This window comes from Treponema succinifaciens DSM 2489 (genome assembly GCF_000195275.1).
Classification (GTDB): Bacteria; Spirochaetota; Spirochaetia; order Treponematales; family Treponemataceae; genus Treponema_D; species Treponema_D succinifaciens.
The window spans coordinates 402,879-460,397 of record NC_015385.1; the positions used below are offsets into that span (position 1 = coordinate 402,879).

General features: G+C 39.2%; 53 protein-coding genes (1 of these 53 cut by a window edge). 33 read left to right on the plus strand and 20 right to left on the minus strand.

What is annotated here, in order from left to right; translation table 11 throughout:
* Both TRESU_RS01905 and lepB read right to left on the minus strand, forming a co-directional pair.
* A protein-coding gene (locus TRESU_RS01905; RefSeq protein WP_013700633.1) for a penicillin-binding protein crosses the window boundary here: on the minus strand, positions 1–516 show its 5' end (the start). The gene continues 1,359 nt to the left of window position 1, outside the view; 516 of the gene's 1,875 nt are visible here — the first part of the coding sequence; the start codon lies at positions 514–516; its stop codon lies beyond the left edge, outside the window.
* Entirely contained in the window at positions 513–1,022 is a 510-nt protein-coding gene (lepB, locus tag TRESU_RS01910; RefSeq protein WP_013700634.1) for a signal peptidase I, read from the minus strand. Before lepB ends, TRESU_RS01905 begins: the two co-directional genes overlap by 4 nt.
* A 60-nt stretch (positions 1,023–1,082) precedes the next feature.
* Here lepB and TRESU_RS14005 point away from each other — a divergent pair, with 60 nt between their 5' ends.
* From TRESU_RS14005 to TRESU_RS01930, 4 genes are all read left to right on the plus strand, one after another.
* Entirely contained in the window at positions 1,083–2,291 is a 1,209-nt protein-coding gene (locus tag TRESU_RS14005; protein WP_013700635.1) for a peptidoglycan DD-metalloendopeptidase family protein, read from the plus strand.
* 18 nt (positions 2,292–2,309) lie between these two features.
* The gene (locus TRESU_RS01920; RefSeq protein WP_013700636.1) at positions 2,310–4,532 is read left to right on the plus strand and encodes a polysaccharide deacetylase family protein; all 2,223 of its coding nucleotides are present in this window, start codon (positions 2,310–2,312) and stop codon (positions 4,530–4,532) included.
* 72 nt (positions 4,533–4,604) lie between these two features.
* A complete protein-coding gene (locus TRESU_RS01925; RefSeq protein WP_013700637.1) occupies positions 4,605–5,273 on the plus strand; it encodes a pentapeptide repeat-containing protein in 669 nt (222 codons plus the stop codon).
* Complete coding sequence (locus tag TRESU_RS01930) at positions 5,270–5,836, plus strand: MBL fold metallo-hydrolase (RefSeq protein ID WP_013700638.1); 567 nt, start codon at positions 5,270–5,272, stop codon at positions 5,834–5,836. Before TRESU_RS01925 ends, TRESU_RS01930 begins: the two co-directional genes overlap by 4 nt.
* 3 nt (positions 5,837–5,839) lie before the next feature.
* Here the strand turns inward: TRESU_RS01930 and TRESU_RS14010 are convergent, their stop codons facing one another.
* Positions 5,840–7,501, minus strand: a complete 1,662-nt coding sequence (locus TRESU_RS14010) for a hypothetical protein (protein WP_148228236.1) — start codon at positions 7,499–7,501, stop codon at positions 5,840–5,842.
* A gap of 135 nt (positions 7,502–7,636) precedes the next feature.
* On the opposite strand from TRESU_RS14010, the gene TRESU_RS01940 reads away from it, so the two are divergent.
* Positions 7,637–8,083 carry a hypothetical protein gene (locus TRESU_RS01940; RefSeq protein WP_013700640.1) on the plus strand — a complete coding sequence of 149 codons (447 nt, stop codon included), beginning with the start codon at positions 7,637–7,639 and terminating at the stop codon, positions 8,081–8,083.
* A gap of 3 nt (positions 8,084–8,086) precedes the next feature.
* On the opposite strand, the gene ilvN is transcribed toward TRESU_RS01940, so the two are convergent.
* From ilvN to thrA, 3 genes are all read right to left on the minus strand, one after another.
* Complete coding sequence (ilvN, locus tag TRESU_RS01945; RefSeq protein ID WP_013700641.1) at positions 8,087–8,578, minus strand: acetolactate synthase small subunit; 492 nt, start codon at positions 8,576–8,578, stop codon at positions 8,087–8,089.
* Positions 8,579–8,611: 33 nt separating this feature from the next.
* Positions 8,612–10,552, minus strand: a complete 1,941-nt coding sequence (aroF, locus tag TRESU_RS01950) for a 3-deoxy-7-phosphoheptulonate synthase (protein ID WP_013700642.1) — start codon at positions 10,550–10,552, stop codon at positions 8,612–8,614.
* A 112-nt stretch (positions 10,553–10,664) separates the two neighbouring features.
* A complete protein-coding gene (gene thrA, locus TRESU_RS01955) occupies positions 10,665–13,157 on the minus strand; it encodes a bifunctional aspartate kinase/homoserine dehydrogenase I (protein WP_013700643.1) in 2,493 nt (830 codons plus the stop codon).
* A gap of 190 nt (positions 13,158–13,347) precedes the next feature.
* On the opposite strand from thrA, the gene TRESU_RS01960 reads away from it, so the two are divergent.
* From TRESU_RS01960 to TRESU_RS01970, 3 genes are all read left to right on the plus strand, one after another.
* Positions 13,348–13,590 (plus strand): hypothetical protein, encoded by a 243-nt coding sequence (locus TRESU_RS01960; RefSeq protein WP_041611893.1) that lies wholly within the window; start codon positions 13,348–13,350, stop codon positions 13,588–13,590.
* A 359-nt stretch (positions 13,591–13,949) separates the two neighbouring features.
* A complete protein-coding gene (locus TRESU_RS14815; protein ID WP_013700644.1) occupies positions 13,950–14,690 on the plus strand; it encodes a hypothetical protein in 741 nt (246 codons plus the stop codon).
* Positions 14,687–15,625 carry a metallophosphoesterase family protein gene (locus tag TRESU_RS01970; RefSeq protein ID WP_013700645.1) on the plus strand — a complete coding sequence of 313 codons (939 nt, stop codon included), beginning with the start codon at positions 14,687–14,689 and terminating at the stop codon, positions 15,623–15,625. The genes TRESU_RS14815 and TRESU_RS01970 overlap by 4 nt, the downstream gene beginning before the upstream one ends.
* A 47-nt stretch (positions 15,626–15,672) precedes the next feature.
* Here TRESU_RS01970 and arfB read toward each other — a convergent pair whose 3' ends face one another.
* The 3 genes from arfB to dapA all read right to left on the minus strand — a co-directional run bounded on the left by arfB (position 15,673) and on the right by dapA (position 18,227).
* Complete coding sequence (gene arfB / locus TRESU_RS01975; protein WP_013700646.1) at positions 15,673–16,083, minus strand: alternative ribosome rescue aminoacyl-tRNA hydrolase ArfB; 411 nt, start codon at positions 16,081–16,083, stop codon at positions 15,673–15,675.
* A gap of 85 nt (positions 16,084–16,168) precedes the next feature.
* Positions 16,169–17,263 carry an aspartate-semialdehyde dehydrogenase gene (asd, locus tag TRESU_RS01980; RefSeq protein WP_013700647.1) on the minus strand — a complete coding sequence of 365 codons (1,095 nt, stop codon included), beginning with the start codon at positions 17,261–17,263 and terminating at the stop codon, positions 16,169–16,171.
* 49 nt (positions 17,264–17,312) lie between these two features.
* A complete protein-coding gene (dapA, locus tag TRESU_RS01985; protein ID WP_013700648.1) occupies positions 17,313–18,227 on the minus strand; it encodes a 4-hydroxy-tetrahydrodipicolinate synthase in 915 nt (304 codons plus the stop codon).
* Positions 18,228–18,536: 309 nt separating this feature from the next.
* Between dapA and TRESU_RS15350 the strand changes: the two genes are divergently transcribed.
* Genes TRESU_RS15350 through murI form a run of 4 tightly spaced genes read left to right on the plus strand, consistent with a single transcriptional unit; the run spans position 18,537 to position 24,127 of the window.
* Positions 18,537–20,717 carry a LuxR C-terminal-related transcriptional regulator gene (locus TRESU_RS15350; RefSeq protein ID WP_013700649.1) on the plus strand — a complete coding sequence of 727 codons (2,181 nt, stop codon included), beginning with the start codon at positions 18,537–18,539 and terminating at the stop codon, positions 20,715–20,717.
* Positions 20,718–20,759: 42 nt separating this feature from the next.
* On the plus strand, positions 20,760–21,821 hold the full coding sequence (gene aroC, locus TRESU_RS01995) for a chorismate synthase (RefSeq protein ID WP_013700650.1): 1,062 nt from the start codon (positions 20,760–20,762) through the stop codon (positions 21,819–21,821).
* Positions 21,822–21,823: 2 nt separating this feature from the next.
* Positions 21,824–23,263, plus strand: a complete 1,440-nt coding sequence (locus TRESU_RS14015; protein ID WP_013700651.1) for a D-alanyl-D-alanine carboxypeptidase family protein — start codon at positions 21,824–21,826, stop codon at positions 23,261–23,263.
* Positions 23,264–23,290: 27 nt separating this feature from the next.
* Positions 23,291–24,127: a glutamate racemase gene (murI, locus tag TRESU_RS02005; RefSeq protein ID WP_013700652.1), complete on the plus strand. Its 837-nt coding sequence runs from the start codon at positions 23,291–23,293 to the stop codon at positions 24,125–24,127.
* A 19-nt stretch (positions 24,128–24,146) separates the two neighbouring features.
* Here the strand turns inward: murI and TRESU_RS02010 are convergent, their stop codons facing one another.
* The 3 genes from TRESU_RS02010 to TRESU_RS02020 are packed head-to-tail and all read right to left on the minus strand — an operon-like array spanning position 24,147 to position 26,950.
* Positions 24,147–25,349, minus strand: a complete 1,203-nt coding sequence (locus TRESU_RS02010) for an NADP-dependent isocitrate dehydrogenase (protein ID WP_013700653.1) — start codon at positions 25,347–25,349, stop codon at positions 24,147–24,149.
* A gap of 37 nt (positions 25,350–25,386) precedes the next feature.
* Entirely contained in the window at positions 25,387–26,166 is a 780-nt protein-coding gene (gene map, locus TRESU_RS02015; protein ID WP_013700654.1) for a type I methionyl aminopeptidase, read from the minus strand.
* Between the two features lie 19 nt (positions 26,167–26,185).
* A complete protein-coding gene (locus TRESU_RS02020; RefSeq protein ID WP_013700655.1) occupies positions 26,186–26,950 on the minus strand; it encodes a J domain-containing protein in 765 nt (254 codons plus the stop codon).
* A 146-nt stretch (positions 26,951–27,096) separates the two neighbouring features.
* On the opposite strand from TRESU_RS02020, the gene gatC reads away from it, so the two are divergent.
* From gatC to TRESU_RS02045, 5 genes are all read left to right on the plus strand, one after another.
* On the plus strand, positions 27,097–27,411 hold the full coding sequence (gatC, locus tag TRESU_RS02025) for an Asp-tRNA(Asn)/Glu-tRNA(Gln) amidotransferase subunit GatC (protein WP_013700656.1): 315 nt from the start codon (positions 27,097–27,099) through the stop codon (positions 27,409–27,411).
* A 1-nt stretch (position 27,412) separates the two neighbouring features.
* Positions 27,413–28,918: an Asp-tRNA(Asn)/Glu-tRNA(Gln) amidotransferase subunit GatA gene (gene gatA, locus TRESU_RS02030; protein WP_013700657.1), complete on the plus strand. Its 1,506-nt coding sequence runs from the start codon at positions 27,413–27,415 to the stop codon at positions 28,916–28,918.
* 2 nt (positions 28,919–28,920) lie between these two features.
* Positions 28,921–30,462, plus strand: coding sequence for an Asp-tRNA(Asn)/Glu-tRNA(Gln) amidotransferase subunit GatB (gene gatB, locus TRESU_RS02035; RefSeq protein ID WP_013700658.1), 1,542 nt, complete (start codon positions 28,921–28,923; stop codon positions 30,460–30,462).
* Between the two features lie 241 nt (positions 30,463–30,703).
* Positions 30,704–31,273, plus strand: coding sequence for a DUF3793 family protein (locus TRESU_RS02040; protein ID WP_013700659.1), 570 nt, complete (start codon positions 30,704–30,706; stop codon positions 31,271–31,273).
* Positions 31,274–31,280: 7 nt separating this feature from the next.
* Positions 31,281–31,697 carry a flavodoxin gene (locus tag TRESU_RS02045; protein WP_013700660.1) on the plus strand — a complete coding sequence of 139 codons (417 nt, stop codon included), beginning with the start codon at positions 31,281–31,283 and terminating at the stop codon, positions 31,695–31,697.
* A gap of 147 nt (positions 31,698–31,844) precedes the next feature.
* On the opposite strand, the gene TRESU_RS02050 is transcribed toward TRESU_RS02045, so the two are convergent.
* Together TRESU_RS02050 and TRESU_RS02055 are read right to left on the minus strand one after the other, a co-directional pair.
* Positions 31,845–32,114, minus strand: a complete 270-nt coding sequence (locus TRESU_RS02050) for an ACT domain-containing protein (protein ID WP_013700661.1) — start codon at positions 32,112–32,114, stop codon at positions 31,845–31,847.
* 107 nt (positions 32,115–32,221) lie between these two features.
* The gene (locus TRESU_RS02055) at positions 32,222–34,993 is read right to left on the minus strand and encodes a glycoside hydrolase family 3 protein (RefSeq protein WP_013700662.1); all 2,772 of its coding nucleotides are present in this window, start codon (positions 34,991–34,993) and stop codon (positions 32,222–32,224) included.
* A 146-nt stretch (positions 34,994–35,139) separates the two neighbouring features.
* Between TRESU_RS02055 and TRESU_RS02060 the strand changes: the two genes are divergently transcribed.
* The 6 genes from TRESU_RS02060 (at position 35,140) to fabZ (ending at position 40,186) form a co-directional block, all read left to right on the plus strand.
* Positions 35,140–36,027, plus strand: a complete 888-nt coding sequence (locus tag TRESU_RS02060) for an AraC family transcriptional regulator (protein ID WP_013700663.1) — start codon at positions 35,140–35,142, stop codon at positions 36,025–36,027.
* Between the two features lie 87 nt (positions 36,028–36,114).
* Positions 36,115–36,561: a PTS sugar transporter subunit IIA gene (locus TRESU_RS02065; protein ID WP_013700664.1), complete on the plus strand. Its 447-nt coding sequence runs from the start codon at positions 36,115–36,117 to the stop codon at positions 36,559–36,561.
* 170 nt (positions 36,562–36,731) lie between these two features.
* On the plus strand, positions 36,732–37,688 hold the full coding sequence (locus TRESU_RS02070; RefSeq protein ID WP_013700665.1) for an ACP S-malonyltransferase: 957 nt from the start codon (positions 36,732–36,734) through the stop codon (positions 37,686–37,688).
* A 17-nt stretch (positions 37,689–37,705) separates the two neighbouring features.
* Entirely contained in the window at positions 37,706–38,449 is a 744-nt protein-coding gene (fabG, locus tag TRESU_RS02075) for a 3-oxoacyl-[acyl-carrier-protein] reductase (RefSeq protein ID WP_013700666.1), read from the plus strand.
* A gap of 53 nt (positions 38,450–38,502) precedes the next feature.
* Positions 38,503–39,750, plus strand: a complete 1,248-nt coding sequence (fabF, locus tag TRESU_RS02080) for a beta-ketoacyl-ACP synthase II (RefSeq protein WP_013700667.1) — start codon at positions 38,503–38,505, stop codon at positions 39,748–39,750.
* A gap of 4 nt (positions 39,751–39,754) precedes the next feature.
* Entirely contained in the window at positions 39,755–40,186 is a 432-nt protein-coding gene (gene fabZ, locus TRESU_RS02085; RefSeq protein WP_013700668.1) for a 3-hydroxyacyl-ACP dehydratase FabZ, read from the plus strand.
* On the opposite strand, the gene TRESU_RS02090 is transcribed toward fabZ, so the two are convergent.
* Complete coding sequence (locus TRESU_RS02090; protein ID WP_013700669.1) at positions 40,183–40,815, minus strand: hypothetical protein; 633 nt, start codon at positions 40,813–40,815, stop codon at positions 40,183–40,185. The genes fabZ and TRESU_RS02090 overlap by 4 nt on opposite strands.
* Positions 40,816–40,895: 80 nt before the next feature.
* Here TRESU_RS02090 and ndk point away from each other — a divergent pair, with 80 nt between their 5' ends.
* From ndk to ffh, 3 genes are all read left to right on the plus strand, one after another.
* Positions 40,896–41,342, plus strand: coding sequence for a nucleoside-diphosphate kinase (gene ndk / locus TRESU_RS02095; protein ID WP_013700670.1), 447 nt, complete (start codon positions 40,896–40,898; stop codon positions 41,340–41,342).
* 180 nt (positions 41,343–41,522) lie between these two features.
* On the plus strand, positions 41,523–42,578 hold the full coding sequence (locus tag TRESU_RS02100; protein WP_013700671.1) for an NAD(P)H-dependent glycerol-3-phosphate dehydrogenase: 1,056 nt from the start codon (positions 41,523–41,525) through the stop codon (positions 42,576–42,578).
* 24 nt (positions 42,579–42,602) lie between these two features.
* Entirely contained in the window at positions 42,603–43,997 is a 1,395-nt protein-coding gene (ffh, locus tag TRESU_RS02105; RefSeq protein WP_013700672.1) for a signal recognition particle protein, read from the plus strand.
* Here the strand turns inward: ffh and TRESU_RS02110 are convergent.
* Positions 43,994–44,725: a glycogen-binding domain-containing protein gene (locus tag TRESU_RS02110; protein WP_013700673.1), complete on the minus strand. Its 732-nt coding sequence runs from the start codon at positions 44,723–44,725 to the stop codon at positions 43,994–43,996. The genes ffh and TRESU_RS02110 overlap by 4 nt on opposite strands.
* A gap of 156 nt (positions 44,726–44,881) precedes the next feature.
* Between TRESU_RS02110 and flcA the strand changes: the two genes are divergently transcribed.
* On the plus strand, positions 44,882–48,226 hold the full coding sequence (gene flcA / locus TRESU_RS14020; protein ID WP_013700674.1) for a periplasmic flagellar collar protein FlcA: 3,345 nt from the start codon (positions 44,882–44,884) through the stop codon (positions 48,224–48,226).
* Between the two features lie 2 nt (positions 48,227–48,228).
* Positions 48,229–48,879 carry a diacylglycerol/polyprenol kinase family protein gene (locus TRESU_RS02120; RefSeq protein WP_013700675.1) on the plus strand — a complete coding sequence of 217 codons (651 nt, stop codon included), beginning with the start codon at positions 48,229–48,231 and terminating at the stop codon, positions 48,877–48,879.
* Here the strand turns inward: TRESU_RS02120 and TRESU_RS02125 are convergent.
* On the minus strand, positions 48,876–49,706 hold the full coding sequence (locus TRESU_RS02125) for a hypothetical protein (protein ID WP_013700676.1): 831 nt from the start codon (positions 49,704–49,706) through the stop codon (positions 48,876–48,878). The two genes, TRESU_RS02120 and TRESU_RS02125, sit on opposite strands and share 4 nt — an antisense overlap.
* 153 nt (positions 49,707–49,859) lie before the next feature.
* Here TRESU_RS02125 and TRESU_RS02130 point away from each other — a divergent pair, with 153 nt between their 5' ends.
* The 5 genes from TRESU_RS02130 (at position 49,860) to TRESU_RS02150 (ending at position 55,723) form a co-directional block, all read left to right on the plus strand.
* Positions 49,860–50,561, plus strand: a complete 702-nt coding sequence (locus tag TRESU_RS02130) for a DUF2259 domain-containing protein (RefSeq protein WP_013700677.1) — start codon at positions 49,860–49,862, stop codon at positions 50,559–50,561.
* A 123-nt stretch (positions 50,562–50,684) separates the two neighbouring features.
* Positions 50,685–51,917: an LL-diaminopimelate aminotransferase gene (locus TRESU_RS02135; protein WP_013700678.1), complete on the plus strand. Its 1,233-nt coding sequence runs from the start codon at positions 50,685–50,687 to the stop codon at positions 51,915–51,917.
* Positions 51,918–51,991: 74 nt separating this feature from the next.
* Positions 51,992–53,116 carry a histidinol-phosphate transaminase gene (hisC, locus tag TRESU_RS02140; RefSeq protein WP_013700679.1) on the plus strand — a complete coding sequence of 375 codons (1,125 nt, stop codon included), beginning with the start codon at positions 51,992–51,994 and terminating at the stop codon, positions 53,114–53,116.
* Positions 53,117–53,141: 25 nt separating this feature from the next.
* A complete protein-coding gene (locus TRESU_RS02145) occupies positions 53,142–53,816 on the plus strand; it encodes a metallophosphoesterase family protein (RefSeq protein ID WP_013700680.1) in 675 nt (224 codons plus the stop codon).
* A gap of 59 nt (positions 53,817–53,875) precedes the next feature.
* On the plus strand, positions 53,876–55,723 hold the full coding sequence (locus TRESU_RS02150) for an alpha-amylase family glycosyl hydrolase (protein WP_013700681.1): 1,848 nt from the start codon (positions 53,876–53,878) through the stop codon (positions 55,721–55,723).
* A 105-nt stretch (positions 55,724–55,828) separates the two neighbouring features.
* Here the strand turns inward: TRESU_RS02150 and TRESU_RS02155 are convergent, their stop codons facing one another.
* From TRESU_RS02155 to TRESU_RS15045, 3 genes are read right to left on the minus strand one after another with little or no spacing between them, the layout of a single operon-like run.
* Positions 55,829–56,197, minus strand: a complete 369-nt coding sequence (locus TRESU_RS02155) for a sensor histidine kinase (RefSeq protein WP_041611894.1) — start codon at positions 56,195–56,197, stop codon at positions 55,829–55,831.
* Positions 56,173–56,856 (minus strand): histidine kinase, encoded by a 684-nt coding sequence (locus TRESU_RS02160; protein ID WP_041611895.1) that lies wholly within the window; start codon positions 56,854–56,856, stop codon positions 56,173–56,175. The genes TRESU_RS02155 and TRESU_RS02160 overlap by 25 nt, the downstream gene beginning before the upstream one ends.
* Positions 56,847–57,494: a hypothetical protein gene (locus TRESU_RS15045; protein WP_041611896.1), complete on the minus strand. Its 648-nt coding sequence runs from the start codon at positions 57,492–57,494 to the stop codon at positions 56,847–56,849. Before TRESU_RS15045 ends, TRESU_RS02160 begins: the two co-directional genes overlap by 10 nt.
* Positions 57,495–57,519 lie beyond the last annotated feature (25 nt).

The following is a 57,519-nucleotide window of genomic DNA, read 5'->3' on the forward strand; positions in this document are numbered from 1 at the left end:
GGAATATTCAATTCCGCTTAATCCAGTTCCGTCATCGCCCATGTAGCCTATTAGCTGGCTTGCCAAAGAATTTTCTGGATAAAGCCGGCCGGGAATTTTGTCAAAGCGGGTGAAGTTGTAGTAATTGTTTTCATCAATTATTTTTATAAGCTCGTCGTATTGTTCCTGGGAAATTTTTTTCTTGATATAAATGAAATTTGCGTTTTTTGCATTTTGAATTTTTTGTGTGATTTCTTGTATTCCCATGTTTAATGGAGAGCAAATTCTTTCAGCGAATTCATCTGGATATTTTATGAGTTTTGGAGTTACAACAAAGTGGTAGAAATTTGTCTGGACTGCGAGCGGTTTTCCGTTTCGGTCTGTGATTGAACCGCGCTCAATTGTTACTGGAGCTGTAATTGTTTTTTTCTGCGGATAAAAAGCCAGCTTTGCAAATTTCACATAAACATAAACTAGCCCGACTGCGCATATAAAAAAAATAAATCCAATGCGGAATTTATTAAAAAAAACACTCATTTAAAAATCACCTTGCCCAAAATATTTTTCTGTGCCACAAAGCCGTAAGTTCTTGAGTCAATTGAGTTTTCAAAATTATCTCCTATTGCAAGAATCATTCCTCGTGGAACACAAGGGCTGTTTTTTATCAGATTATACTGAAGTTCTGTAAGCGAGTAATTTTTTTCTCCTACGTGCAAAGTATATCCTGAATCTGATGAATATTCTAGGGAGTCGCCTTCTGTGGCAACACACCTTTTTACAACAAGACTGTTTTTATAAAAATAAATTACAATGTCTCCAGTTTTTGCATTTTTCCATCTGATTAAAGTTGAGTTGCCGAATGGATTTACGATTCCGTATGAAAGCTTGCAGGCTAAAATTTTTTCGTTGTTATGAATTGAAGGTTCCATTGAAATTCCTTGCACAGAAAGAATGTCAAAGGCGAAAATTTTTATTGCGGCTCCTATAAAAATTCCTGCGAGTATATATTTCCAAAAATTTGATTCTGGTGAGTTATTTTTCATTACTATATTCATCGTCAATAATTGCTAATATCAAAAACTTTTTTTGTCGATATTGAAAATATGGAAATAATAAATTGCTTGGAATCTTCTGCTTTTAGAAAAAATACTACACACTTGATTCGACACAATGTTTTGCGTAGCGTTCGTACTTCTGCAAAGCCTGTTTATAGAACACGAAATGTTTTTAGCGCAAATTCAGTTAGATCTGATTTTAATATTTTCTCATTTATTCAGAATCTTCGTGGGCAGATTGGAGTTGCAGGAAAGAGGATAAAAATTGCTTCCCGGTTTGCATGGCTTGTTCCTGTTTTTGTTTTGTGCGCGGCTTCACCTTTTTTTGTTTCCAAGTTTATTTCCTTTTCTGAAAGTTTTGCAAAAAATATAAATTTAAATCCTGTTTCAATGGAGGAGTTTCAGGCTCTTGACAATGCGATGAGTGAATTTGCCTTTGACCGGAGTTCATATTTTGACAGCGAGGGAAATATTTTTTCTGAAGACGGAATTAAACTTGAGACCAATTCTGTTCTTTTGAAGCAGCCTGTTGTTTTTCAGAATTACACGGTAAAGCCGGGCGATACGATAAGCGGAATAAGTTCAAGATTCGGACTTTCAAATATTTCAACATTGATTGCTATAAATAATATTGGAAACGTCCGCTCAATTTATGCAGGTCAGAAACTTTCAGTTCCTTCTGTAGACGGACTTGTTCACTTGGTTTTAAAAAATGAAACTCTTGATTCTATTTCAAAAAAATATTCTGTTTCTGTTTCTGATTTGCTTGATATAAATGACTTGTCATCTGAAAATTTACAGGAAGAACAGAAAATTTTTATTCCGGGAGCAAGGCTGGACAGCAATTCTTTGCGGAAGGCAATGGGAGAGCTTTTTGCAAATCCACTGAAAATAAGATACAGGCTTACTTCAAGATTTGGTTCGCGCGCGGATCCGTTTACTGGTGTTGCATCCCATCACACTGGAATTGACATGGCTTGTCCTACAGGAACTCCGATTTATGCATCCATGAGCGGAAAAATTGCATACACAGGATTTTCTTCTGTATTTGGAAATTATGTGATTATAAATCATTATGACGGTTATCAGACTTTGTATGCGCACATGAGCAAAATCATTGCTAAAAAAGGCGATGTTGTTAGTCAGGGCACAAGAATTGGACTTGTTGGAAACACTGGATATTCTACCGGTCCGCATCTTCATTTTACAGTTTATAAAAATTCAAAGCTTGTAGATCCGCTTACAGTTTTAAAATAAATTTTAGAGGAAATTTATATGAACAAAAATTTCAAGTTGTGCAGTTTTGCTTTTATAGTTTTCTTTGCATTCATTTTCCCGGCTTTTTCTCAAATTGAATTTGGCAGTTTGGATTTAAACAAAGACGATTTTCTTATATTTTCCGCTGAACAAAATATTCCGGGGACAGTTTCTTACAAGTCGCTTTTTTTTACTCAGCTTGATGAACAAAAAATAAAAAAAGAACCCGTGATTTTGACTTGCTTCCCGGAAAAAATGGAGCTGCTCAACGAAAATAAAATTCTTCAGATTAGAAACAGATACGGAACTGCAAAATATTCTGTTGAAGATAAAAATTTAAAATGGACTTCTCTTGCTTTTGGAATTCCAGAAAATTACAGCCGGGCGAATTTAATTTCTGCAAGTCCAGACGGAAATTATTTTTGCTATGTAAAGAAAACAAAAAACACAACAGGAAAGCTTTTTGTTGTTGACTGTAAAACACAGGAAGAAAAAGTTCTCCTTGAAAAAACTTCGTTTAGCTACAAGTCCATAAATGCAAAATGGTCGCCAGACAGCAAGTTTCTTCTTTATGAAAAAGACGGCTGTGTATATTTTATAACTCCAAGTGAACTTTTCAAAAAAATAAATTTGCCTGAAAGCTATAGAAAAATTGGAGATGGCACAATCGATAATGTTCAGTGGACTCAAAGTGGAAATATAATTTACGTTTCAAATGGCCTTGTTTTTTTAATTGAAGAAAATGAGCTTTACACAAGAGGTCTTTACGCAGCTCTTATTGGAAGCGGAAAAATTATTGGACGAATTCCAAATGCGTTTGATCCGCTGAAAGATAAATTCTGGACAAATGAAGACGGAACAAAGTTTGCGGTAGTTTCAAGCAAAAATACTCTTTACATTTATTCCGCCATGGAAAATCCAGAGCTCAGCTATTTAAAGCCGGAAGGCGTTTTTCCTTTTTCAGAAATAGACGGAATCTGCTGTGATTTTAAAATTTTCTGGAGCGGAGCTTCTTCACCAGTTTTATGGTGCGATTCTTTTTCTTTTGAAAATCCAAAGAGAGTCAGCTATGCTTATTCTATAAAAGAAAAAATGGAGCTTTTGTTTAAAACTGAAAATTCCATTTCTCCAGTTGTTTCGCCAGATAGAAAAAAAATCGCTTATACAGATGCCGGAAAATTTTTTGTGTATGATATTTCTGCGCAGAAAGTTGTTTTGTCAAAGCCAGAAGAAAAAATTGTTTCAGCTGCATGGAACGGAAATTTTTCAATTTACATTGGCGGAGAAGAAACTGTAAAACTTGTAAATTTCCGCGGAGATGAAAAACTTCTTTTCTTGTCTTCCGCTTGCCAACCATACTGGAGCAATGAAAAAATTTTGTGCAAGTCTGAAATTTCAAAAGATACATTTGTTTATGAGGCGGACAAAAATACTTGGAGAGCAACCTTGTCGTCTTCCACAGAAAATTTTTCACGGCTAGAAAAAAACGGAAGGTACAGAGTTTTCCTTGGTTCTTCTGTGAATTCAAAGTTTTCAAATTCAATTTATGTAAGATCTCTTTCTGGAAAAACAAAAACATATTCTGTTTATAAGGAAACTGAAAAATATTCAGAGCCTCTAAAAAAGGTTTCTCTTGTTTTTGATGCATTGAAAAATTCAGAAGGACTTGCAGAAGTTCTTTATACACTTGATGATTTTAGAGTAAGGGGAACTTTCTTTTTGAACGGAGAATTTATCCGGCGTTATCCGCACAAGGCAAAGCAAATTGCATTTTCTGGAAACGAATGCGCTTCAATGTTTTTTAGTTGCGCCGATTTGGTTGAAAATAATTTTATAGTTGATAAAGATTTTATTCAGCGTGGTCTTGCAAGGAATGAAGATGAATTTTTTACTGCGACAGGAAAAGAACTTTCACTTTATTGGCACGCTCCGTTTTATCATTCAAATCAGCTTATGAAAACTGCTGGCACGGAAGCAGGTTATAATTACGTTGAAGTTTTTAACAAATTCAATGACAGAATTACATTTGAAGAAAGCAAGGAAAGCGGCAAGGAATATTTAAATGCAAGCTCTCTTGTTGATTCATTTGCTGAAAATCTTTATGACGGAATTGTGATTCCAGTTTCAATTGGAACTATGGATGGAACTCGTCGTGATTATCTTTATGAAAAACTGGATTTACTGATTTCTTCAATTTTAGAAAACGGATATGAAATTGTTTCTTTGAAAGATTTGCATTAAATTTTTATCTGCATTTCTTGTGCTTTGAAAATGCCTATTTGACTAAATGTTTTCAATAACGTAAAGTTAAGTATGTTTGTGACTAACAAGTGCCAGTGCAAGGAATGTCAGAATCCTGCGCTTTCAGTAATCCGCGACAATGAAATTATTCCGCATGAACCGGGCTTTTGCTTTGAGCATACGGAAGATAAAATTGGTCATCTTACATCGCTTTTGAACTATATAAATTCACATGAAAAAATTATCGGGCTTTGCGCTTACGGAATATCCGTGAACGGCGTTGACCTTTCAGGTAAAAAATTTTACGGCTGCAATTTTCAGCACTCAACTTTTTCAAATATACATTCAATAGGCTTGAAATTTAAAATATGCACGCTTGATTTTTCAACATTTTCAGATTGCGATATGCTGAACAGCGACATTCAGTTTTCCTCTTTTTCCGGCTCGAAATTTATTCACGTGGTTTTTACAGGAAGCGATTTGGTGCATAACAATTACAACGGAATAACTGCTTACCAGTGCAGCTTTGATGATTCGGATTTTTATAACAGCCGTTTTATCCGTGCAATTCTTATGAACACGTCAATGAAAAACTGCAATCTTAAAAAAGCGATATTTTACAATTCTGCAAGAGAGCACGTTTCATTTAAACTTTCAAATACGCGGGAAGCTTTAATTGACAGAAACAAAAGCGGCTTGATTGAAGACTTTTCGGAATCGGAAGGAGAAGACGAGCTATGAAACTTTATTTCCATTTGTGCGTAGACGGATTTACAAACAGCTACACTATTTTAAATGACAGGCCAGATGTAAAAGAAGCGATTATTGTTGACCCTGGAAAAATTGACATGGAAACAATAAATTTAATTGAAGAAGGTGACTATAAATTGTCTGCGGTTTTGATTACGCACAAGCATACTCATCACATACAAGGTCTTAGGACACTTAAGAAAATCTACACTCCTGTAGTGTATGCGGCTGATGCTGGAATTTACGGAATGGACTGCTCGATTTTAAATGGCGATGGAATTGTAAAGATTGCAGGTTTCAATGTTGAATTTTTTTCTGTTCCGGGACATTCTCCAGACAGCATGGTTTATAAAATTGAAGATGTAGTTTTTACAGGTGATACTTTGATTTCTGGTGTGACGGGAAGCACTTTGAGCCAGTATTCCCATAAATTGCTTTGCAAAAAAATCAAGGATAAAATTTTTTCACTTCCTAATAGGACTGTTATTTTCCCTGGACACGGTTCTCCAAGCACTATCGAAAGTGAAAAGCAATTTAACATTGATTTAATTTAAAAGCTATTCCATCCTTTGAATAAGCGCAACTCTTCCGCAGGCAAGCCCCCAGTTGTCAAAAGCGTAGCTGTTTAGAATTTCTGCCGCATCAACAAAAGCCTGTGCATTTGTGCTTCTGATATATTCCGCGCTTTCCGGCTGAATCCTGTTGACTGAACCTCGTCCTGCAACTTGAATAAAATAATTTCTTACATTTGAAAAAGACTGCTGCATTATGTAAGCCATGAATTCATTTTGCATTAAATATTCATCGTTTGTATCGTATCCAAGTCCTGGCTGTGTTTCCCAAAATTTCTTTAGAAAATTCAAAGAGTCTTCGTCAAACATATTATAGCAAGTTGCAACGATATTTCTAAAATCCTCATCAGTAAAATAAATTCCGTGCCAGCTTTCGTGCGCCATAAAAGTATGCCTAAGATATTCCGGTGATTCCCTGGTGAACGAAACGACCGCGCCTTTTCTGGCTTTAAATCCGTCTTTGTCTTTTTGTATGATTTTATTTGCAATCAGAATTTCTTTTAGGATTTCTTCATAGCTGTTTATCTGAAAATTTTCCTGTTCAACTAAAGAAAAGAAATTCGCCAAGTCATTGGCTTTGTAGTCGTGCGCATTGTAGCCGTGCTTGTTTTCTACAAAATCGTCAGAAACCAAAGTTCCTTTGTATCCGGCTTTTTCAACAAAATATGCGATTCTTGTGAAAAACTGATTTTGAATTTTGTAATTTGCAAAATCAAAAACCAAAACTCCGGGGAAAAGTTCCCATTCAAAAATTTCGTAGTCACTTCGTCTCCAGTTTTTTTGTGGCCAGTTGTTTATAAGTCCCAAGTCAGTTTTTAACGGGTACAAAACTTTTCCTTCTGTATCCTGCGCAAGAATCGGATTTGAAGGTTTCATTATGAGTTTTTTTACAAGCTCTTTGTTTTCTTGCAGCTCAAATTTTTCAAAAGGATTTTTTAACGCTGAAGTTTGCAATGTTTTTGAGTTTGCGTTTTTTGAAAGGCGGATTGAAAGTTTTTCACTTCCGGCGGAAAAAGTTATTCTTTTTTGATTTTTAAAAGTGCCGATGTAGTCCGAATCTGTAATTCCGATTTCAATTTTTGGCATTATGCGTGTTGGAATATTTTGATCTGGAAAAAGATTTTTCGCATCGCTGAAATCCGCAGAATTAAAATCCCATTTTATTTTTCCTCCGCTAGGTCCGAATGCAAAAAGCGGAATGTTTTCATTTTTCCAGCCAAGCGCCGCTTCTGTTATCTGCGCTTCGGTTACTTTGAATTTTGCATTTCCGTATACAAAAAATCCGGCTGGCACAATGTCGTTTTGCGCAATTGAAAATACAACTCTAAAATCTTCGGATTCAAACTCTGAAAAATTTCCGGTTACAAGTTTTCTTGAATATATTGATGTCTTTAAAGTTCCGTTTGAAAAATCATCGTCAAATAAAAAGCCCAAAGTAAAAACGCTTTCTCCTGATTTTGGAATTGAATTTTTTGCAAATGAAATTCTTACAGAAAGTCCTGCGCCTGATTTTTTGTAGCGGACGTTGCTAAAATGCGCCTTTTGATTTTCTGTGAATTTAAAAAACATATATTGTTTTTTCTGCGGATTAGAAATTTTTGCTTCCGCCGCAGCTTTGTTCAATGCAATTAAATTTTCTCCGCTCATTCCGATTGAAGAATTTTTAGCTTTGAATGCGCAAGAGGAAAATGCAATAACCAAAAACAATATTAAGGATTTAAAAAAGAATTTATGCATGGGAACATACTAAACTTTTTTTTTAGTTTACGCTACACTGATAAAATGTTTGCTTTTGTTCCTGGAAAAGATGTGCTTTTGTTTCTTGCAAAAATTCAAAAAAAAATAATTTCTGTGTTTAATTCAAACCGCCCTGCGAAATTTTTTGCGGCTCCTGTTTTTCCTCTTTGGGCATTCTTTGACTTTGCTTTTCCTGAAAAAATAATTTCCTGCGAATTTCTTGAGCCAGTTTTTAAAGATGAAAAATTTATTTTTCCAGTAAAAATAATTTCCTTAAAAGATGAAAAAGAGAAGTTAATAAACCTTGAAATTGTATTTGGAAAAATTCTTGGGGAAATAAAAAGCAGCCTTGAATTTCATCTTGATTCAGACGAAATAAAAAACTGCTTTCCATATAAAATCAGAGTTTTTAAAATTGGAAATGTTCTAGTTCAAGACAACAACTGGCAGCTGTTCGATGAAAAATGGTGCAAATGCCAGCCGCTTTCTTAGAAATTAGCGCATTACTTTTTCGCCACGGTCCATTGCAATCAGGCCGGACTTTAAGAATTCAAGAATTCCGTAAGGCTCAAGAAGCCGCTTTAATGAGCTGATTTTTTCTTCGCTTCCGGTTGCTTCTACAATCAAAGTGTTTTCTGAAACATCAACGATGTGGGCGCGGTAAATACTGCAAGTTTCAATGATTACGCCTCTATTTTCTCCGGCGGCCTTTACTTTTATAAGGGCTGTTTCACGTTGGCAAGTTGAAGAAGAATCGCAGTGTTCAATAGAAATAACTTCAACAAGTTTTGAAAGCTGTTTTTCAATCTGCTCAAGAATATATTCATCTCCGCGAACAACAATTGTCATGCGGGATTTTTCAGGATCTGCAGTTTCGCAGACTGTGAGTGAATCGATGTTATATCCACGACGGCTAAAAAGGCCGGACACACGGCTCAATACACCTGCATGGTTTTCAACAAGAACAGAAAGCACATATTTTTTCATTTCAAACTCCTATAAAAAATCAATGAGGAAATGCTATTTTCCTAATTCAGAATAAATTCCAAGAAGCCGAATTTCTTCAACTTTATCCGAAAGTTTTTCCATTAACGATTTTACATATTCCGCTGCATTTTGATTTTTAATTTCAGCGTCCGCATAGAACCAGTATCTCCAAGGCTGTCCTGCAATCGGGCGGGATTCAAGGCGTGTCATGTTCAGTCCGCAGTCGTTGAAAACTCCAAGCACATTGTACAATGCTCCCGGCTCATTTTTTGTCTTAAAGATAAAACTTGCCATGTTTGCAGGAACATTTGCTTCTTTTGCGCCTTTTGGCTTTGTAGTGTGGTTCGCCTGAATTACAACAAAACGCGTGAAGTTTCCAGGATCATTTTCAATGTCCTCCGCAAGAATTTCGAGCTTGTAAAGAGCTGCGTTGACTGAACTTGCGATTGCGGCGTTTTCCTTTGACTTTTTTTCTGCCACAAACTGGGCTGCGGTTGCTGTGGAAACTGCGTCTATAAAATTCCAGTCTTTGTGGTTGTCTAAAAATTTCTTGCACTGGCTCAATGCCTGCGGATGCGAATAGACATTTTTAATATTAGAAATCGTTGCGCCTTTTATTCCAAGCAAGGCGTGCCGGATATTTAAAGTTATAGCTCCTGCAATGCTTACGTCTTCAAACCTGCTGAAGTTGTCGTAGTTTTGGAATACACTTCCTGCAAGGCTGTTTTCGATTGGAACCATTCCGTAGTCTGCTTTTCCGTCTACAACGCTTTGGAAAATTTCTTCAAATGAATCGACTGCAACGGCTTCAACATCATGAGAGTCAAAGTAGCGTGAAATTGCCTGTTCCGCATACGCGCCTCTTTTTCCGCTGTAAACGCAGACAATCTTTCCGCTTGAATTTTTTTGTCCTGAATGCACAACAGAAGAATTTTCTTCACGGATATGGGCAACTGATTTTCCGATTACAGGCGCAAGAGCTTCAATGTCGTGCATCATCTTGTCGAACTGGGAAGGAAGCATGGACTGCGCTCCGTCGCTCATCGCTTTTTCAGGATGATTGTGAACTTCTACAATTATTCCGTCTGCTCCGGCTGCAATGGAGGCAAGTCCCATGGATGGAACTTTGTCGCGGATTCCAACGGCATGGCTTGGGTCTACAATAATCGGAAGGTGAGTGAGAGAACGCAAAACCGGAACTGCGGAAATGTCCAGCGTGTTGCGTGTTGCGTGCTCAAATGTTCTTATTCCGCGCTCGCACAAAATTACGCTGTCTGTTCCGCTTGAAAGCAAATATTCCGCAGACATCAAAAGCTCTTCCAAAGTTGCGGTGTAGCTTCGCTTTAAAATTACAGGCTTGCCTATTGCTCCGACTTTTTTTAGAAGATCAAAGTTCTGCATATTCCTTGCGCCAATCTGATATACATCAACGTAGTCTCTCATAAGCGGAATAAGAGATTCTGAAACTATTTCTGTAACAATTGGAAGTCCGTATTTTTCTCCGGCTTCCTTTAAGTATTTTAATCCTTCTTCGCCTAAGCCCTGAAAACTGTATGGAGATGAACGCGGCTTGTATGCTCCGCCTCTAAGCATGACTGCTCCACTGGAAGCTACAGCGGCTGCAATTTCCATCATCTGCTCGCGGCTTTCAACGGCGCAAGGTCCCGCAATGGAAACAACGTGCTGTCCGCCTATTCTTATTATTTGTCCGCGATTGTTTGGAACTTCAATTATTGTGTTTTCTTTTTTAAATTCCCGGCTTGCAAGTTTGAACGGCTTGCTGATTGGAATGACATTGTTTACGCCCGGCAGAAGCTCAACTTCCCTTATGTCCATAGAAACTTTTCCTACGGCGGCAATAACGGTGTCTTCTTCTCCGACGATTTCATTAAGCTTGAAATTTTTTTCTTTTAAAAACTGGCAGATATATTTTTTCTGTTCTTCAGTTGAATTTTTCTTTAATACAATAACCATTTAAAGAAAATCTAGCACAAACAGTTGAATTTTTCAATTCCTGCTTTTATGCAAAAAAAAGCCACTGCCGGTTTTGTTCCAGCAATGGCGTGGTTTGTTTTAGTTGAAAAAATTAGCTGTGGCTGTTCCAGCTTACGGTTCTAAGAATGTCCCCAAAGACACCTGCCGCTGTAACTCCTGCACCTGCGCCATAGCCACGGACTGTAAGCGGAATTGGCGTGTAACGCGCTGTGTGGAATACAAATGCGTTTTCTCCGCCGCGTACTCCAAAAAGAGGATCTTCCGGCCCGACTTCAAGCATTCCAACAGAAACTTTTCCGTCTTTTATGCTTGCTCCCATTCTAAGAACTTTTTTGTCTTTTCTAAGCGAAGCCATTTTTTCTTCAAAATAAGAATCCAGTTCAGGAAGCTTTGCAAGGAATTCTTCCACAGAACCTTCGAGAGAAAATCCTTGTGGGAAAATTGAACGCATTTCAATGTCTTCAAGCTCAATATTCATTCCGCTTTCACGGGCAATGATTAAAGCTTTTCTTGCAACGTCAGTTCCCTTTAAGTCGTCGCGCGGATCCGGCTCTGTGTAGCGCAGCTGCTTTGCTTCAAGAACTGCCTCGCTGAATTTTTTGCCTTCATCAAGTTTTCCAAAAATATAGCTCAAACTGCCGGACATGATTCCGTTGAAGCCTGTGAGCTTGTCGCCCGACTTGAACAGATTCTGCAAAGTGTCAATGATTGGAAGACCTGCGCCGACGTTTGTTTCATATAGGAATCTTACGTGCATTTCGTTTGCAGTGTCGCGGAGCTTTTTGTAGAAATCCATGCTCATTGAATTTGCTCTCTTGTTTGGAGTTGCAATGCTCATTCCGGCCTTGAAGATATCAAGATAGCGTTCCGGTAAATCGTAGCTTGCAGTGCAGTCAACAAAAATCGGATTGATAGGCTTTGTCTCTTTTACAAAGTTGATTATCTCATCAAGGTTTGTCTTTGTTCCGTTTTTCTTAACTTGATCTCTCCAGTCGCCAAGAGAAATTCCTTCCGCATTGAAAATCATTCCGTCGATATTTGCAATTGCCATAACGCGGATGTCTATTCCCTGCTCCAAAAGCATTTTCTGCTGCTCGCCAATCTGGTCAAGCATAGTTCCGCCGATTGTTCCAGCGCCGAATGCAAAAACCTGAATTGACTGGACTGTGTTGAAGAAGAACTGATGGACAACGCGCACTGCCATGTCTCCGTCTTCCGCCTTTATTACAGCTGAAATTGAACGTTCGCTTGAACCTTGCGCAATTGCAAGAATGTTTACATCGCGGCTTGCAAGTGAATCAAAGAAAGTTCCTGCAACGCCTCTTTTTTCTTTCATGCCGTCGCCGATTATTGAAACGATGGCGCAGTCAGCTTGGACTTTTATAGGATTTATAAGCTTTGTTGAAATCTCAAGTGAAAATTCTGATTTAAGAACATCCTGAACTTCATTTGCAAAAGCTTTGCGCACGCAGAATGAAATTGTATATTCAGAAGATGACTGGGTAATCAAAAGAATTGAAATTCCGGCATTGCTTACCGCAGAGAAAATCCGCGCCGCCATTCCCTTGCGTCCTTTCATTCCGGAGCCGCTTACAGAAATCATTGCGCAGTCTTTAAGGCAAGAGATTCCGCAGACCGGACCTTTTTTTGCAGAGTTTTCAAACGGGCCTTTTCCGATTCTAGTTCCGCGCGCAGAAGGATTGTGAGAGTTCAAACTCCAGGCTTCAATTCCTTTTGCCGCAAGAGGAGCCAATGTCTTTGGATGAAGAACTTTGCTTCCGAAGAATGAAAGCTCCATTGCTTCTTCATAAGTCATGTCGTCTACAAGAACAGCATCTTTTACAACTCTTGGGTCTGCTGTGTAGATTCCGTCAACGTCAGTCCAGAATTCAACTTTAGAAGAACCAAGGCAAGAACCAACAATCGCCGCGCTAAAGTCAGAGCCGTTGCGTCCTAAAAGTCCCATAACAGGTTTTGCGCCTGTTCCAGAAATCCATGAACAGATAAATCCAGGAAACAAAAGAATTTGCGCCAAAGGTGCTGAGCCGTCTCTGTAGTCTGCAAAAGCGTCAGCGCAGTGAGCATAGTCTGGCTCGCCTTCTTTTTGGTCGCCGGTTGTATAAATGAACTTGCGTGAATCCAAAAGCAAAACGCTCTGTTTTTTTGCAAGAAGGACTGCTTCGACAATCGGAGCACAGATTAATTCTCCCATGCCCATGATGCGGCAGTGAACGGTGTCCGGGCATTCTCCAAAAACTGTAAGACCTGCAAGAAGTTTTTCAAGCTCAGAAAATAGAGGCTCGATTTTTGCATTTACAGATTCTGTGCTGAATTCTGGCAATGCTGATTTTATTTCCGCGCAAATATCCGCGTGAATTCTACGAAGCTCGCTTACAAAAGATTCAGCTGTTCCGCCGGAAGCGCAGCCGTCAATTGCAGTTTGAAGCTTGTTAGAAATTCCTGCAACGGCACTTACAACAACACTGATTCTGTCAGACTTTGCACGTCCGATCATAATTTCCACGCTGTCAAGAATACGGCGGGCGGAACCCATGCTTGTTCCGCCAAACTTTAATGTAAGCATAAAAATCCTCTGCTAAAAAAAATATTTCGTTATACTACCATTAATAGAATGAAAATTCAATTGAGGGCAATTTTTGTTGGGAAAGATTGTTCAAAAAGTATAAATTACATTAGTTGAGTTTACATAAAATGCCATATATCTTTGTTGTTGGCCTAAGCCCATTTAAGATATATTGTTTTAGAACAATAAGTTGCTGAAGGCAGGACCTTTTCCAGGAAAGTTTGAGTGCGAATATTTTTCACTTGAATTGTTTGAGGAAAAAAGTTTTGTTTCTAAGAAACTGACTTTGCTTTATTTGCTTGATGGGCAGAATATTGAGTTTTGCAGTTCTAATGGAACAAAAATTCAGATGTCGCAAGAAGATATTGTTGTAGTTTTCCCTGACGAAACAATTTCTATAAGCGGAACTTCAAAGTTTATGAAGATTTGCTAGTCTATTAGTTTTTTTTTCAAAAATCACAGTGATTTTATTAGAAAATAAAAGTTTTCAGTAAAAATCGCTGTGATTTTCTTTTTAAACAAATATTTTTGATTAAAATCATAATAATTTTGATAGAAAATAAATAATTTCAATAAAAATCATAATGATTTTATACAAGAACAAATATTTTTAGTGAAAATCACAATGATTTTAGTAGATAATAAATGTTTTTAGTAAAAATCGTAATGATTTGACTCTTGCATCTTAGTTTTGTTGTTTGAATTTTTAGTTTTAAGACATTTTTTTAGTGCTGCGCTTTGCTTTGTTTTTCTCTTGATAAATTCAGTCAAAATTTTATAATTAGAATTGTAATGAAGAGAATTTTTTTGCTTTTCGGTTTGATTTTCTCCTGCGGATTTTGCTTCGCTTTTCCATGTGTAACGCAGTTTGTCGAGGCCGGTACAGGTTACATTGCGGCAAAAAATGTGGAGCGTGAATTCAATCCTTTTAACTTTACTTACGGAATTGCGGAAAAAAACGAAAGTTGCGTGAATTTCTCGCCGAATTTCAAGGTGTTTGCTTCCGTTCAGTTTTCCGACAAGATTTTTGACTTTACAACGCTCGGCAACTATTTTATTCCGCGGTTAGGGCAAGAGACTGATTCCCAAAAAATCGGCTTCGGTGCGGAGCTTGTCTATCATTTTCAGCGTTACTACGATTTGTATTCTGAGCACGACATTTATCTTGAGGGCGTTTTCCGCCTTGCGTTGAAGAATCGGCTTCTTTTTCTTGCGAATTTAGGCTCTGGCTTGAAGTTTGCGAGAATTGACGCTGTTGACCGCGATTTTCTTTGGGATTTTTCTTTGAGCGGCTCTGTCGCTTTGAATTACTATTTTGACTGTGGCGCGGAAATTTTTGGCTCGATTGTTTCGCATGGGGTTTACCGCTATCCGCTTGCGTTCACACCGCTTTATTCTCTTGGATTCGCCTGGAATTTTAGAAACGGACTTAGAGTCTCTTCTGGTTTTGGCTTGCGTCTGCGCGACCAGTTTGTTGTGGCTCCTTACATCGACCGCTACGAATGGAATTTAAAAGCGAGGTTTTCATTTTGAGAAGATTTAGAAGACTTTTAACTTTGATTTCAATTTTGTTTTTGTTTGCTTTTTCTTCATGCGCGAACTACGGATTTTACCAGCTTTTGTTCGGCGAGGAAGACGTTGATGATCGTTTCAGCGGATTTTCAGACTTGAGCGGTGAAACTGTTCTTTCTTCAAGTTTAGGCTTGAACGGAAAATACAGCTTTATCGTTGTTACCGACGTTCACATTGGCGCAAGCGACGTTCGTTCATCAAAAATGAATGATTTTCTGGACGAGATTTCCTCGCTTTTTGAAAGCATTGACAAGACTAAAATCCCGCGGTTCATAGTAAACCTTGGCGACACTGCCGACGGTGGACATTTGTCTGAATACAACGACTACAATTCCTATCTTGAAAAAATCAGAAAGCTTGCGGTTGAAAAAAATGTTGTAAGTTCTACGGAAGCTTTTAAAATTTACACGATTCTTGGAAATCACGACCTTTACAACAATGGCTGGACAGACTGGAAAAAAACGGTTTATCCGTATAAGTCAACGTATTATTTTTCGCTTTCTTCCGGTGCAGCCGATTATGATTCATTGCCGTTCAGCTTTTATTTTGTGGACACAGGAAACGGTGCGTTCGGAACTGACCAGCTTGACGCCTTTGAAAAACTTCTGAAATCTGACCCGAATCCGAAAATGATTTTCTCGCATTATCCTTTTTACAGCGACAATGTTCCTTTTATGGCTCTTGAAGACACAACCGAGCGCAACTATCTTCTTTCGCTTTTTGCAAAAAATAATGTGAAAGCTCTTTTCGGAGGCCACGTCCATACGGTTTTTGAACACGGATTCGGAAGCTTCTCGCAGATAAACACTTCCGCGCTTTTCAAGAACGAAGCGTTCCGCCTTGTAACCGTTGACGAAAGTACTTTGAGCGTCTCAACAAAGCTGATTGGGTTTTAGCTTGCGTTGTTTTCCCATATTAGACTAAAACTTAATATTCGGATTGATTAGAATTTAAATGCGCGCTGCTGTTTTAAAAGCGACTTGAGTTTTTTTGTTTTAAGGCGGTTTTCTTTTGAAGCTATGGTTGGCTTTGTTTTTATTCGCTTTTTGTTGATTTTTACAGCTGAAATGATTTTAGATTCGATGCGTTCCAATGCAATTTTTCTGTTTTGCTCTTGAAATCTTGAGGCTTCACAGTCAATGAAAATTTCAAAGTCCTTGTTGATTGAAGATTTCAGTTTGTTTGTTAAAAGCTCCAGTTCTTTTTCTGAAAGTCCTGAAAGTTTTGCAAGCGGAATTGAAATGTGGACTTTTGTATTTACTTTGTTTACATTCTGTCCTCCTTTTCCGCCGGAGCGTGCAAATGAAAAAACTGCGTTGTTGCAAATTGAATTATGAAGTTCTTGTTTATCCATTGAATTTTTCCATAAAAATATTTCAGCCTGAAAAAAAAGAGCCGCCTGTGTTCAGACAGCTCCATGTTTTTATTGAAAGTTTTTTCTACAGATTGTCAAAAAATCCCTTTGCCTTGAGCAGCTCCGCATTCAGTATTCCGCCAAGTGCCGCTCCGCGCTTTGTGTTGTGGCTGAGCGAAACAAACTTGATGTCGAACACATTGCATGGGCGAAGCCGTCCGATTACGCAGGCCATTCCTTTTTCTGTCTCGCGGTCGCGGCGCGGCTGCGGACGGTTTTCCTCGTGGCGCACAACAATCGGATGTTCCGGCGCGCTTGGAAGATTCAGCTCCTGAGGAACAGACTTGTACGAAGTCCAGATTTTTTCAATTTCTTCAAGGCTTGGCTTTTTGTCCGCAAATTCAAGCGAAACGCAGGCTGTGTGTCCGTCGATTACAGGAACGCGCGTGCAAGTAGAAGAAACAACCGGATATTCAGCGTTTACGATTTTTCCGTCCTGGACTTTTCCAAGAATCTTAAGACATTCTTTTTCAGTCTTTTCTTCCTCGCCGCCGATGAACGGAACGATGTTGTCAATCATGTCAAAAGAAGGAACTCCCGGATAACCGGCTCCGCTAGTTGCCTGCAAAGTTGTTACAACCATTCTTTTTACCGGGTAGCCGGCCTGAATCAACGCGTGAATCGGCATCATGTAAGTCTGGAGCGAGCAGTTCGGCTTTACTGCGATAAATCCCTTGTCCCAGCCGTGGTGCTTTTTCTGCTCCGCAATCACATCAAGGTGAGAGTAGTTGATTTCCGGCACAAGCATCGGAACATCTTCCGTCCAGCGGTTTGCCGAAGCGTTTGAAACAACCGGAATTCCTTCCGCAGCGTAAGCGGCTTCAAGCGCCTTTATTTCTTCCTTTCCCATTTCAAGGGCGGAAAAAACAAACTGACACTTTCCAAGAGCTTTTTTCTCGTCGTTTGCATCTTCTACAGTCAAATCCGCGACACCGGCAGGAATATTCTCGCCGATGAGCCAACGGTTCTTCACCGCATCCTTGTACGCTTTTCCCGCGGAACGCGGACTTGCCGCAACGTAAGTCACCTCAAACCACGGATGATTTTCCAAAAGCTTTATATAACGCTGGCCGACCATTCCTGTCGCACCCAAGACACCAACTTTAATCTTTGCTGACATATTTTTTATTCCTCCAATGGAATCCAGCGATGAATTCCATTTTTATAATCTACAGATTGCATTCCTTTAATGCATTTTCAATAATCTTCTTCGCAGAATCCGTTACTTCAACAAGCGGAAGGCGGACGCAAGGCTTGCAAAAACCTTTGATGCTCATCGCATATTTTATGGAAGTCGGATTTCCATCCACAAAGGCGGCCTTAAAGAACGGAAGAAGCCTGTAATGAATTTCTCTTGCTTTGTCAAAGTTTCCTTTAAGTCCTTCAGTAACCATTTGTGTTACAAGTGCAGGTGCAAGATTTGAAACAACGGAAATAACTCCGTCTCCTCCAGTTGCCATGAGTGGAAGTGTAAGTCCATCGTCTCCAGAAAGAACTGCGAAATCCTGTTTCTTTGACTTTATTTTTGCAATCACATCCATCATCTGCGAAATGTTTCCGCTTGCTTCTTTTACGCCTGCAATGTTCGGAAGCTCCGCAATGCGCTCCATCAAGTCTGTAGGAATATTAAGTCCTGTTCGTCCCTGAATGTTGTAAACAACAATCGGAATTCCTACTTTTGAGACTGCTTCAAAGTGGCGGAAGATACCTTCTTTTGACGGCTTATTGTAATATGGAGTTACAACAAGCGCCGCGTCTGCTCCAACTTTTTTTGCTCGTTCGCAATAGAGAATTGCATCTTTTGTGTTGTTTGAACCAGCTCCAAGAATTACTGGAATTTTTTTATCAGAGGTTTTTTCAAATTTGCGGACTTCCTCGAATACAATTTCGATAATCTTGTCTTCTTCGCTGCCGGTTTTTTCATCAAGAGTCGGAGTTTCTGCCGTCGTTCCCAGCGGAACCAGACCGTCTATGCCCTGCTCCAGCTGAAATTTTACATTTTTTCTGAAGCCCTCGTAATCTATTGAACCATCACTGTTCATTGGTGTAATCATTGCTGTAAAAGCACCGCGCAATTTAATCATAGGGACCTCCAAATATTTTTGTATAATTATTGCATTTTTATAGAAAAAAAGCAACGCAATGAAAATTCTGCCATTGCTTTTTTAATAAAAAAGACCGCCCTGAAAAACGAAGTGAATTGCACTTCAATCAGAACGGTCTTTGTTTTTCAACTTATATGTGAAAAACTATATATTTAATCTCTTCAACTTTATTGATTTGAATAATAGAGATGAGAAATATCGCTTCAAATACCATGCAAATGGTAGTTTTATACCTAAAATATGGTAAATTTTATTTGATTTTAGAATAACTTGGGTTATAATTCAGTTATGAAAAATAAAAAATATCTGCTTTTTTTATCTTTGTTTTTGGTATGCAATTTATTGCCTTTGTGTGCAAAAATAAAAAAATCAGCAGGAAAAGAAATTCCAATCCAAGTAAAGCAGTTCATTGATAAAACTGCGCAGAAAGACGTTAGTGAACTCGATGACAGTTTGTTTAAGACTGTAAAGAATCCCGTAAATCCGGGGTTTTATGATGGAAACCTGTGGATTGAAATAAAGCCTGAAATTTCAGAAATTCAGCATTGCGTTGTAAGCCTTGGAAATGAATATATAGATTCCGCGGAATTTTATGAAAGGCGTGGAGGAAAGTTTTTTTACATTGGAAAAATTGGACATAAAATTTCAACAGACGAAATAGAAGTTCCGGACAGTTTTCAGGCGTTTCCTGTTTTTAGAAATTCAGGATATGACGATGACACTCGCTTTAGGATAAAAATAAAAAATCACAATGGAAATTTTATATATATTAAGCTTGTTAATGAACTTGATTTTTTTAATTCACGAAGAACTTATTTCGCAAAACTTTACATTATCCTGGGAATAAGCTTTTGTATTTTTTCTTTACTTTTTATATATGCGATTGCTGTCCGCCGGCCAATGCCGTTTTTTTTGTCAATGGCGGCTTTGTTTTACATTTTGCTTCATCTTCAGTTAAAAGGAATAGGATCTGTATTCTTGTGGAATTTTTTAAATACGTTTTCATTTTCAACAAGGCTTGCGTATTATTTTGAAACTTTTAGTCTGATGTTTTTAATTCTTTCCGCAGATACAGTTTTAAAAGGAAATTCAAAATTCGTTTATAAAAAAGTTTCTCCAGTTGAAATTCAGCTTATAGTTGTTATATTTGTTGTCCTTTTAACGGTGAAATCTGACCAGACAATGCTTTATTCTTATGCCGCGCTTTCTGTAACGACAAAAGTTTTTTTTATTGTTTCAATATTTATGTGTTTCAGGGCGATGCAAAAAAATGCACGGATAATACTTTTGCTTTGGATTCCGTATATTTTATTTTCGATGCTGACTCAACTTATAAGGATTTTAAGATTTAAAGACAACAATGTTTTTTTCGATTTTATTTGTTCTGATGAATTTTTAATTTCATTTTTGTTTTACTTGATGATTACAATGCCTTCGCTTTTTTTTATAACTTATAAAATCCGCCAGGAATCTCGTAATTCAAAAGTTGAGCTTGAAAAAATCAAGGCTCAAAATTCTAATCTTCTTGAGCAAAAGAATGTGATTGAGCGTCTTTTGAAAAATATTTTAGTTGATTCGGCGCAGACTTTGAGTATGGCTGACATTCTTTCTGCTCAGGTTTTCACTCCGAAAAATACTTGTTACATAGAAAGAATTAAAATCAATTCTGCCAAAATCAGCGACACGATTGCGGCTCTTAGAATGTGCAATGATGAAACTGAAATTGAAAATCAGCCGATTCTTCTTGCGGATTTTTTTAAGAGCTGCATTCAGGCTTCCAAAATTTTTTGTTCGTCCAAGCCAAATGCGATTTCTTGTTCTATGGACATTCAACCTGAAACTGTGATTCTTGCGGACATGAGAGTTGTGGAGCTTTTCTTTATATCGTTTTTGAATTCTGTAATTGAGGTTTCTGTTCCGAATACAGAAGTTTCAGTTTCGTTGAAAGGCGATGAGGAAAATTTTGTTTTTTCAGTTTCGAATACAATGGATTCACAGACTATTGAAGAAGCTCTTTCTCGAATAGAGACTGAAAATGAAAGACGTAATTTTACATTTCTTATGCGCATTGCAAAATTTTACTGCGGAGATTTGTCTGTTTCAAAAAATGACAGCAAGTTTAAATTTTCAGTTGTGTTTGATTTTAAGCGTGTTGAAAATTCAAAAGATTCCAGCGTGATAATAAACAAAACTAGATTTTCTCCGTCCAAGAAAAAAGAGCAGAAAAATTTGGAAAAGAAAAAGAAAGTTACTTTGATAAAAACTGGCGAAGAAAAATCAGAGGACTTTATGAAAAAATTATCTTCAAGGGAAAAGCAAATTGCTGAACTTATGATTTCTGGAAAAAGCGACAAGGATATTGCGGAGGAACTTTTTATAAGTCCTGGAACTGTTGCAAGCCACAACAAAAAGATTTTCAAAAAACTTGAAGTTCACAGCCGTGTTGAGTTGATGAATAAATTGCGTTAAAATCTTTTGAGAATTTTGTTATTTTCTTTTCAAGGAAAAATTATGTCTGGAAATATATTTGGAGAAATTTTTAAAGTTGCAACATTTGGAGAAAGCCACGGTGCAGGACTTGGCTGTATTATAGACGGATGTCCTGCCGGAATTTCAGTAGACGAAAAATTTCTTCAGCATGAAATGGAACGGAGAAAACCGGGTGCAAAAAGCGCGGCGGTTACTGCAAGAAAAGAAGACGACCTTGCAGAAATTCTAAGCGGTGTGTTTGAAGGTAAAACAACAGGAACTCCGATAGCTATCTTAATCAGAAATTCAAATCAGCATTCATCAGATTATGAAAATATAAAAAATAAATTTCGGCCTGGGCATGCAGATTTTACATATTATAAAAAATACGGCATAAGGGATTACAGGGGTGGCGGAAGATCCAGTGGAAGAGAAACCTGTGCGAGGGTTGCCGCTGGAGCATTTGCAAAAATGTTTTTGAAAAGTTTGGGAATCCAGATTTTTGCATATACAAAAGAAGCTGCGGGAATAAAAAGCGGCAAAGTTGATTTTTCTGAAATTGAACAGAATGCAATGCGGGCTGCTGATAAAGACGCTGCTGCTTTAATGCAAAAAAAAGTTGAGGAGTTTAAACAGAAAAAAAATTCTTGCGGCGGAATTGTTGAGTGCGTTGTAAAAGGTTTGGCGGCCGGGTTTGGCGAGCCGGTTTTTGACAAGTTGGATGCGGTTTTGTCCCATGCGGTTTTGTCGATTGGCGCAATAAAAGGGATTGAATTTGGAAGTGGATTCGGTTGTGCTGATTCAAACGGACTTGAAAACAACGATTTTATGGGAAGCGGATTTTCATTTGAAACAAATAATGCCGGCGGAATTCTCGGAGGAATTTCCCGAGGCGATGATATAATTTTTAGAGTTGCCGTAAAGCCTGTTCCAAGCATTTATCTTTCTCAGGAAACTGTTGATGTAAACGGAAATGAATGTGATATTTTAATTGAGGGAAGACACGATGTTTGTCTTTGCCCAAGAATTGTTCCTGTTGTGGAAGCCATGACCGCAATCACTTTGGCAGATATGGTTTTAAGGAATAGGAGCAGCAGAGTTTAGCAATGGAAACTTACACATCAGATTTTTTTAACAACATAGATGAAAATAAAAATATCAATAGCAATAAAAAGAAAAAAAAGCGCATAATAATTTTTTCCGTTTTATCTGTTGTTTTTATCGTTGTTGTGGTGCAGGCACTTTCTGTTTACAAACTTTTAAATCCAAAAAATCCAGAACCGCTTTCTTTGGAACAGCAGGCTTTTCTTGAGCAGTCGTTGGACAAGAAATATCCTGAGCGCACAGATATTGTTTCAGAGCTTCCGTTTCAGTATGTTCCAGCAGATTTGTTTGTGAATGCAGAAAGCGCGATTGTCGTTGACTTTGCAACGGGAAATATTCTTTTTGAAAAAAATGCTGATGTTCAAATTCCGCCGGCTTCAATGACAAAGCTTGTGGAAATGTATGTTGTTTTTGAAGCTGTTGAAAATGGTGAAATTTCTCTTGATGATGTTGTTCCACTTCCGCCTGAAAGCTGGGCCAGAAATCTTCCAAGTGACGCTTCGATAATGTTCTTGGACGAAAGGCAGAAAGTGACGCTCAGAGAACTTTTGCTGGGACTTGCGATTGCCAGCGGAAACGATGCTTCGATTGCTGTTGCAAAATATGTCTGCGGAAACATGGATTCGTTTGTTGAGCGGATGAATCAGACTGTAAAAAAAATGGGTTTGGTAAAAACTGAATTTGTGGAATCAAGTGGCTACAGCGAAAAAAATATTACAACCGCAAAAGAGTTTGCGGCTTTCTGCAGAAAATATATAGAAAGATTTCCGTTTGCAATTACTGAATTTCATTCCCAAAAAGTTTTGCGTTATCCGCTTGCAAAAAATCTTCCAAGGGAATCCGCACAAAAAAACGGTGACAGTCAGGCTGTGATTCAGTACAACACAAACAAGCTGCTCGGTTCTCTTGATGGCTGCGACGGATTGAAAACTGGTTTTATTTATGAAAGCGGCTTTAACCTTGCTCTTACTGCGGAACGAAACGGTGTCCGCTATATTTCTGTTACAATGAAAGGCCCGGGAATTGGAAGCGCACAGGGAAATATTTACAGAGTGAAAGACGGAACTAATTTAATGGAATATGCGTTTTCAAAATTTTCTCCGTATATTGCGAAGCAGCCTCATAATTTTTCTGTGGGAGTTGCAGGCTCTTCTTTGAAAAGTGTTTGTCTTGTTCCTGCAAAAAGTGAAAATTTTTCTGTTCCATTTATTTCTGGGGTTTCGCCAAAAGAAGCGGCTCAAAAAATTCATGTTACTGCAAATATTCCCAAAAGTATATTTGGAGAATTTGAGGAAGGAACTCAGTTTGGAACTTTGTCATATTCACTTGACGGAAGAATTTTAAATACAGTTCCTCTTGTTACTGACAGAAAAAGTGAAAAGGTAAATTTCTTTGCTAGAATTTGGGGAGCGATTGCTTATAAAATTTCGTCTTTGAAATAAAGACTGAAAAAATATTCTGTGGTTTTTATGAGTGAAAAAATCGACTTTGCGTTTTTAGACAGCGGGACAGGCGGCATTCCTTATATGCTTTCGCTGAAAGAAAAATCTCCTGAATCAAGATGTGTTTATCTTGGCGACACTGTTCATTTTCCTTATGGAGAAAAATCAGAGGAGGAAGTAACTTTGTGCGCTTCTGAATCAATAGAAAAAATTCTTGACCTGTGGAATCCGAGGATTGTTGTCATTGCTTGCAATACAATCAGCGTAACGGCATTGAATCAGCTTAGAGAAAGATTTCCTGATGTTCCTATTGTTGGAACTGTTCCTGCGATAAAGCTTGCTGCAAAAGTTACTAAAAACAAAAAAATCGGACTGCTCGCAACCAACGCAACTGTAAAACATCCTTACTGCAAAAAACTGGTTTCTGATTTTGCTTCTGGATATGAAGTGTTCAATCGGGGAGATCCTGACTTGATAACTTTTATAGAACATGATTTGTTTTATGCTTCAAAAGAGGAACGGACTGCCGCTGTAAAGCCTGCCGTGGATTTTTTTTGTTCATGCGGTTGCGATACTATAATTCTTGGATGCACGCATTTTACTCACATGGCGGAAGATATAAAAGAATATTTTTCTACTGTTGCCGGAAAAAAAGTTTTTGTAGTGGATAGCCGGGACGGAGTTTCAAACCACGCTCTTGAAGTTGTAAAAATCACTTCTTTAGAAAATCAGCGTGAACCAAAATTTCTTCCGCCTGACATGAGTTTTTTTGTAACAAGCCTTAAAAATAAAAGCGACCAAAAGGAATACGAAACTCTTTGTAGAAATTTCAATATTCCTTTTGGCGGACTTTTGAAGCTTTGAGAAGTGTTAAAGTTAAATTTTACTTTTCCATTCTTGCTGCAATTTCATCAATGTATTCCCAGCTGTTTACAATTTTCTTTGCTGGCGGATTTGCGAGGCGTGCAAGGTCGCCTGTCATTGTTCCTTCTTCAATAACATCGAGAGTTGCCTTTTCAAGCTTGCGGGCGAACTCTGCAAGTTCCGGAGTTTCGTCTAGCTCTGCGCGTTTTGCAAGCGCTCCTGTCCAGGCAAAAATCAATGCGACTGGATTTGTAGAAGTTTTTTCACCTTTTAAATATTTATAGTAATGCTTTTGAACAGTTCCGTGGCTGGCTTCATATTCAAATTCTCCATTTGGGGAAACAAGAACTGAAGTCATCATTGCAAGGCTTCCGCAGGCAGATGCAATCATGTCGCTCATAACATCTCCGTCGTAGTTTTTGCAAGCCCAGAGAATTCCGCCTTCACATTTCATTATGCGTGCAACTGCGTCGTCAATGAGCGTATAAAAATATTCTATTCCGGCTTTTTCAAATTTTTCTTTGAACTCGGATTCAAATACTTCATTGAAAATTGCCTTGAAGTTTCCATCGTAGATTTTGCTGATTGTGTCTTTTGCTCCGAACCATACATCGATTTTTTTGTCCAAGGCATACATAAAACAGCAGCGTGCAAAATTTCTTATGGAATCGTCCAAGTTGTGGATTCCCTGAATTATTCCTGGACCGCGCATAACTTGAATTGTTTTTCTTATTTCTTTTCCATCATCGCTTGTGAAAACAAGCTCGGCTTTTCCGGCTCCCGGAGTTTTTATTTCGCAGTTCTTGTAAACGTCTCCATAAGCGTGGCGGCCAAGAACAATCGGCTTTTTCCATGAAGAAACATTGCACTGAATATTCTTTACAAAAATCGGCGCTCTGAAAACTGTTCCGTCAAGTTCTCCACGGAGAATTCCGTTTGGTGAAGGTGTAAGCTGCTTGAGCTTGTATTCTTCCATGCGGGCTGCGTTGCTTGTGATTGTGGCGCATTTTACTCCCACGCCAAGACGTTTGATTGCATCTGCGGCTTCATAAGTTACTTTGTCGTCTGTGTCGTCGCGGTTCTTTAAGCCAAGGTCATAGTATTCAACATTAAGTTCAACGTAAGGCTCAAGAAGTTTTTCCTTGATGACCTTCCACAGAACTCTTGTCATTTCATCTCCGTCAAGTTCGGCAATCGCATTTTTCATTTTGATTTTTTCCATAATTAAACTCCTGAAAATCTATTCAAATTTTAGTGTTTTATTTTAAGCATGAATTTCCGTTGTAGTCCAAGTCAGTAAGAACTTCCGTATGGTCTTTAAAAACCGCAACAGTATGCTCTTCGTGACAGCTCCAAGAACCGTCCGCAGTAACAACTGTCCACTCGCTTCCTTCTTCAATATCAACATCAGCAGTTCCCTCGTTAATCATTGGCTCAATTGCAAGAACCATTCCGGCTTGAATGCGCGGATTCGGACCAGTTGAAGGACAGTTGCAGACGCTTGGATCTTCGTGGACTTCAAGACCGACTCCGTGTCCGCAGTATTCATAGACAACTCCGTATTTGTTCTGGTTGTAAGCAATGTCATATACCGCGTTTGAAATATCGCTGATTCTGTTTCCCGCCTTGCAAGCATCAATTCCAGCCAAAAGGCATTCGCGTGTAACACGGCAAAGTTTTTGGTGCGCAGGCTTTACATTTCCTACAAGAACTGTGTGTGTGCTGTCTGAAATGTAGCCTTTTAAATTCAACCCGATGTCAAGCGAAATAATGTCGCCGTCCTTTACAATCCGCTTTTTGGAAGGAACTCCGTGGATAACCTGATTGTTTATGCTTATGCACGCACAACCCGGAAAGTCTTCTTCGTACCAGGCCGGAGTCGCCCCGAACTTTTTTGCGAAGTTTACGCACCAGTCATCGATTTCCTTTGTGCTTACTCCGGGTTTTATCTTTGGAATAATTTCATTGAATAAATCAGCAAGCAAGTGGCAGCTTTTTCTGATTCCATTGATTTGCTCTTCATTTTTTAAACGTATCATATATAAACTCCATGATTTCCTATTTTGCTTCTGCGGAAATTCTTGAGGCTTCGTTTCTGCATGTTTTGGCAGTCTGAAAATCCCCAATCCGCTCGTAAGAATCCGCAATCTTTAAAAGAAAAAATGCATCATCATTTTTTCCGAACCTAAGTTCAAGCGCGCGCTCCCATGCGTCTATTGCAAGTTCATCGTTTACGGCGCCTTCAATGTTGTTCCGAAGAATATGCCGTGCAAGGCTCTTTACTTCCGGAAAAAAAAGCTTGAAATATTCAAATGAAAATTCCATCCGTATAATCTGGTCCAGAAGAATGACCGCATCGTAGTATTCCTGCCTAAGAACAAGCTCTTCCGCAAGAATAAAGCCGTAGTCCATAAAGTCTTCCCGCGTGAACCATCTTGACAGCCTGAATCCAACGCGTTCCATATTCATTCTTTTGAATTCCCTTACAGCTTCATCTTCGTTGTTATGCAAAAGGTCAAAAAAAATCAGCTTGGCTCGGCTTTCATCATCGGTGCGGTCTAGAAGCCATTTTCTGTAGTCGAATGATTCAAAATTTTTTTCGCGGTGGAAATTGCTCTGCTTGAATAAAACTGACTCATCAAAAAGTCCGCGTGATTTTATGTCGGACAAAACTTCGTAGGCTGCTACAAGTTCGCGGAAAGCCTTTGAATCTTCGCCCGTGATGTCTGGATGCAGAATCTTTGCCTTCTTTCTGTACGCGCACCGGATTTCTGCGATTGTCGCTGTTCTTGAAACGCCTAGGATTTTATAATAGTCTTTCATCTTTTTTCTTTATTAGACGGAAAAAATTTCACACAAGATAAAGTTTACATTTTTTTTTGCATTTAAGCAATTAAAGCCGTTTTTTGTCCAAGAAATGAATCCGCCCTTAAATTGCTTAAACGTTCTAAATTTTGTATAATCGCGGCATGAGTGAAAATAAACGTACCGTTGACGAATCAACATTGGAAAAACTTTTATACCTTTCACGTCTTTCCCCGGAAAGCACAGACATGGCCACTTTAAAAAAGCAGGTGGACGAAATTGTAGGATACTTTGATATTCTTTCTAAATACGATGACAGCGAAAATCCTTATGACGCTTATCCTACAACAAAGGCTGAATGCCTGCGCGAGGACGAAATTGTTCCGGGGCTTGAGATGCACGATGTCAAGAAAATAAACGAGCCGAATTTTATGGACGGATATTTCCAGGTTCCAAAAGTTCTGGGAGAAGGTGCGTAAGATGAAGTACAAGACTATAAGAGAAACTGTAGAGGCTTTAAAAAGCGGAGAAACTTCAAGCGTGGCTTTGGTAAAGGAATCCAAGGAGACTTTTGAAGCTGACAAAAATTCAGCATTGCCGCTTAATGCCTTTTTGGAAATTTATGATGATATTTTAAAGTCTGCGGAAGCTGCTGACCAGAAAATTTCAGAAGCTAGAAGCAGCGGTTCTCTTGAAAAACTTTTTGATGAACAGCCTCTTCTTGGAATTCCATTTGCAGTAAAAGACAATATTTCTGTGCGCGGAAAAAAGCTTACTTGCTCAAGCAAGATTCTTGAAGGATATGTTGCTCCGTACAGCGCGACTGTAATAAACCGCCTTGAAAAAGCCGGCGCAATTCCGATTGGAAGATGCAATCAGGATGAATTTGCAATGGGCTCTTCAACTGAATATTCAGTTTACGGGCCTACAAGAAATCCTATTGACCGCGCTTATGTTTCTGGAGGTTCTTCCGGTGGTCCTGCTGCTGCGGTTGCTGCGAATCAGGCTTTGTTTGCTCTTGGCACTGAAACTGGCGGTTCTGTCCGTCTTCCTGCAAGCTACTGCGGAATCTACGGTCTTAAGACAACTTATGGTGTTCTAAGCCGCTGGGGAGTTGTAGCTTACGGCTCTTCTTTGGATCAAGTTGGAATTCTTGGACACACTCCGCAGGATATTGCGCTTCCGCTGAGCGTTATGAGCGGTGTTGATTTTTATGACGACACTTCCGCCGATTTGCCTGACGCTAAGCCTTCAGTTAATGCTTTCTCTGATTTTTTTAAACTGAAAATTGCAGTTCCAAAGCAGTTCCTTGAATCAAAAGGAATGAATGCCGATGTTGCAAAAGTCTTTGAAGAAACCCGCGGCTGGTTTGAGTCCAAAGGCGCAAAAATAGAAGTTGTTGACCTTCCGATTCTTGATGCCGCCATTGCAAGCTATTACGTAATTGCTTTGTCTGAAGCCGCATCGAACTTGAGCCGCTTTGATGGAATCCGCTACGGAAACAGAATCGATAACGGCAAGGGATACGATGAGCTTTATGTGGACACAAGAAGCAACGGTTTTGGTCCGGAAGTCAAGCGCAGAATCATAATTGGAAACTATGTTTTATCTGAGCAATTTTCAGGTGATACTTACAAAAAGGGAATGTCTGTGCGTGCCCGCATTCAGCGTGAAATTGCAAAGCTTTTTGAGCAGTTCGATTTGATTCTTTGTCCAACTTGTCCGACTCCGGCTTTTAAACTCGGCCAAAAAGTTGATGACCCGCTTGCCATGTATCTTAGCGACTTGTTCACGACATTTGTAAATCTTGCCCGCATTCCGTCTTTGTCTGTTCCGGCTGGAAGAACTTCTTTGGAAAACGGAAATATGCCTGTTGGAATTCAGTTTGCAGGACCTATGTTCAGCGAAATGAAAATTCTTGAAATTGCCCAAGCATGGGAAAACGAGCATAAGGGATGCGGAATTCCTGTTGCGGAGGAAAAGTAAAAATGCCTTCTATCGATAAATATGAAATTGTAATCGGCTGTGAAATTCATACGCAGCTTTTGACAAAAACAAAGGCGTTCTGTGCCTGTGAAAACCGTTACGGAGGAATGCCAAATACCCGCGTTTGTCCTGTCTGCCTTGGACTTCCTGGAGCGATGCCTCGTGTTTCAAAAGGATATGTTGAGCTTGGCTCTGTTGCGGGACTTGCTCTTAACTGCGAGATTTCGCGCTTTACAAAATTTGACCGCAAGCATTATTTTTATCCTGACCTTGCGAAAGGCTATCAGATAACGCAATATGATATTCCACTTTGCCACGATGGATATGTTGATCTTCCGATGCACAAGTATCCAAAGGAACAGCAGTTTGGTTCAGAAAAATGCCGCACAAAAAATTTCATAGGCAATGACTGCATTGTTGAAAACGGAAAATACCGCCGCGTTCGTGTTGAACGCATTCACCTTGAAGAGGACGTAGGTAAATCGTTGCACTTGCAGGGTTCGCATTCTTACATCGACTACAACCGTTCTGGAACTCCGCTTATTGAAATTGTAACAAAGCCTGATATGACAAGCCCGGAAGAAGCTGCACTTTTTATGGAAACTGTTCAGGAAATTCTGCGCTATGTTAAAGTTACAAACGGAAACCTTGAAGAAGGAAATATGCGATGCGATGCTAACATCAACTTGAATGTTTGGGAAGACGGAAAACTTTACCACACTCCGATTTCTGAAATCAAGAACTTGAACTCGTTCCGTTCAATCCGTGATGCCTGTGCTTACGAAGCTCAGCGTCAGCTTAAAGAGTTTCAGGAAGACCGTCAGGAATTCAATCCGGGATTTAAAGTTACAATGGGATGGGACGAAGCAAAAGGCCAGACTGTTGTTCAGCGCACAAAAAATTCTTTTGTTGACTACCGCTTTGTTGTTGAGCCGGACATAAAGCCGTTCAGTGTAAGCGAGGAGCTTATTGAAAATGCAAAGTCAAAAGTCGGAGAACTTCCAGAAGCAAAGCGCACAAGATTAAAGAAGGACTACGGACTTTCTGATTTTGATGTTGAAACTTTGACCTCTAGCCGCGACTTGGCTGTTTGGTTTGAAGAAGCTGCTGCCGGAACAAAAAATCCAAAGCGTACTGCAAATATAATTCTTACCGAGCTTCTTGCAAAACTGAATGAAGATAAAAAAACAATCAACGACGTTTCTATAACTCCTACCCATATTGCGGAACTTGTAAATGCGATTGACTCAAAGAAAATTTCAAGCGCACAAGGAAAAGTTGTTTTTGCAAAAATGCTTGTGACAAACAAAATGCCGGCGGAAATTATAAAATCTGAAGGCATGGAAGTTGTAAGCGACAGCGGAGCAATTGAAGCAATTGTTGATAAAGTTATTTCAGCAAATCCAAAAGCTGTAGCCGACTTTAAGTCTGGAAAAACAAATGTTGTCGGTTGGCTTATGGGACAGGTTATGAAAGAATCCAAAGGCAAGGCGAATCCGGCAGAAGCAAGTTCCCTCGTTCAAAAGAAACTTTCAGAAATATAATTTTTCTTAGCCTGCATTTTTTATCCGTCATTCTGTTTTAGAATGGCGGATTTTTTTTTGATAAAATTTTTCCAGAATGATTGACAATCTTTTTTAGTTACTATATGCTAACTTTATAAGTTAGTTTAGTCTAACTTGTATTTATTATTAGCGGGCATATAAACTTACGGTTCTTAATCCTAAGTTTACATCTCCTTACACAGCCACTGATGTGATATGCCCGCATTTTTTTTGAGGTTGTATGAAAACTTTTGAGCAGACAGTAATTCACTTAGGTGCACCGACTTTGTGTGGAGTAAAGCCTTCGAGTCTTGTTTCTGTTTCAAAAGAAGTTTTGTTTTGTGAATACAAAAAAATTCTTCTGTGGAATAAAATCCTTGAGGACGGTCAGAAAAAAATAAAAATTGCAAGAAGAGGAGAGAATCTTTTTTTGCTTTTCATTTATGACGAAAAGCTTGTTCAGAAAATTCTTTCAAAGCCTGAAGTTTTGTCATACTTGAATTTAAAAGGCTATTTTACAGACAATGGAATTTCAAATGTTCTGAATGAACTTTTGAAACGCCTTTCTTACTGCGAAATTTTTCCGCATGAGATTGGAATTTTCCTTGGATATCCTTTGGAAGATGTTGTTGGATATGAGAAATATTCAGGAACGAAAACCAAATTTTCCGGGGCTTGGGCAGTCTACGGAAATGTAGCCGAAGCAGTAAAAAAAATGGAGCTTTACAAAAAATGCTCTGCTTTATGCTCAAGCCTTTTAGAAGCTGGAAACAATTTTGAAGCAATTTGCAAAACAATAAATTTTATGTGAGGTAGATATGAAGAAAGCTGTAATCTATGCAAGCACAACTGGAAACACAGAGGCAATGGCGAACGCTGTAGCTGAAGGTGTAAAATCTTGCGGTGCGGAACTTTTGATGTCGACTGCAAGCGATGCGAATGTTTCGGATGTTCTTGCTTGCGATGTTATTATACTCGGAAGCCCTGCGATGGGAGATGAGGTTCTTGAGGATTCAATGGAAGAATTCTACACGAATCTTGAAGGCGGCTTGAGCGGAAAAAAAGTTGCTGTGTTTGGTTCTTATGATTGGGGCGACGGACAGTGGCTTAGAACTTGGGTTGAACGTCTTTCTGCTTCGGGTGCGACTGTTGTAAATGGCGAAGGCTTGAAAGTTCAGCTTGCACCAGATGAAGCTGCTCTTGCTGAATGCAAGTCTCTTGGAGAAACTGCATAAAAAATAGACTGCTTTGCATCTTGCATTGCAGTCTTATAAAAAATGCCAGCAACAGGCACAGGTTTAAACTAATTCCTCGAGTTGGTTTAAAAGTGTGTGTGTTTGGTTTTAACTCCATTCTGAGTTTCAGAGTGGAGTTTTTTGTTTTTAAATTCTGTGCATTTCAGAAAAAACTTTTTCATTCATTATGTTTGCTTCAACGCCAAGAGTTCCAAGCTCTTCAACAAGTTCTTTTCTTGCAGTGTCGATTCCGATGTTTGCATTGTCAAAATCAACCATCATCATCATAACAAAATTTCCACTTAAAATTGTCTGAGAAATATCCGCAATGTTTATAGAATGCTTTGCAAGATACGCTGAAACTTTTGCGATTATACCGACTTTATCTGCGCCAACAACAGTAACTATAGCTTTCATAATGAATCTATTTTAATAGAAAAAAAACTTATGTACAAGAAGCCGCAATGGAAATTCAGACAGCAGCAGTTTCTAGCTGGCTATATGAATTTCCAAAGAGGCATTTTTTATTCGGACTTTAAATAGTCGATTCCAGATGAAACAGAAACATCTCTTGACAATGCAACGAATTTTATTTCGATTCCGGGCTTTGTATGTTCAAGCGAAATTTCGTAGTTGCCTTTTTCAAGCTGAACTTGCCCGATTACAGCTCTAGTTTCTTTTCCTTCTGTTGAACGGCATTCAAATGCGAATGTTGGTTTTCCGTCGATAAGAACGTTGCATACAGATTGTGAAACTTTGTCCACATCAGTTGGCTTTGAATAAACTCCAAGCACATTGTAAACTCCGTTTTCCGGCGCAAAGAAAATTCTTTTTGTTTCCCCGTTGCAAAGAAATCTGAAATTTTCCTGAGCTGGATTTTTTGCATTTTGATTTTCTGCTTTTGGAGCAAAGACTGGAATATTGTTTAGCGGACGAAGCTTGCGTTCTGCAACAAGAGTTTTTGCAAGGAATTTTATAATGTCCATTGCGCAAACTTGAAGTTCCGCAGTTGTGAGCTCGCCGTTTTTTAAGCTTGACTTTATATTGTCGTTGTTTCCGTCTTTTTCCGCAGTGTCGTTGTTTACAATCATGTAGATGTCATTTCTTGCGCGGACCATCGAAGCTGTAAGTTCAATTTCTCCTTTTCCGCCTTTTACGCAGTCGTTTATTCTTGCCCACCAGTCGGTCATTACAATGCCTGTGTATTTCCAGTTTTTGCGGAGAATTGTTGAATTTAAATCGTAGTTGCTTGCCGTAAAGTGTCCATTGATTTGATTGTAGCTTGTCATAATTGACTGTGCGTTTCCACGTTTTACAGCAGCCTCAAATGGTTTAAGATAAATTTCTCGCAATGCACGTTCTGAAACAATTGAATCGTGTTCGTGTCTTTGTGTTTCCTGGCTGTTCGCGGCGAAATGTTTTATTGTTGCAAACGGACCTTCTTTTGAAACGCCTTTTAAAATCGCAAGCGTCATTTCAGAAGTGAGTAGCGGATCTTCAGAAAAATATTCAAAGTTTCTTCCATTAAGTGGATTTCTGTGAATGTTTATTCCAGGTCCAAGAACTGTGTCAATCTGGTTTTGCTTTAATTCTTGTCCTTCAAATTCAAAAAGCTCTTGAACAAGAGGCGGATTCCAAGTGCAGGCCAGCAAAGTTCCGATTGGCATAAGAGAAGCTTCTTTGCCTGTGTCTAGTCTTATGCCTGAAGGTCCGTCCGCGCATCCTGCAACAGGAATTCCGTAGTTGTAAAGAGATTCGCTTACGCCGCCAAAAACTGAAGCGATTCCCATTGTCGCTTTGCGGCTCATCATTCCTTCTCCGCGTACAAGAGTTGCAAGCTCTTCGTTGTTCAACTGGGCAACAAATTTTTCAAGCAGCTCAGGATTTTTCTTTACGTCTTGAAATTTTATTCCTTTGTTTCCCGTGAATGGAATTTCTTTTGGGAGATTTTCTTTTATGCGTTGTTCAAGACTAAACGATTCAAGCGGAACATTTTCTTCTTGAATTGAATAATTTCCGTCCGGCTTTATTTGTGCAGGCTTGATTCTTGAAAAAGCTTTTCTTGGAGCAAGCGCCTGACAAAGTTTTTCCGTAGCGTAAGTTTTTTCAAGTGAAATACAATCGCTGCTTCCCAAAGGAATTTTCTTTGCGTTTTCAGAATCAGTTCCCATGAACACAAAATATTTTCCTTCTTCAAGAACAAACGAAAATTCAAATCCAGAAATTCCAGAGTCGTCATAAGAAGCAATTGATTCCAAATTAAATGAAAGCTCAAGCTCTTGCGAGTGGCCTGGTTTTAGCAAATTTGATTTTTTGAATGCGGCAAGAACTTTTGAGGGCTTTCCGAGTTTTCCCTGCGGAGCTTGAACATAAAGCTGGACAATTTCTTTTCCGCTGAATTTTTTTCCGATATTTTCCACGCGGACTTTTACGTTTATATTTTTTCCCTCTACAGAAGAAGAAACAAATTCAGTTTTAAATTCTGTGTAAGAAAGTCCGAATCCAAATGGAAACAAAATTTTTTCTTTTGCGAATGTTGAAAAATATCTGTAGCCGACATAAATATCTTCCATATAAAAAGATTCATTTTGTGTTGCGAAATTTTTTGTGGAAGGATAGTCGTCTATTGATTTTGCGATTGTATCTGTGAGTTTTCCGCATGGAACTGATTTTCCGCACAGAACATTTGCGCAGGCTCTTCCGGATTCTTGACCGCCTTGCCAAGCGTAGAGTACGGATTTTATTTTTCCAGAAAATTCTTCATCGTCAATCCAAGCTGTGTCGATTATTCCGCATGAATTGAAAACAATTATTACGCTTTCAAATGCCGAGCAAATTTCCTTGATTACGTTTCGCTCTTCGTCAGTTAAAAGCCAGCAGCCTTTTTCTTTTGTAAAGTCTTTGTCTTCGCCGGCATTTCTTCCCACAACGAAAATCGCCTTTTTTGAAACTTTCGCGGCATTTTTTGCAAGCTCCGCAGAAACATAAAATTCCTTTTGAAAATAAGGCTCCATTGCCCATCCGCCACCGCCATTGTCAAACGGATTTTCCTTTATCCAGTTTCTGTAAATTTCTGCAAGCTCTTTGTTTGCCATTGGAATGTTGTCTGTTAAATTTGTGGAATAAGGTGAGCGAACAGAACCTCCAGAACCCATTCCGCATTTGTAAAAATCAAACTGGCATCTTCCAAAAATAGAGACAGTTTCATTTTCTGAAAGCGGAAGCGTATTTTCGTTGTTCCTAAGAAGTACGATTCCTTCCTGTGCGGCTTCAAGAATTTTTTCTGCAAATGTCATAAAGGCCCCCGTAATAATTTTCAAGTAAAAAATGTTAAAAAAAACAACACCTGTTTTTTATCAATATTAACATTGTTTGCTTTCAAAATCTTTAACTATATGCTAAATTAATATAACAATCTTCCATTTTTTTTAAGAGGCAGTTTTTGAAACGCTATTCAACTTTCAATGTGGATTTGTCAGAAAATGTTGCGTATAACGACCCGGCTTTTCCTGCGTATATTACAAGCGGTTTTTTATCTTTCTATCCTGATTTTAAAGGCTGTACTCACTGGCACGAGGACTGGGAATTTATAATTGTTCTTGATGGCCTTGAAACTTACAACGTGAATGGAAATTTAATTGAAATTGAAGCTGGAGACGCAATCTTTGTGAACAGCCGGCAAGTTCACTACGGATTTTCAGCGGAGCACAAAGACTGCGAGTTTATCTGCATTTTGCTAAACCCTTCGTTGCTTTGCTCCAATAAAAATTTCGATGAAAAATTTGTAAAGCCGTTTACGTACAATTCGAATTACCCTTTTATAAAGCTGAGCCGAAAAGTCCAATGGCAAAATAAAATTATAAAACTTCTAAAAGAAATTCATCTAAAGAAAGAAACAAAGACTTGGCAGTTTATAACGCAGCGGAATTTTTTCAGCATATTTGAGCTAATATATTCTAGCGTGGACATAAAATCTGAAACTTCGCTGCAAAATTCAGCCGGACTTAACGCTTTAAAGCTGATGATGGTTTTTATTCAGGATAATTATAAGAAGAAAATTTCACTTGAAGATATTGCTTCCGCCGGATTCTGCTGCAAAAGCAAATGCTCTTCAGTTTTCAGCCAGTATTTAAAAGAATCACCGATAATTTATCTTATAAAATACAGGCTTAAAGTCAGCACTGAGCTTCTTTGCAAGACTGACATTCCGATTACAGAAATTGCCTATGAATGCGGTTTTTCTGGAACAAGCTACTTTTGCGAAACTTTCCATAAATATTACAAGACGACGCCGCTTGATTTTAGAAAAGATTCCGCGCAGATTTTCTAGAATTTCCTAAAAAATTTACTTTGTTAAAAATTTTAACATTGCATATTTAAACTTGACAAATTTTCCATGTGAACATAAGATATTAATATGGACTTAAGAACTGTATTAACACCTGACACAGTAGACCTTCATTTAAAGGGAACTACAAAAGAAGAAATTATTGACGAGCTTCTCGATATTCTCGTGAAAGCCGGGAAAGTAACAGATAAAGCAGTTGCAAAGGAGTGTGTTCTTGACCGTGAGCGTAAGATGTCTACCGGTATGAAGCATGGAATTGCAATTCCGCATGGAAAAACTGACACAGTTTCTGACTTGGTTGCTTGTATTGGAGTTTCAGACAATCCTGTTGATTTTGACAGTTTGGATCAGGAACCTTGCCGCATATTTATTATGACATTGTCGCCTGTAAACAAAACTGGTCCGCATCTTCAGTTCCTTGCTGAAGTCAGCCTTTTGTTTAAATCTGCCGACAAGCGCGCTCAGATTCTGAATACTCAGGACAAAGCGGAAGTTATAAAGATTTTAACTGAATAGTTTGTTTTATTCTATTATTTCTATAGAGGCTCTTGCTAAATGCAGGGGCTTTTTTTTTGTTTTTATTAAATTCTATTTTTACACAGAAAACAAAGGCTCTGTAAAAAGAAAATACTTGACATTTTATCTTTTTTTGTCATAATAAAATAAAATTCATAGAAGAGGTAATTATGGCTGAAAAATACGCATTTTTGTTTCCGGGACAAGGCGCACAAGCTCCAGGAATGGTAAAAGACGTTGCTGAATCTTTTTCTTCAGCAAAGAAAGTTATTGATGATGTTTCTTCCATTATAAATTTAGATATGGCAAAACTTTTGTGGGAATCGGATGCGGCGGAACTTAGCCGTTCTGACAACAGCCAGATTGCCATAACAGCGGCTTCTCTTGCTTTGATGGCTGCTTTAAAAGATAAAAATATTGAGCCTTCTGCGGCAATGGGATTCAGCCTTGGAGAATTTCCGGCTCTTTATGCGGCAGGAGTTTTGTCATTTGAAGATGTTGTAAAAGTTGTACGTCAGCGCGGACTTATAATGCAGAAAGTATGCGAGGAAATCGCGGCAAAAAACGAAGGTCATGCTCCTGGAATGACAGCAGTTCTTGGTCTTCCTCCCGAAAAAGTAAAGGAAATAGCTTCTGGCATAAAGGATGCTTATGCGGCAAACATGAACAGTGTAAAGCAGACTGTTGTGAGCGGAACTTTTGATGCCCTTGCTGCTGTTGAAAAAGCTGCTTCTGAAGCTGGAGCGCGCCGTGCAGTCCGCTTAAAGGTTGCAGGTCCTTTCCATTCGCCTTTGATGCAGGATGCCGCTGTAGAATTTGAAAAAGCTATTGCAGATGTTAACTTCAACGACCCGAAAATCAAATTGTTTTCAAATGTAACAGGAAAAGAATGTGTTTCCGGCGAGGAAGCAAAAAAATCCGCAGTTCTTCATCTTACAAATCCAGTACTTTGGACAGATGAGGAAGATTGCCTTGCTTCTGTTATGAAAGCTGACGGTTTTGACAAATGGGCAGCTCTTGAAGTTGGTCCTGGAAAAGTTCTTTCTGGACTTTGGGGAAACACTGACTACAACGCTTCGATTGCAGTTTTGCCAGTTAACACAACTGAATCTGTAAATAATCTGTAATTGTTATTGGAGAAAATATGCTTTTAAAAAACAAAAAGGCTTTGGTTACTGGCTCTTCACGTGGAATCGGACGTAAGATTGTTGAAGTTTTTCTTGCAAATGGATGCGAAGTCTGGGGAATGTGCACAAAAGAATCCGCAGGAAAAGCTGAGCTTGAAAAATTTGCTGCGGAGAATGGAACTGCTTTCCATGAATTTTATGCAGACGCAGGAAACGCGGAAGTTCTTACAACGGCGGTGAAAAATGCGCTTGGTGAGTCTGGCGGTTTTGATGTTCTTGTAAACAATGCAGGAATTACACGCGACACTTTGAGCTTTAGAATGAAAAAGGAAGACTGGGATTCAGTTCTTGCAGTAAATCTTACTTCGGCTTTTCTTGTTTGCCAGATTATTTCAAATGATATGATTCACAAAAAATCAGGTTCTATAATCAACATGGCTTCAATTGTTGGAATTCATGGCGGAGCCGGGCAGGTGAATTATTCTGCAAGCAAGGGCGGACTTATTGCGTTTTCAAAATCGCTTGCTAAAGAAGTTGGAAGTCGTGGTGTTCGTGTAAACTGCATTGCTCCTGGCTTCATAGAAACAGACATGACAAATGCTGTAAAAGAAGAAATACGCAAGGCATGGGTTGAAGGAATTCCTTTAAAGAGAGCCGGAAAGCCTGAAGATGTTGCAAACGCGGCGTTGTTCCTTGCTTCTGACTTGAGCCTTTATGTAACTGCTCAGGTTATTGGTGTTGACGGTGGAATGGGAGCTTAAATCTTTCATTTATAAATCTATTATATTAATTAATTTATTTTACGGAGAAAATTATGCGCAAAGTTGTTGTAACTGGACTTGGATGTGTTTCGCCAATCGGAAACAGCGTTGAAGAAACTTGGGCCTCTATAAGAGCTGGAAAAAGCGGAATCGCAACTATTACACATTATGATGCTTCTGCTTTTAAAGTAAAGTATGCTGCGGAAGTAAAAAATTTTGAGGCTGACAAATACATGGATCCTCAGTCAGCACGAAAAATGGCAAGATTTTCAAAATATGCTGTAGCCGCTGCAAAAATGGCTTTGGATGATTCAAATCTTACAGACAACAAGGAAGACTTGGACAATGCTGCTGTTTATCTTGGAGTTGGAATCGGTGGACTTGAGATTACAGAATCAAGCATGAAAAGTTATTTTGACTCTGGATTTAAGCGTATGCCACCAATGACAATTCCTCAGCTTATTCCAAATGAAGCTGCCGCAAATATCAGCATAAAATTTGGACTTCACGGAGTTGCTCACACAATAGCTACAGCTTGCGCTTCTGGTTCAGACGCTCTTGGACAGGCTTTGGACAATATCCGTGCAGGAAGAAGCGACATTGTTCTTGCTGGCGGAGCTGAATCTACACAGAACGGATTTGCAAATTTGGGCTTTACAGTTCTTCAGGCTTTAAGCTCAAAATGGGCAGATGATCCATCAAAGGCTTGCCGTCCGTTTGACAAGCAGCGCGACGGATTTGTTATGGGCGAAGGCGCGACAATTCTTGTTCTTGAGGAATACGAGCACGCAAAAGCCCGCGGTGCAAAAATTTATGCTGAATTTGCCGGATATGGCGCAACTTGCGATGGCTATCATCTTACAGCTCCTAATCCAGACGGAATTATGGGCGCACGCGCAATGACTTTGGCAATGAAAGATGCCGGTGTAAAACCAGAAGATGTTACATATTACAATGCGCATGGAACTTCAACTCACTTGAATGATTCCGGTGAAACTGCAATGCTCCACATGGCATTCGGCGAGGCTGCAAAGAAACTTCATATTTCTTCAACAAAAAGTATGCACGGACACTGTCTTGGTGATGCCGGCGCGCTTGAAGCTATGATTTGTGTAAAGGCAATTGAAGAAGGATATATTCCTCCGACAATCAACCTTGATGAAGTTGATGTTGAAGGCGGATGCGATCTTGACTACACACCGAACAAAGGAATCGACATGAATATTGATGTTGCTATGAGCGGAAACTTCGGATTCGGCGGACACAACGGAATTGTTGTATTCAAAAAAGTCAGCGAGTAAAAACATGGAAAGATTTACTGATATAGAAAGCCTTCTTCCGCACAGAAAACCATTTTTGTTTGTGGATTCAATTGAAAGCTATGATGAAAAAGGCTGCGTCTGCACAAGAAAATTTACAGATGAAGACTTTTTCTTTAAAGGACATTTTCCGCAGTATCCTGTAGTTCCGGGCGTGATTCTTATTGAAACTATGGCGCAGGGAGGCGGAGCAGCATTGAGTTTGCAGAAAACTTTTGCTGAAGGCAGCTTGTTTTTCCTTGCTACAGTTGACAAGGTTAAATTCCGCAATCAGGTTCGTCCGGGCGATACTGTAAGAATGGAAGTTACAAATTTGCGTGTAAGTCCAAAAATGGTAAAGCAGTCGGGCAAAGCTTTTGTAGGTGATGTTCTTTGCGCTGAAGCCGAATGGATGTGTCTTGTAGGTTCTGCAAACTAAACAGTTGACTTAGTTCTTTTAGCCGTTGTCTTTTTGGCAACGGTTTTTTTTGTCTGCTGAGGATTTTTTGAAGGACGTCCGCCTTTTTTTCCATTTGCGCGGGAAGCGGCGGCTTTTTTTTCAGATTTTATTTTTCCAAGAATTTTTCCGGCATTTGAAACTGGCAGCGGAATTTCCTGAGTCTGCCAAAGCTTAAGATTTTTCTTTCCTTCATTTTTTAAAAAAGCAATTTGCTGAATTGAACTATATGCGGAATCCAAACGGGCTTTTAGATTTGCGCAGAAAATTTTTTCCGTGGAATCTTCAATCCGCTCTTCAAACTGATCTATTAAACTTAAAATTTCATTTGCGGCGGTCGCGGCTTCTTTTGCGAAAGTTTCAATGTCAATTTCCTTTGTTGATCCGCTTCTGAATTTTTTTAACGCTTCTATAATCAGCTTGTCGCTCGGCTTTAACTCAAGTGGATCGTCTTTGAATTCCGCAGCAAGAAGAAAAAGCGAGATGTTTGAGTCAAGCATATTCAAATCGAATATTTGCGCTGAGTCCGGCTTTGCAGAAAGCTGAAGCTCTTCGATTTTTCGCTCTACGGATTTTTGAAGCTCGATGATTTCCTTTTTTTCTATAGTCATTCTGTTGCTAGTATAGATTAGGTTTTTGGGAAAGTCTATTACCCGTTGAAAAACAAGGAAATTTCTGTTAAAATCTGAATATGAGTACAAGATGTTTTACAATGTTAAAGCCTGGCGTTTTGAATCGCAGGCTCGTAGGTGAAGTTGTTAGCCGCCTTGAGAAAAAAGGTCTTAAATTGATTGGGCTGAAACTTATGAACATAAGTCAGGATCTTGCTTCCCAGCATTATGCTGAGCACAAGGGAAAAGCTTTTTATGATCCGCTTCTTGATTACATAACAAGCGGTTCTGTTGTTGCAATGGTTTGGCAGGGCGATGACTGTGTTACTTTGGTTAGAAAAATTACTGGCGCAACAAATCCTGCTGAGGCGGCTCCTGGAACTATCCGTGGAGATTTCTGTTGCCACACTTCTCATAATATAATCCATGCTTCAGATAGCGACGAAAGCGCAGAAAGAGAAATCGCATTGTTTTTCAAGCCGGAAGAACTTGTTGACTGGGAAGATCAGGCTGGAATTTGGTACTAATTTTTTCTATAAAGATTACAAGGCATTGCATAGGCATTTTGTCGCATTGCAGTGCCTTTTTTGTTTTTCCTTTGGGTTGATTTTTTGCATTGAGGAATTGTTTTTTCTGTAGTAATATTGGGCTAGTTGCAAATTAGGTTGAAGAGTAAAATTCAGTCAGCTTTATCAAGGAAATTTGATATGGAAATTTTTGAAGTTGGAATAATTGGAGCGGGAGCTTGGGGGACAGCTTTGGGAACTGCTATTGCGCGCGGCGGACATAAAGTTCAGCTTTGGGCAATGGAAGAGGACGTTGTTGAGTCTATAAACAATCAGCATGAAAACAAAAGGTATCTTCCGGGATATGCGCTTGAACCATCAATTACTGCAAGTTCTGACATAAAAGCTGTTGCTGCGGGAAAGCAGTTTTTGATTATGGGAAGTCCTTCTCTTTATATTGCTTCTACGATAAAAAAATTTACTGATGTTCCTAATATTGCGGACGGTTCTACAATAATCGGTGCGCTGACAAAAGGATTTGTTCCTTCTGAATCTGGAAATCCTGAATTTGTTTTGGACACAATGGAAGAAGCTCTTCCTGAATGCTATAAAAACGCGACAGTTTACATTGCGGGTCCTAGCCATGCCGAGGAGGTTGCGCTTGGAAAAATAACCGGACTCATTGCGGCGAGCCAGCATCATAGAAATGCGGTTCGTATGCGGGATCTTTTGCGTGTAAAAGGAATCATGGCTTATGCTTCTTTTGATACTATTGGTGTTCAGGTTTGCGCGGCTGCTAAAAATGTAATTGCTGTTGTTTACGGGGCAATGGATGCTCTTGCTGAAAACAGTCCGATTTTTGGAGACAATACTGAAAGTCTTTTGATGGCGGCAGGTCTTAATGAAATTCAGACGCTTGGTTTTGCAATGGGCGCAACTCATGCGGCTACATTCACTTCAATCAGTGGGGTCGGAGATCTGGATGTAACTTGCAAATCTAAATATGGACGCAACAGAAGATTCGGGCAAGACTTGATAAAAAACAGAATGATGGATCAGTTTAAAAATCTTGATGATTTGATTGCGAATGTAAAGAAAGTCGGATATTTGCCTGAAGGTGCGATTGCCTGCAAATATGTGCATAAAATCATGGAGCAGAAAAATCTTAAGCTTCCTATTTGCAATGCCTTGTACAAAGTTCTTAATAAGGAAATCAATGCGGAAGAATGTCTTAAAGAACTTTTGCTTAACAGATAGCATATTTCAAAAATGGAGTAAAAAATGCTTGAAAAAATAACAGGAACTTTCAGCGGAATAATCCGCACTTTGAGCGGAAAATCTTCAATTACAGAAAAAAACATAGAGGAAACCGTAGAGCAGATAAAAATGGCTCTTTTGGAAGCGGACGTAAATTTGCGTGTTGTCCGCCGGTTTGTAAATAGCACAATTGAAGAGGCGAAGGGAGAAAAAGTTCTAAGGGCTGTAGATCCAGGCCAGCAGTTTGTAAAAATCATTTACGACAAGCTTGTTGCGATGCTCGGCGATAAAAAAACTGACCTTGCGTTAAAAGGACCTGACACTCAATCTGTAATTCTTTTGCTTGGTCTTCAGGGCGCGGGAAAAACAACTGCGGCGCATAAACTTGCTGCTCGTTTAAAGAAGGATGGAAGGCGGCCTTTGCTTGTTGCCTGCGACTTGATTCGTCCGGCGGCGGTTGAGCAGCTTTGTGTTCTTGGCGAAAAAATCGGAGTTCCTGTTTACAAGGAAGATTCAAAAGATGCTGTAAAAGTTGCGGAGCATTCAGTTGATTTTGCAAAGAAAAACGGACTTGATACAATAATCGTGGACACAGCCGGGCGCCTTCAGATTGATGAAGAAATGATGGCGGAACTTGTTTCTATAAAAAAGAAACTTAATCCTGTGGAAACTGTTCTTGTTGCGGATTCCATGACTGGCCAGAATGCTGTTGATATTGCAAAAAGTTTTGATGAGCAGCTTGGACTGACTGGCGTTATTCTTACAAAGTTCGATTCAGATGCACGTGGCGGCGCGGCTCTTTCTTTGAAGTCGATTACGCAAAAACCGATTCTCTTTATCGGCACTGGTGAAAAAACAGAAGACTTTGAGTCTTTCCATCCGGATAGAATTGCAAGCAGAATTCTTGGAATGGGTGATGTTGTTTCGCTTGTTGAAAAAGCTCAGGAAACTGTGGATCAGGAAGCCGCTCTTAAAATGCAGAAAAAAATGCAGCGCAATGAATTTACGTTGCAGGATATGCTTGAGCAGCTTGAGCAAGTTGAAAAAATGGGAAGCATAAAATCGCTTCTTGACATGATGCCAGGACTTTCTGGACAAATCAGCGAAGATCAAATCAACAAGGCTGGAATGAAGCATCAGAAAGCTATCATTCAAAGCATGACATACAAAGAGCGAATGAACCATTTGATTATTGGTCCTACCCGCCGCAAAAGAATTGCAAAAGGAAGCGGAACAAGTGTTCAGGAAGTGAACAAGCTTATAAAGCAGTTTGAAAAGACAAAACTCACAATGAAAAAACTTGCACGCAACCGTGGCGCACAGGCAAAGCTTATGCAGCAAATGGGAGCTATGGGAATGGGCGGCTCTATGCCAAATCTTCCGAAAGGCTTTAATATGCCGGGCGGATTTAAGTTCTAGTCCAGTACAATCAGAGATGCTGTTTTTCCATCGGGAGTGTAGCATTTCTGAGGGTTTCCTGAATCTGGAAAAGAATTTATTCCAGTGTAAAAAGCGTATTCATATTTTCCGGGTGGAAGCGGAATTTCAAACTGATAGACTCCCGGCGCAACTTCGCTCATCTGATAAATCCAACTGTCCCAGTTTGTAAAGCTTCCGCCTACACGAACTTTCTGGCCGGATTTTCCTTTGTAGACAAAACGGATTTTTCCGCCGCTGATTTTTTCGGTTACCTGCGGAATTTCACGCGATGCATTAAAATGTGAAAGCACAAGATTTGTTTCCCTGCTGAAAACTGTTTCATCATTGAGCGGATCAACAGTCCAAAGTCCGTCTATAATCAGTCTGTAATTTATTTCAAGAACATTTTTTGGGACTTTCAAAATATAAAAATAAATTGAATCGGCTTCTTTGTATTCCATGTCGATGAATTTTTTTATCTTGAATGAATGAATCGTTTTGAATCCTTCAAAGTCAAATGCGATTCCAATGTGGCGTGCGTTGCTTTTTGATGTGAAAATTGCATAGTCGCCTTTGAGATATGGAGAACCGACATCTTGAATTGTGTTCACAAGTTCGGCGTAGTCAAGTTCTTCGTCTGTGAGCATGGCTTTTGATTCCGCAGAAAAAAGTTCCGCAGAAGATAAAAAAAGAAAAACTGAAAAAATAGCGCAAAGTATTTTCTTCATATATGTATTTTCGGAATTTTTTATTTTAAAGTTGAATTCTATTTTCTAGCTGAAACTTTGAGGGTTTCCGCGGATTTCAATTTTCTAAACTTGGCGGATTTGTGTGCCGATATTAGACTTGAAAACATGTCGCTTTGAGGAGTATAATTTTTAACCATGCCAGGACTAAAGCAGCTGCAGCAGTTTAATTCGGATATATTGAATCTCGGTGATGAAGTAAAAATCCGGGCTGCCCGCGGAGAAAAACCAGTAACAGTAAAAATCCCCAAAGATGTCGCAGATATAGATGATTCTGAAGATTTTGTAAATGGACTTCCAGCTCTTTCAGAAGAAGATCAGGCACAAGCTGCCGCAGCCGCAGAAGAACGCAAACGTGAAGCAAACGATTTTTCTGACTTTATGGACAGCGATGATTCTGAATCTGCTTCTGAGCAAAAGTCAGCCGCAACGGAAGAAGAGTCAGTTCCTGATGTTTCAGACCTTTTGCCTTCCGCCGGAGACATGGATTTGTCCGATCTTGATTTGTCTGAATTTGAAGATAAAAAAGAACCAGAGCCTGAGCCAGAACCTGAAAAAATCGGAATTGAAGACATGGACTTGGAGTCTCTTCTTGCATCCAGCCCGGAATCTCAAGCGCAAGACGAGCCGAAAATTTCCAATGATGAAAAAAAATCCGAGAAAAGCGAAGAATCTGTAAGTCCTGATATTTTTAATACGGATTCTTTAGACGCTGATTTTGCTCCCAAAAATTCTATTCCGGCTTCAGAGCCAGACGGAACTGCTTTTGACGAGTCTCTTTTTGATATGCCGTCTGAGAATGATTCAGCTCAGAAAAATGTTCTGCCGGATCTTGACACAGATTCTCTTGTAAATTCTTTAGGCGGAATTGGTGAAATGGATACTCTTTCCGCGGATAACAAATCGGAAAGCGCAGAAAAAACTTTGCCAGAAAATTCCACAGATGAAAATTCCTTTGACTTGGATTCGCTTGATCTTGACAGCTTGAACGGCAAAAATTCTTCCGAGCCAAAATCAGAAGCTTTTGATGCGCCTCAAGAAAATATTTCAGAGCCTACCACGGAAAACGTGGAATCTAAAGCCGACGATTTTTCTGATATTGATTTGCCGGATTTTGATATGCCGCCAGACAATTCAGATTCCTTACCTGATTTTAACGAAGAGCCTTCTGTGCCGAATTTTGAGAAGCCGGAAACTGAAGAAAAGACTACAGAGCAAACTGATTCCGCTCCAGCCGCAACTGACGGCGAACTTTTTTCCCCGGAAATGGATGTTCCAGAAGATGAGCCTGTTGAAACTTTTGACACAAGCGACATAAACGACCTTGACTTTTCAAATCAGGAAGACAGCGGATTTGAGCTTGGCGGAGTTGATTCTGATGGCGATGACGAATTTCATATTCCGGGATTTTCCGACATTGCGACTGCCGACATTACAAAAAAGCCTGATGTTGCGACTGCTGATTTTTCCAACGCCGCGGAAGCCAAAGAAAATGAAAAACCGAAAAACACTTTTACAGATGCGGAGTACAAAAGATTTCATAAAAATCTTGCGACTTATCCGCTGAATGTAAGAATTGCGCTTGAGGATTTTGTTGTAAAAAACGAATTTACAGATGAAGCGATTTTTTCAGTTCTTGAAAAAGTTTTAAGAAAAGCTCCTGCACGGCAAGTCGCCTCTGAATTGGAAAAACTTCTTGATATTTCGCTTGATGTTCCTCGGGATTTTGAACGCCGTTCTGCCGCTGAATATGAAGCCTATAAAAAATCAATTGAGTATCAGCTGAAAAACAGAATAATTCCTAGCGCGATTTTTACAACTGCCGCTGCGATTCTTGTTTTCTGTATATTTACGCTTACAAACAATTTTATTTACAAGCCGGCAAGAGCGAGCACTCTTTACAAGCAAGGATATGCGCTTTTGCAGGACAGTCAATATCCGCAGTCTGAAAAAAAATTCAATCAGGCTTTGACTTATAAGCCTGTAAAAAAATGGTTTTTCCGCTTTGCCCAAGGGTACAGAAATCACAGGCAATACGACCGTTCCAGAATGATGTACCGCGCGATTATTCAGCGTTACAACCATGACAAAAAAGCTGGACTTGAATGGGCAGACATGGAAACTTCAGACTTGTACAACTACGAGGAAGGCGAGCGGATTTTAAAGCGCGAAGTTCTTGATTATCACATAAATGATTCAGACGCTTTGCTTGCTTTGGGCGACTTGTATCTTGAATGGGCTTCGGACAGAAATGCTGAGAAATTTCCTTTGGCAAAAGAGCAGTATGATTTGCTCACTCAGCTTTACGGAATCAACGACCTTTATCTTTCGCGCCAGATGAGATATTTTATACGCACAGATAATTTGCGCCAAGTTCTTATGTACAAAAGTATTCTGATGGGCAAGAAAAATGCCATTTCTTCAAAGGACTTGATTGAGCTTAGCGGATATATGCTCGACAAGCGTTATGGAAAACTTCGGCCGTCAGAAGAAAATTTAAGATTTTCTATAGAAGATGTCAGAAAACTTTTGGAAACCGCACTGAAATCTGCTCCGGAAAATTCTGTTGCGCTTTACAACATGGGCCGTTATTTTGTTGAAACTAGAAGCGGACGCAATGCGGCAAAACTTCTTGAGGCTTCTATAAATTCCTTTGAAAATCAGCCAAAGAGAAACCGCAAGGACACTTACAAATACATAAACGCAGTCAGGCTGTTGGGTGAAGAAATGCGCAATCAGCGTGAATATCTTACTGCGGAAGAATTATACGGAAAAGGAATTGAAATTTTTGAGCGCGAGAGGGATTCAAGCGGATTTGAAAGTGATGAAAATGTTGGAACTTTGTATTCTGATTTGGCGGATTTGGACTATTTTATTTCCGGGGATAATGCCGCCGCTTTAAGGAATTATCAGAACGCAGTGAACAACAAGCACGACACTTCATCTGTGCGTTATAGAATTGGATATATCCAGTATCAAAATAGAAATTATCCTGCCGCTTTGGGCTCGTTTATAAAGAGCCAGGACACAAATGAAAATGACACACATCTTTTGCTTGCCCTTGCGAACACTTTGAATTTGAGCGGAGACAATTATATTGCGCGTGGATATTATGAAAGGCTTCTTTCTATTCTTGATGTTGAACGTGAAAAATATGGAGTTGTGCTTCCGCAGATTCGTGATGACCATGCCGATATTGTTGATACTTACATGAAGGCTTCCAACAATCTTGGAGTTACGCTTTCAAGAATTGCATCTGCAACAGGAGACAGCTCGCTGAATGCAAAATCGATTGTCAGCTTGCAGGAAAGTCTTAGAGCTTGGGATGCAATGACAAGAAATCAGACAACGATGATAAGGCTTGACGGTTCAAATCTTGCCGAGCAAAACATAAAATATATAACGCGCCCTGTTTCTGGATATGAACCTGAAATCTATACAGAAATTCCGCGGCTTTTAAATGGAGAGGAAGGACTGGAATAATTATGATGGCTCTTTTCTCAAAAAAATACAGCGGAATAATTTCTCGCCAGAAAATAATTGGAATTTTAAAAGAGCTTTTCAGAAAGTCAATTCATCTGTGCAGTGCATTTGTTCCGTGTTTTCTTTGGATTGCATACAAGCCGACTATCGCTTGTCTTTTTGCGCTGGTTGTTTTTTATTCCGCCGCGGAAATTTTGCGTTTGAATGGAAAGGAAGTTTTTTTAATTTCCGCCGTAACAGAAGCCGCCGCTAGAAAACGCGATGAAAATAAATTCGTTCTAGGTCCTGTAACGCTGGTTTTGGGAATTATTTTGAGCGCAATTTTATGGGAAAAACTTCCTGCCGCAATTGGAATTTATGCTCTCGCCTTTGGAGACGGACTTGCAAGTCTTGCAGGAAAACTTTTTGGAAGAATTCAGATTCCATTTACAGAAGGAAAAACTGTCGCAGGAAGCCTCACTTGTTTTTCTGCGATTTTCATTTCTTGCTATTTGGCTTGCTTTTTTATGTTTCAAGGACAGACGGATATAACAAAGGTTTCGCTCATAATTGCAGGAGCTGGAATGCTTATTGAAATTCTTCCGCTAAAGGATTTTGACAATCTTTTTATTCCGATTTTGCTCGGCGGATTAGCTCAATATTTGCTTTGCTAGTTCCAGGTGTTTTCCAAATAGTGAACGGTCTTTAAATAAAGAACGCATCCTGAAGCATAAAGAATAATCGCAATGAAAAATTCAAGCCAGCAGTCTGTGTTGCATAAAAGTCCGTAGCCTGTCGCAAGAATTACAATGCCCAATGCCTTTATGTAAATCCCATTTATTCCTTTTGTATAAGCTTCTGCCAAAACTGAAAAGATTGTTACTACAACAATAAAAACTCTTATGACCGCAAAAAATTTTCTAAAACCCCAAAGAACTGTGCATGTCGAAGTTGTTATTGTCGTATCCATCGGGTAAAAAAATCCGAATGCGCAAGTTGAAGCAAGCAAAATAAAAATGTTCCGTTCTGCATTTTGAAGTTCTTCCGCGGAAGAAAAAACTGTCGCAAAGAAAAGACTCATCGGCGCAAGAAATCTTCCGGCTGCAACAATCCGTCCAATGTAAATTAAAAAAAGCGAATTTGTTTTCCAAAATCCAAAAAGAGGCAAAAGAATTCTCGCGCTTTCTGTAACGCAGCTGATTATAAATCCGGAAAAAAATAAAATTTCAAGTGAAGGCGTTTTTTCAAATCCTTTAAAAATTGCGATTGAAAGTGCTGGAGCTGAAAGACTGAATGCAATTATTGCCGCCAATGATGAATTAAAATTGTACGGGCACAATCCGCCTTTTGGAATAAGAACGAACGGTCGCATCGGATTTATCGGCGGAACTATTGATTTTGCCGCCGCCGCAATGCAAAGAACTGTAATGTTGAACAAAAAAATTATCGCGCTGAATATAAATAGAAAAAGAAAAATTCTGTTCTTGTTTTTTAAAGTCATGCCTAAAGAATACTCCAGCGGTTTCTTTTTATCAAGGGAAACACTTTTGCTTTTCCGCGGAATTCTTTCCTAAAGATTTATTTTTTCTTGCCGAAAATTTATCTGTGGGAACTTCCAGTATTTTCTTGTGAAGTTTTTTCCGGGAGGAATAAAATGAAAAAGATTTTAGTTTGCGCATTTTCTGTTTTTTTTGCTGTGTGCAGTTCATTTGCAGGAGATGCCGCTTCTTTTGACGATATAGGTTTTTCTGAAGACGGAAAATATTATCTTTTTGGCCAGTACGGAAAAACTGATAAAACTTATGAGCCTTGGGCGGAAATTTACACGGTTGATGTTGCCGCAAATGATTTTGTAAAAGGTGAAGTTTTCAAGTCAAGAGATTCTTCCTTGGATATTTCAGGAAAAAACGCTTACGAAAATTTAAAGGCAAAATGCAACTGGAAAATTTCAAAGTACAATGCAAAGCCAGCCGGAGTCGGAACACTTTTGTATTTGCGCGAGTCAGAAACAAAATCTCCTACAGAAGAAATTGTGTTCAAGGATTTTGAAGGAATATCTGACGTTTCTGGAATTCTTTATCATGTGCGCCTTGTTCCGTCTTTTAATGGAAGCGGAAAAAATTGCCGTTCAAAATTTTTTATCGAAGTTCTGAAAAAAGATTCTTCAGGAAACACAGTTTCTTCTTTTGCTGTTGGAACTCCTGACTTTGAGCGTAAGGGAATCGTGGCGTATCAGATTGAAAGAATTTTTGCAGACAAATCGGGAAAAAGCCTTGTGTTTGTTGTAAAGAAAACTCTTGAAGATGAAACAGGAACTTCAATCAGATACATGGTTGAAACTTACCGCATAAAATAATTTTCCTTATTACATAAACCTCCTTTGTTTTTGGCCTTCTGTTTTTCAGGAGGTCGTTTTTTTTCATTGTAGCAAACCTGCAAAAATGCTAAACTTTTTAAAAATTGAACAGAGGAAGTCAAAATGATAAAGAGAAACAAAAATTACACAAATCTTGCGAAGGGTTATCTTTTCCCTGAAATTGCAAAAAGACGAAAGGCGTTTCAGGCTCAGCATCCAGAAGCAAAAATAATCAGTCTTGGAATTGGAAACACAACAGAACCGCTTGCTCCTCATATTGTTGAAGAAATGAAAAATTTTGTGGAAGCTCTTGGCACAAAAGAAGGCTATGAAGGCTATCAGGATGACAGCGCGGGAATGCCAAAACTTCGTGAGCGCATTTCAAAGGCAATTTACAATGGCGAAATCAAGCCAAGTGAAATTTTTGTTTCGGACGGAGCAAAGTGCGACCTTGGACGGCTTCAGGCAATGTTTGGCGCGGATGTGAATGTTGCAGTTCAAGATCCTTCTTATCCGGTTTATGTTGACGGAACTGTAATGGCTGGTGCCGGCGGAAAAGAGCCTGTTACAGAAAACGGATTCAAGGACATAACTTATATGCCGTGTCTTCCTGAAAACGGATTTTTCCCGGATTTGTCTGTTGTAAAAAAAGACAGCCTGATTTATATATGCTCGCCGAACAATCCTACCGGCGCAGTTGCAACAAAAGAAAATCTTTTTGAACTTGTGAATTTTGCAAAAGCAAACGGATGTGTTGTTCTTTTTGATGCGGCTTATTCAGCGTTTATACGTGATGAAAATCTTCCTAAGTCAATTTATGAAATTGAAGGCGCAAAGGACTGTGCAATTGAAATGCAGTCGTTTTCAAAGCCGGCAGGATTCACAGGAGTCCGCCTTGGATGGTGCGTAGTTCCAGAGAATTTAAAATTTGATGACGGCTCAAAAATTGCAGACGCTTGGGCGCGCATAACAAACACTGCATTTAACGGAGCAAGCAATATTGCACAGGCTGGAGGATTTGCCGCATTGGATGAAACTGGCCTTAAAGAAATGCAGGAAACGATAAGCTATTATCTTGAAAACGCCGCATTGATTCGTTCCGCTTTGGAAAGTGAAAATTTCAAGGTGATGGGCGTTGAAGTTTATTCTGGCGGAAACGCTCCTTATGTCTGGGCGAAATTTCCGGGAAAGAAAAGCTGGGACGTGTTTGATCAGATTCTTAGCCAGTGCAATGTAGTTGTAACTCCGGGCGCAGGATTCGGACCGAGCGGCGAAAGCTTTATCCGCTTCAGTTCATTCGGACACCGTGAAAATATCCAAGAAGCTTGCGAAAGACTAAAGTTATTTAAAATGTAGCTAAAAAAATCTGCTGCGTTTTATGTGGCAGGTTTTGCAAAAGTTGAATCCGCATATTTTTTTTCGAGGTAAAAATGCTATCTGAACGATTAGAAAATCTTCATCCTTATGTTCCCGGCGAGCAGCCAAAGGACAGAATTTATATAAAGCTGAACGCAAATGAAAATCCTTTTCCGCCAAGCAAAAATGTTGCAAAAGCTATAAAAAAATCCGTGTCTTGCCACCGTGAAAAACTCAGGCTTTATCCAGACCCGGATTCTGTTGAGCTTAGAACTGCGATTGCCGATATGCTGAATTCCACGGGCGGAGTTCTTTGCAATTCCCAGAGCGCAAAAAAAGAACTTGGATTTAAAATAACTCCGCAAATGATTTTCTGCGGAAACGGAAGTGATGAGGTTCTTTCTTTTGTTTTTTATACATTTTTTGGCAGCAGATGTCCGCTTGTTCTTCCTGAGTTCACTTACAGTTTTTATCCTGTTTACTGCGGATTCTATAACATTCAGATGAAAAAAATTCCGCTCAAAAATGACTGGGGCTTGGACATAGATAAAATGCTTTCCGAGTCTGAAAAAAACAACAGCCCGATAATTTTTGCAAATCCAAATGCTCCAACAGGAATTGCCTTGAAGCGCGCGGAAGTTGAATCTTTTCTGAAAAAAATTCCTTCGGACAGAATTCTTGTTGTGGACGAAGCTTATGCTGATTTCGGCGAGGAAAGCTGCCTTTCACTTTTAAAGGATTACAAAAATCTTGTCATTGTGCGCACGTTCAGCAAAAGTTTTTCGCTCGCCGGAATGAGGCTTGGTTTTTCCGTTGCTAACCCAGAACTTATAAATTCAATTTTTACAGTAAAAAATTCATTCAATCATTTTCCAGTTGATTTTCTTGCGCAGACAGCAGGAAAAGCCGCTTGTGAAAATTATTCTTACTATGAAGAAAACGCAAAAAAAATTGTGAACGAAAGAAATCTTCTCACTGAATTTTTGCGCTCAAAAAATTGGTTTGTGATTGAAAGCAAGACAAATTTTATTTTTGCAAAAAAAAACGGAATGGGCGGAACTTCAATTTACGAAGCTGTAAAAAAAGCCGGAATTCTTATCCGCCACTTTGACACGCCGGGCATCGATGATTTTGTTCGCATAACGATTGGAACGAAAAATCAGATGGACAGGCTGAAAAAAGTTCTTGCTGAAATTTAAACTTAAATTGTTCGGAGGCATTAAAATGAAATTTTTAGTAATATCAGATTTACACGGAAATTTGGAAGTTCTTGATAAAATGAATGAAGTTTTCAAGCAGGCGGACGGCGTTATTTTTGCAGGCGACTTTGCAAAATTCGGCAATGAGGAAACAGGGCTTCCAGCTCTTGAAAAACTTTGTTCCAGACACGATACAATTTTTTCTGTAATCGGAAACTGCGACAATCCTTCGTTTATTGAGGAAATTGAAAAGCGTGACATTTCCGTAGAAAAGCAGCTTGTTATGTACGAAGGTCTTGCATTTGCAGGTAGTGGCGGCGGAAGCAAATTTACCGGCACAACTCCGAATGAAAAATCAGAAGAAGAACTTATGGCGGACTTTAAAATTATTACGGAACAAGGCGAGCAGGAATGGAACAACTTAATTGCGGTCAGCCACAATCCTCCAAAGAACACAGACTGCGATAAAATTTCAGGAGGCATTCATGTTGGAAGTGAGCTTTTTACGCAGTTCATTGAGCAGTACAAGCCTCTTGCAGTTGTTACAGGACACATTCACGAAAGCGCAGGAATCTGTAAAGTTGGAGTTACAACTGTCATAAATCCAGGACCGCTTCTTGAAGAAAAATATGCCTGGCTTGAAGTTGTAAAAGAAAAAGGCGGATGGAAAGTTGTTTCCGCTGAATTAAAGTCGCTTTAAAATTTCAGGTTGAAAAAAATCCGCATTGAAACTTGTTTTGTTTTCTATATAATTTCAGTGTGGACAAAAAATATTATTCAGATGAAAATTCTGCTGAGCTAATTGATTCCGCTTTTTATTACGATGGAAATGATCTTGGCTTAACACTTAATGGAACTTCTGCGTCTTTTAAATGCTGGGCGCCGACTGCAAGCAATGTGCGTCTTTTGCTGTTAAAAGATTCAGCTGCAAAAAAAATATGCGCCATAAAGCAAATGGAACGCAAGGAAAAAGGCGTCTGGTTTTTTAGCGGCTCTTATGAAGGCTGCTCTTACTATCAGTATGAAATTTCTTTTGGCACGGAAGTTTTCAAAGTTGCTGACATTTGGCACACAGTCGCTGCTCCAGATTCTTTTGCATCGCAAATCGCAGTCATAGAAAAATCAGAATATAAAAATCCATTTAAAGAAACTGATTATTCAAAAGCTGTGATTTATGAAATGCACATACGGGACTGGAGCCGCGCTGTAAATCCTGCTTCAACTGGAAAATTTCTTGAAGTTGCTGACAAAAAAATAATTTCACATTTAAAAGAACTTGGCGTAACTCATGTTCAGATTCTTCCGATGTTTGATTACGCGCAAAAAAATTCAGACCTTTCATACAACTGGGGATACAATCCTTTTCACTACAATGTTCCAGAAGGCCGCTATGTTTCTCAAGGCTATACTAATGGAACTCAGGCTGTAAAAGAAATGAGGCGAATGGTAAACTCGTTTCATGATGCGGGAATCGCCGTGATAATGGATGTTGTTTACAATCACACTGACGGCACGGGAAATAGTTCGCTTTATGATATGACAGTTCCCAAATATTTTTACAGGCTTAATTCTGAATGCGGATATTCCAACGGTTCAGGCTGCGGAAACGAAATAGCCACAAATCATAAAATGGTAAAAAAATATGTGCTCGATTCTCTCAAGCACTGGATGAAAGATTTCCATATAAACGGATTTCGCTTTGACCTTATGGGAGTCCAGGAGCAGGAAACTATGTCGGAAATTTTCTGCGAACTGAAAAAAATCGATCCGTACGTAATGGTTTACGGAGAGCCTTGGACTGGCGGAGAATGCGCTGTAAAAAACGGATGCTCAGGTTCTGTTGCTTGCGGAAAAAATTGTGGAGTCGGCGCGTTCAATGACGATTTTAGAGACGCAATAAAAGGAAGCGAATTCGGTGGATTTGCAAAAGGCCAAGTTCAGGGAATTTTTTGCGATTCAGAAATTGAAAAAGGACTTCTTGGTGCGACTGGAAAAAACAACAGAAATCCAAGCGGCATTCCAAGCCTTTCAATTAATTACGTAGAATGTCATGACAATTACACTTTGTTTGACAAGCTTGCAATTTCGTATCTTGGAAAAACTTCGTATTTAGGAAATCTTTTTGAGACAATCGGAAATGTCGGGCTTGAAAAAGTGAAAAGGCAGGGCATTCTTGCGGCGGCGTATATTATTCTTGCGCAGGGAACACCTTTTATAAACGGTGGTCAGGAATTTCTTCGCACAAAGCAAGGAGATGAAAACAGCTACATTTCAAGTGATGAAATAAATCAAATCAACTTGGACTTTAAAACGCGTTATTCTGATGTCTTTAACGCATATAAAGGACTGATTGCTTTCCGCAGGGAAAACGCTGATTCGTTTGGCTCAAAAACTGATTGTTCTGCAATGACAATTTTTCCGGGGCTTACAAAGTACACAGTCGGAAACTTTTGCATATATTTTAACGCTACGGATTCTTCTGCAAAAATAGATTTTGCCGGATTCACAAATTCCATAGAAGTTTTAAGCGGAAAACCAGAGCAAAAAAAAAGTGTTCCACATACTGTGGATGCTAAAAGTTTTGTGATTTTAAAGAAACCAGATTGATAATCTGTTAAAAAATTACAGAAGGGTGTCATAAATAAAAAAAGAAATAGTTCCAATGCGCAAAAGCTCGTGGTCGTCAACAATGTAAAATGTTTTTGCCATTTTTTAAACCTCCACCGTTATATGCGTTCCAAAATCCGGGGCAGAAGAAAACGTCACTTTTCCATTAAGAAGCTTTACCCTCTCACAAATATTGCGGACTCCAAAATGGGATTCCTTGGACTTTTCAAAAATAGCGGAGTTTATCTCTTTTACAAGCTCCTCGTCCATTCCGCAGCCGTCGTCAGAAATTATGATTTTAAGATGGCTTCGTGAATTTTTTGCGGTCATCGCTCGTGCCGAAATGGCCTTTGACAATGCCGCTTTTTGCCTGGCGGGTTCAACAGGCTCAGCCGCCAATCGGTTTCTTTTAAAAAACACCGTAACTTCCTTTGCGCCCGCGTGATTTTTTATATTCTGCAGCGCTTCCTGCACAATCCGGTAAATATTCTCAAAAGCTCGTCGGCATTCAAGCAAGAAAAATCAACATCGTTTTCCGCAATCAGACGGAATTGAAAAGATTCGCCAAAAATCTTTTTTGCAAAAACATTCACCAAAGAAAGCAGATTGTCTTTTGTAATGCTCGGCGGAGTCAGGTTGTAGCAAAGATTTCTGATGTTCTCGATATTTTGATTTTGCGTTTCAATAATTTTAGCCGCCGTGTCTTTATCAGAAATATTTTCTGCAAGAAGAGAAACATACCGCAAATTCTGCGCAACGCTATCGTGAAGCTCACGGCTGATTCTTTTCCGCTCAGCTTCCTGAATCAAAATCGAATGTTTCAAAAAGACTTGCGAACTGTAAAGTATTTTATCTTTTTCAAGCCCTTCTTTTATGTTCAAAACGACAAGAATCGCTCCGCCAATCAAAATCGTAAGCGTAAAATAAATGAAGAATACGTACAGTTTTTGGTGCGTTTCTTTAAGAGATGCGTTTTTGTCTTTAAGAAAGCTCATAAAAACCTTGTCCATCTCGTGAACGGCAAGCAAAATCTCTTCCTTATGATTTTCTTTTTCCAATATAAGCGGCTGTAAGCCTTCTGCAAGGGAAATGCATAACGCAATCTGATTCTGCACCGACTCTTTTAATGCCATGTCGTTATTAAAAGTTTTAGTGTCAAAGCGCTTAAGCGTGTCGATAAAACACGCAAGCGAAGAAGAGTCCTTCTTTTCGCAAAATTCGTTCCAGGAGTCGCAGATTTTATCCGTGTTGTAGATTTTATCCGGAGCTTTTTGCTTGCATGAAAGTTGAAAGCAAAAATAAATATGTTGAAATTCCATTCTATTTGGAACAAGCAATTCGCAAAATAATAATTTACAAAGCCCGAAACAACACTGCACGAAAGCCCGGCGACAACCGAAGCGGTAAGAATGTACAGAAAAGTCAGGTTCAAGCCCTTATTGAGATTTTCCTTTTTGCGGATAAAAAGCCAGGTTACAAGAATAATCGTAAATGCAGAAAGCGTGTACAAGAACACAAAATCAGTTTTTCCGTAGAGGATTTTAAGTTTTATGCAGGTAAAAGAAATGAACAGAATATATTCAATAAGAGAGGCAATCGGCCCAAATAAAAACAGGGCGGCAATCATAAAAATAGTGTCAAAGAAAAACGGCGATTTTAAGACGTCCTGAAAAAAATAAGCCACAAGAAAATCGCACACACTAAAAATGAAGATTGTGAGTGCAACAATAAAAAAATGCTTTTTGTCGAATTTTACAGTGTTTTCATTCATCAGTTTCAAAGTATAGCAAATTGCC

What these genes read in the sequence shown, in the direction of transcription:
- asd (WP_013700647.1), bottom strand. Translation starts at nt 17,263, where the DNA reads ATGTCAGCAAAGATTAAAGTTGGTGTCTTGGGTGCGACAGGAATGGTC.
- flcA (WP_013700674.1), top strand. Translation starts at nt 44,882, where the DNA reads ATGCCAGGACTAAAGCAGCTGCAGCAGTTTAATTCGGATATATTGAAT.
- TRESU_RS01920 (WP_013700636.1), top strand. Translation starts at nt 2,310, where the DNA reads ATGAACAAAAATTTCAAGTTGTGCAGTTTTGCTTTTATAGTTTTCTTT.
- TRESU_RS02130 (WP_013700677.1), top strand. Translation starts at nt 49,860, where the DNA reads ATGAAAAAGATTTTAGTTTGCGCATTTTCTGTTTTTTTTGCTGTGTGC.
- TRESU_RS01940 (WP_013700640.1), top strand. Translation starts at nt 7,637, where the DNA reads ATGTTTGCTTTTGTTCCTGGAAAAGATGTGCTTTTGTTTCTTGCAAAA.
- TRESU_RS02065 (WP_013700664.1), top strand. Translation starts at nt 36,115, where the DNA reads ATGGACTTAAGAACTGTATTAACACCTGACACAGTAGACCTTCATTTA.
- TRESU_RS02055 (WP_013700662.1), bottom strand. Translation starts at nt 34,993, where the DNA reads ATGACATTTGCAGAAAAAATTCTTGAAGCCGCACAGGAAGGAATCGTA.
- hisC (WP_013700679.1), top strand. Translation starts at nt 51,992, where the DNA reads ATGCTATCTGAACGATTAGAAAATCTTCATCCTTATGTTCCCGGCGAG.
- fabZ (WP_013700668.1), top strand. Translation starts at nt 39,755, where the DNA reads ATGGAAAGATTTACTGATATAGAAAGCCTTCTTCCGCACAGAAAACCA.
- TRESU_RS02050 (WP_013700661.1), bottom strand. Translation starts at nt 32,114, where the DNA reads ATGAAAGCTATAGTTACTGTTGTTGGCGCAGATAAAGTCGGTATAATC.
- TRESU_RS14815 (WP_013700644.1), top strand. Translation starts at nt 13,950, where the DNA reads ATGAAGAGAATTTTTTTGCTTTTCGGTTTGATTTTCTCCTGCGGATTT.
- TRESU_RS01930 (WP_013700638.1), top strand. Translation starts at nt 5,270, where the DNA reads ATGAAACTTTATTTCCATTTGTGCGTAGACGGATTTACAAACAGCTAC.
- ffh (WP_013700672.1), top strand. Translation starts at nt 42,603, where the DNA reads ATGCTTGAAAAAATAACAGGAACTTTCAGCGGAATAATCCGCACTTTG.
- arfB (WP_013700646.1), bottom strand. Translation starts at nt 16,083, where the DNA reads ATGGATAAACAAGAACTTCATAATTCAATTTGCAACAACGCAGTTTTT.
- murI (WP_013700652.1), top strand. Translation starts at nt 23,291, where the DNA reads ATGAGTGAAAAAATCGACTTTGCGTTTTTAGACAGCGGGACAGGCGGC.
- TRESU_RS02125 (WP_013700676.1), bottom strand. Translation starts at nt 49,706, where the DNA reads ATGACTTTAAAAAACAAGAACAGAATTTTTCTTTTTCTATTTATATTC.
- TRESU_RS14015 (WP_013700651.1), top strand. Translation starts at nt 21,824, where the DNA reads ATGGAAACTTACACATCAGATTTTTTTAACAACATAGATGAAAATAAA.
- fabF (WP_013700667.1), top strand. Translation starts at nt 38,503, where the DNA reads ATGCGCAAAGTTGTTGTAACTGGACTTGGATGTGTTTCGCCAATCGGA.
- thrA (WP_013700643.1), bottom strand. Translation starts at nt 13,157, where the DNA reads ATGCTTACATTAAAGTTTGGCGGAACAAGCATGGGTTCCGCCCGCCGT.
- TRESU_RS02090 (WP_013700669.1), bottom strand. Translation starts at nt 40,815, where the DNA reads ATGACTATAGAAAAAAAGGAAATCATCGAGCTTCAAAAATCCGTAGAG.
- TRESU_RS15350 (WP_013700649.1), top strand. Translation starts at nt 18,537, where the DNA reads ATGAAAAATAAAAAATATCTGCTTTTTTTATCTTTGTTTTTGGTATGC.
- TRESU_RS02070 (WP_013700665.1), top strand. Translation starts at nt 36,732, where the DNA reads ATGGCTGAAAAATACGCATTTTTGTTTCCGGGACAAGGCGCACAAGCT.
- map (WP_013700654.1), bottom strand. Translation starts at nt 26,166, where the DNA reads ATGATACGTTTAAAAAATGAAGAGCAAATCAATGGAATCAGAAAAAGC.
- TRESU_RS14005 (WP_013700635.1), top strand. Translation starts at nt 1,083, where the DNA reads ATGGAAATAATAAATTGCTTGGAATCTTCTGCTTTTAGAAAAAATACT.
- gatB (WP_013700658.1), top strand. Translation starts at nt 28,921, where the DNA reads ATGCCTTCTATCGATAAATATGAAATTGTAATCGGCTGTGAAATTCAT.
- TRESU_RS02040 (WP_013700659.1), top strand. Translation starts at nt 30,704, where the DNA reads ATGAAAACTTTTGAGCAGACAGTAATTCACTTAGGTGCACCGACTTTG.
- aroC (WP_013700650.1), top strand. Translation starts at nt 20,760, where the DNA reads ATGTCTGGAAATATATTTGGAGAAATTTTTAAAGTTGCAACATTTGGA.
- TRESU_RS02110 (WP_013700673.1), bottom strand. Translation starts at nt 44,725, where the DNA reads ATGAAGAAAATACTTTGCGCTATTTTTTCAGTTTTTCTTTTTTTATCT.
- TRESU_RS01925 (WP_013700637.1), top strand. Translation starts at nt 4,605, where the DNA reads ATGTTTGTGACTAACAAGTGCCAGTGCAAGGAATGTCAGAATCCTGCG.
- TRESU_RS02145 (WP_013700680.1), top strand. Translation starts at nt 53,142, where the DNA reads ATGAAATTTTTAGTAATATCAGATTTACACGGAAATTTGGAAGTTCTT.
- TRESU_RS14010 (WP_148228236.1), bottom strand. Translation starts at nt 7,501, where the DNA reads ATGAGCGGAGAAAATTTAATTGCATTGAACAAAGCTGCGGCGGAAGCA.
- TRESU_RS02045 (WP_013700660.1), top strand. Translation starts at nt 31,281, where the DNA reads ATGAAGAAAGCTGTAATCTATGCAAGCACAACTGGAAACACAGAGGCA.
- gatC (WP_013700656.1), top strand. Translation starts at nt 27,097, where the DNA reads ATGAGTGAAAATAAACGTACCGTTGACGAATCAACATTGGAAAAACTT.
- TRESU_RS02010 (WP_013700653.1), bottom strand. Translation starts at nt 25,349, where the DNA reads ATGGAAAAAATCAAAATGAAAAATGCGATTGCCGAACTTGACGGAGAT.
- TRESU_RS02100 (WP_013700671.1), top strand. Translation starts at nt 41,523, where the DNA reads ATGGAAATTTTTGAAGTTGGAATAATTGGAGCGGGAGCTTGGGGGACA.
- lepB (WP_013700634.1), bottom strand. Translation starts at nt 1,022, where the DNA reads ATGAAAAATAACTCACCAGAATCAAATTTTTGGAAATATATACTCGCA.
- TRESU_RS02135 (WP_013700678.1), top strand. Translation starts at nt 50,685, where the DNA reads ATGATAAAGAGAAACAAAAATTACACAAATCTTGCGAAGGGTTATCTT.
- fabG (WP_013700666.1), top strand. Translation starts at nt 37,706, where the DNA reads ATGCTTTTAAAAAACAAAAAGGCTTTGGTTACTGGCTCTTCACGTGGA.
- aroF (WP_013700642.1), bottom strand. Translation starts at nt 10,552, where the DNA reads ATGGTTATTGTATTAAAGAAAAATTCAACTGAAGAACAGAAAAAATAT.
- TRESU_RS02120 (WP_013700675.1), top strand. Translation starts at nt 48,229, where the DNA reads ATGATGGCTCTTTTCTCAAAAAAATACAGCGGAATAATTTCTCGCCAG.
- TRESU_RS02020 (WP_013700655.1), bottom strand. Translation starts at nt 26,950, where the DNA reads ATGAAAGACTATTATAAAATCCTAGGCGTTTCAAGAACAGCGACAATC.
- dapA (WP_013700648.1), bottom strand. Translation starts at nt 18,227, where the DNA reads ATGATTAAATTGCGCGGTGCTTTTACAGCAATGATTACACCAATGAAC.
- ndk (WP_013700670.1), top strand. Translation starts at nt 40,896, where the DNA reads ATGAGTACAAGATGTTTTACAATGTTAAAGCCTGGCGTTTTGAATCGC.
- TRESU_RS02160 (WP_041611895.1), bottom strand. Translation starts at nt 56,856, where the DNA reads ATGGCATTAAAAGAGTCGGTGCAGAATCAGATTGCGTTATGCATTTCC.
- ilvN (WP_013700641.1), bottom strand. Translation starts at nt 8,578, where the DNA reads ATGAAAAAATATGTGCTTTCTGTTCTTGTTGAAAACCATGCAGGTGTA.
- TRESU_RS15045 (WP_041611896.1), bottom strand. Translation starts at nt 57,494, where the DNA reads ATGAATGAAAACACTGTAAAATTCGACAAAAAGCATTTTTTTATTGTT.
- gatA (WP_013700657.1), top strand. Translation starts at nt 27,413, where the DNA reads ATGAAGTACAAGACTATAAGAGAAACTGTAGAGGCTTTAAAAAGCGGA.